We start from the raw sequence: 57,671 nt of genomic DNA on the forward strand, positions 1-57,671 counted from the left end.
GTTGTTGGCGATTTTCAGCCTGCGGGTATTATTCTGGGGGAAGATATTATACTATCCCGTTTTTTACGGCATGTATAAATATAAAGCAATAATGTGGAAGGGTTTATTATGAATGGTTTTCTGAAGACGTTGAACAATATCCGCACCCTGCGTACCCAGGCGCGGGAGGTTAATCTGTCAACTTTAGAAGAAATCCTGCAAAAGCTGACGACCATCGTGGAAGAGCGCCGCGAAGAAGAGACGTCACAAAAGCAGCAGCAAGAAGAACACGCCGCCAGACTGAAAGAGTACCTGTCGCTGATGCAGGAAGACGGCATCGACCCGGCTGAACTGCTGGCGCTGACGGAGAGCAAAGCCGGCCGCAAGACGCGTACGCCGCGCCCGGCCAAATATCAGTTTGTGGATGAAAACGGCGACACCAAAACCTGGACCGGCCAGGGCCGTACCCCAAAACCGATCAAGCTGGCGCTGGATGCCGGCAAGTCACTGGACGATTTCGCCCTCTGACCCTTCCGGGCGCCGCGGCGCCCGTTTATGCTTTCGTTTACCCGCCCTGACAGCCGATAATTAAACCTCACCTCTCTTAGCCGGTTATTTCCATTGGTGGTTTACCCGTTCCCGCTTTACCATTGCTTTTTATTCTGGTGAAAAAAAGTAAACATGAAAAAAAGCGTAACCCTTATTTTGACTGTGGGGCTGATATTGGCCGTCGGGGGCGGTGTGATGAAATCCCGCTCTGATAAAGCCCATAAAGAGAATGACGCCTATTATTCCTCGGTGATGTGCGTGATTGCCCAACGGCAGGGCAGCGATCACCCGGCCGGATATTATCTGCCCTATTTCAACAAAGTGATTGAGGATGGTAATTCCTCCTATGCCCTTGACCGTAAAACGCTTGATCAGGACGAGGCGCAGCGGGTGATCGCGGCTTACCTGTCGCTGGACGGGACGCAAAAAGCGCAAAGCCAGAGTGATGATGCCGCCTGCCGCTCCGCCGTGCTGATGGCACTTACTGCCCGGCATCCGGGGTAAATGTTACGCGGCTGCTGATAAATCGTTGAAGAAAAGGGATCAATGCCGCTTCTCAAGAGGATAAATTATCTTATACTGGGTATACATACAGTATCATTGAGGGAAATGATGTGATTGTGACCCAGCTGTTCAGTTGCCCGGACGAGGAGTTGCCGGTACTGGCGTTACCGCTATTCGCTGACTACTGCCGCGCCGGGGTGCCGTCCCCGGCGGCGGACTACATTGAGCGCTCGCTTGATTTGAACGAGTACTGCATCCGCCACCCCAGCGCCACCTATTTTGTGCGCGCCGAGGGGGATTCGATGCTGCTGGCGGGGATCAACAGCGGTGACCTGCTGGTGGTAGACCGCGCGGAAACCCCGGCACACGGGGACATCGTGATCGCGGCAGTCGAAGGGGAGTTCACGGTAAAACGGCTCTGCCTGACCCCGCGCCTCTGCCTGGAACCCATGAACCCGGCCTATGCCCCCCTCTACCTGGCCCCCAACCAGCTGGAGATTTTCGGCAAGGTGCTGCACGTGATCCATACGCTGCGGAACTAGGGGCAGTGACGAGCCCTGGCATGGGTTGACACTTTTATGCCTTTAAAACGCCTGGTGCAGTGCATCAGGCGTTTTGTATGTTAGCTGCTGATGGTGAGATATCTTCATGCTATACGGGGTGAAGTCAGGAAGCGCTGTTTAACAAAAAAATGTGCCGCCGGGTATAACGTCCGGCATCTCTGCCGGACACGCATTTCATTTGCAGGAAACAATCGATGGTCGCGGAAGGGCTTGTCAGCCTATACCGATGGCGTCCCGCATTCTGTTCACCACTGTTTGTTTCTGTTCTTTGGTCAATGTCCGCAGCGGAAGGCGGGGATTACCAGCATCAATTCCATGCAGTTGCATCGCGGCTTTACCGGCAGCGACCCCGCCGAATTCTACCAGTACGCGTATAAGGGCAATTACCCGATCCATACTTGCCTGAACTGCCTTTTGATCACCGGCGTTAAAATCAGCAATGATTTTATGGAACAGCGGCGCTGCGTAGTTATAGGTGCTGCCGACCGCCCCAATGGCACCGACAGCCAGACCACCAGGAAGATGTTCATCTACCCCGAATGGAATATCAAACTTCCCGCCACTGACGCGCAGGCAGCGCTGGAACTCATACAAATCAGCGTTATTAAACTTAATGCCTGATAAGTTAGGAATCTGGGATTCTGCTTTGATCAGAAACTGTTCCATATCCAGATTCACGCCGGACATACCGGAGTGGTAGTAATAGAAGCCTTTTGAAGGCGCTGCCGAGGCGATCGCCTGACAATAGGCGATCAGGTCATCCAGATTACCCGGTTTAAAGAAGCACGGCCCGATGGCTGACGTCGCAAAGATATCAAGCGTTTCAGCATGCCGGGAGAGTTCAACAGCATCCTTAATACTGAGGGCACCGGTGTGCAGGGTGATACTCAGTTGGCCTTGCGCGGCATGTACCCAGCGTTCAGCAATACTCTTGCGCTCTTCCACAGAGCAATGAATACCTTCGCCGGTAGTCCCACAGACATAAACGCCTTTTACGCCATCGTTAATCAGGTGTTCTGCAATGTGGTCAATAACCCGGTAATTGACCTCACCTTGCTCATCAAAAGGGGTGTGAGGGGCGGCGATCAGACCTGTCAGCTTTTTCATGTGCATCCTTATAGCCTTGAAAGAGGGGTGGCCGTGTAGGGCCGTTATCAGTATTCAACCTGTTTTGTGGCGTCGCATTGTGCAATAGCCTCTTGAAACCAACCGCAAATATGCTCTATACGGGTAATGGCCGATCCTACCGTTACCGCATACGCACCCGCCGATATCGCCATCGCTGCCAGTTCAGGCGAGTTGTAACGCCCCTCCGCGATGACCCGGCATCCGGCCTGTGCAAGCTGCCTGACCAGCGCGATATCGGGTTCGCTGGGAACCGGGAGCTGGGTATAGCCAGCCAGCGTAGTCCCAATAAAATCAATCCCTAACTGATGGGCGAGCAGCCCATCCTCCCTGGTTGAGGCATCTGCCATGGTAAGGCAGCCGCTTGCGCGCGCATGCTGATATAACGCCTCGACCGGCACCGGGCGCGTGCGCTGGGTTACATCAAAAGCAATAACCGTGGCACCGGCGGCACTCAGTTCATCCACATCCTCCAGCCAGGGGGTAATTCTGACGTCAGAGTCCGGGAGATCGCGTTTGACGATTCCGATGATCGGCGCATCCGTGACCTCACGCACAGCCTGTATATTGCGGATACCTTCGATACGTAACGCTACTGCCCCCCCATCCAGTGCCGCACTGGCCATCGCTGCAACGATCATTGGTTTATCCATCGCACTGGCGGGAACGGGCTGGCATGAGACGATAAGGCCATTCTGGAGCGTATGGCAGAGACTGCTCATGTTGGACATGATCTGGTTGCGCACGGTTTTAAACTCCAATAATTTATTAAAAATGAAGTATCACTCCATAATGGTAGAACTTTTGCTCCTGCTGTGCAACGGGGGCAAGCCCTAAATGTGAGCTGGCCTGAAAAGCGGGGCTGGGCCATCACACCCTGGTAGGAGTAAAACTCCAAAAATTAAATATTAATGGAGTTTTGGCCCGAGAGTTGCCATAGTCCTGTCTACGTCATGATCTTTATTAAAATGCGGAGGGATCACAGAAAATGGGAAAAGGTTTAGCGCTGGATATTGGCGGTACTAAAATTGCGGCCGCCATCGTCATGGAAAGCGGCGTATTGGCGAATCGTCAGCAGATTGCAACGCCACGCGGAGATGCCCGGCAACTTTCAGCAGCGCTGGAAACCGTGATTGCGCCTTATCGCCACCAGGTTGATTTCATCGCCGTTGCTTCCACCGGCATTATCAGCAAGGGCCTCCTCACCGCCCTCAATCCGGCTAACCTTGGCGGACTGGCAGACTTCCCCTTGCAAGACTGTATCCAATCCATTGCTGATTTACCCTGCGTGTTACTGAATGATGGCCAGGCCGCCGCCTGGGCGGAATATCAATTGTTAAAAGAGCAATGTGATAACGCGTTGTACGTCACGGTATCCACCGGCGTAGGGGGCGGCATCATTTTGAATAAAAAACTGTTGGTCGGTAACGGTGGGCTGGCAGGGCATATCGGGCATACATTATCCGATCCCCTGGGCCCATTATGCGGCTGTGGCCGCCGGGGCTGTGTCGAAAGCGTGGCTTCGGGCACGGCGATCGGGGCTGCAACCCACGGGTGGGCTCAGCCACTCTCCGCTGCCCACGTTTTTACTATGGCGCGCGAAGGTCATACGCCGGCGGAAAATATTCTTCACCGTTCGGCCACCGCCATTGCGCAGATGCTGGCTGACATGCGCATTGCGCTGGATTTGGAACAAGCCATTCTCGGTGGCAGTGTCGGGCTGGCCGAGGGGTATCTGGAGCGGGTGACCTCCTTGCAAACTGATCTGCCCGACATATACCGAATCCCTGTTCAAGCGGCTTATCACCAGCAGGACAGCGGCTTATTAGGCGCGGCATTATGGGCCAGAGCCATATTGTAACCTTGTCAACGTAATGATTTTCAGCACGCGAAAAGATAAAGAGAGAGATATTATGATTCATGGTTCCTTAGCACAAAAAGCCTATTTCAAGGGATTGCCGGAGAGTATTCAGCGGGTATTAGTTTATCTGGCTGAAACTCCCTTATCTGAACTGGCATGCGGACGTTATGATATTGACGACAACTTAATTTTTATGAATATCATGGAATTTGATACACAGCCGGCGGAGAGCAAAAAAGCAGAATTGCACTATACCTATGCTGATGTTCAGCTGTTGATCAGCGGCGTTGAAGGCATTGAATACTCTTCGTTAACCCCGACAGGACAGCTGGAACCTTATCATGCTGATGATGATTTTCAGCTTATCGCCGATATTCCCGATAAAAGCCGGTTGCGTATGTTGCCCGGCATGTTTGCCCTGTTTTTTCCTGGCGAACCCCATAAACCAGGCTGCCTGATCGAAGGCTCAGAGACGATCAAAAAGGCTGTGGTAAAAGTCCATCACAGCCTGTTAGGCAGACGTTGACGATTGGCCACGCACTTCACGCGGCAGGTTAACTATGTAATGATATACGCCAGATAATAGAGTATTTTCATTCCATTGAGGTGTTAGCGTGAAAACTGGTGCTCCCCGTTTTAAGCCAGGGAAAATTCTTGATGCTTTAGGTGCAATGCAAAATAGCCTGACCCGTTCCGCCCAGCGTATTGCAGCTTATATTCTGACGGAACCCGCCAAAGTAACCCAGTTATCGCTGGCTGAACTTTCTGCACTGACGCTGGCCGGCGAAGCCACCATCATCCGTTTCTGCCGTACGATGGGCTATAAAGGATTCCAGGATTTCAAAATGGATCTGGCCATTGAGGTGGCGAACCATGCCGGTAATGGCGATAGCCTGCTGGATGCCGACGTGCAGGAGGGGGATAACGCGCTGGCTATTGGCGGTAAACTGCAATCAGCCATTAATAATGTTCTGACGGAAACGCTCAATTTGCTCTCGTTCGAGAGTATTGAGCAGGTCGTTAAATTATTACGTCCTGCAGATCGCATCTGTATTTTTGGTATTGGTTCCTCCGGGATCACCGCAGAAGATGCCAAAAGTAAGCTGATGCGTATTGGTTTACGGGTCGATGCGGCAACCAACAATCACTTTATGTATATGCAGGCCTCCCTGATGCGTCCGGGGGATGTGGCGATTGGTATCAGCCATTCCGGCACCTCCCATGAGACGGTGCATGCGCTGAAACTGGCAAAAGAGGCCGGCGCAACGACGGTGGCGCTGACGCATAATATGGGGTCGCGCATTACTGAGCAGGCTGATTATGTTCTTATTAATGGCAACCGGCAGGGCCAATTGCAAGGGGACTCCATCGGCACCAAGATCGCTCAGCTGTTTGTGCTGGACCTGATTTATGCTTTGCTGGTGAAAGCCGATCCGGCACAGGCGGAAAGTATTAAACGTAAAACGACCCAGGCCATCAGCCAAAATAGTGGGGGGTAACGCTTTTCCTTTCAGTCTCGCCGGTAAACATGTCGTTGATAAACTCCACATCTTCTCCTCTACCCCTGCATTCTGCTGCTTATTCTTCTGACATCAGCATTTCGGCACCTTAATCACGTTTTCAACACATTGTGATTGTAATGCCGGAATGATCTTATACACTCCAATGGAGTTTTACTCCTGTTTTGAAATTTGTTTGGAGTTAAACGGCAAAACTATGCATGTGGCGAAAATTATCAATCAGCCGGCCATAAGGTGATGATAAACAATCACAAACTCTGATTGCCTGTGCCATGAGGTTAAACAATTTCTGTCAGTCAGGTTAGCTGGCGGAGGAGAGAGCGACGATATGAGCACTTCAGTACCATCTCGTGGAGACAAACATTTGCCGGGTGGGCGCAAGCCGCCCCGCTGGTACAAACAGCTGACCCCGCCGCAATGGAAGGCATTTATGGCCGCCTGGGTGGGTTATGTTCTGGATGGTTTTGACTTTGTGATTATCACGCTGGTACTCACTGATATTAAGCAAGAATTTGGTTTAACGCTGCTTGAGGCCAGCAGCCTGATCTCTGCGGCGTTTATATCACGCTGGATCGGCGGTTTGGTATTAGGGTCGATGGGCGATCGGTATGGTCGCAAACTGGCGATGATCACCAGCATTGTGCTGTTTTCCGTGGGTACACTGGCCTGTGGGCTGGCATCAGGTTATACCATGCTGTTTATCGCCCGCCTGGTTATTGGTGTCGGCATGGCGGGGGAATATGGCTCCAGCTCAACCTATGTCATGGAAAGCTGGCCCAAAAATATGCGCAATAAAGCCAGCGGCTTTTTGATTTCTGGTTTTTCCATCGGGGCAGTATTAGCGGCGCAGGCCTACAGTTATATTGTGCCGGCCTTTGGTTGGCGCATGCTGTTTTATATTGGTTTACTGCCGATTATCTTTGCATTGTGGTTGCGTAAAAATTTACCTGAGGCAGAGGACTGGGAAACAGCCAGGCGTAAACAGAAAGTTGCCAGGCAGCAGAAAGAGCTGAACATGGTCGATATATTGTATTGCAGCTCTCTGCGTACCCTGAATATTGGGCTGACGCTGTTTGCCGCGGTTGCGCTTTACCTCTGTTTTACCGGCATGGTTTCGGCCCTGACCGTAGTTATCCTCGGTGTGCTTTGTGCGGCCATATTCATCTATTTTATGATTCAAACCAGTGGCGAGCGCTGGCCGACGGGGGTCATGCTGATGCTGACCGTATTCTGCGCCTTCCTCTATTCATGGCCAATACAGGCGCTGCTTCCCACTTATTTGAAAATGGATCTGGGATATGACCCTCACACGGTGGGTAATGTGCTGTTCTTCAGTGGGTTTGGTGCAGCGGCAGGATGTTGTGTCGGCGGTTTTCTTGGCGACTGGTTGGGTACCCGTAAAGCGTATGTGGCCAGCTTGCTCGTCTCGCAATTACTGATCATCCCGCTCTTTGCCATTCAGGGCTCTGACATATTATTCCTGGGCGGCCTGCTATTTTTACAACAAATGCTGGGGCAAGGCATTGCCGGATTGTTGCCAAAACTTCTCGGTGGTTATTTTGACACCGAACAACGCGCGGCAGGCCTGGGCTTTACCTATAACGTTGGGGCATTGGGCGGCGCACTGGCCCCCATACTTGGGGCCTCTATTTCCCAGCACCTCAGTTTGGGTACGGCATTAGGTTCACTCTCGTTCAGCCTGACATTTGTGGTGATTCTACTGATCGGTTTTGATATGCCGTCCAGGGTACAACGCTGGATTCGGCCATCCGGTTTGCGGATGACCGATGCTATTGACGGGAAACCATTCAGTGGTGCCATCCGGGCAAACGCCGAACGTGCAGTGACCGGGGAATAGCGGATGACCCGTTTTTCCCGTCCTCAAAACGCTGTCACTGTTGCGGCTACACCATGTCGAAAATGGCGCTTAACGTCCGTGGGTGGGTCTGCCCTGAGTGCGGGGCTAACCACGATCGTGACGTAAACGCCGCGAAGAATATCAAAGCGGTCGGGCTGGCTGCGTTAGCCCGCGGAGCGACGGTCAATCCTAAAGCCGCTTAACGCGGCTTAGGTAGGTTGCGGTGAAGTGGGAATCTTCGCCCCTCAGGGCAGGGAGCAGTCAATTTGACCCACGTTTCGCCCGGAAGTAAAAAGCCGGGCGAACGCGGTGCCGGTCAGCATCCTTTTCAACCCTGGTCAGAACGGGTCAAAGACAACAAAAAGGGCATGCTTTCGCATGCCCTTTTTTAACCCCGCTGCCTTAAACCGGCGGCAGGCTTGGGTCGGCGGCGTCCTTGTCCTGCGTGATGCCGGTCGGCGAGGTGGCGCCCAGCTCTGCACCGGTGGTCGGGTTCACCGACGGGTCGGACTGGGTGCGCTGTGCCATCACCTCGTAGTCCACTTTCTGGTCTTCCGGAATGGTCAGCACAGCCAGGCCGTCGCCGCCATCCACCGCCGGTTGCGGGTCTGCTACATACTTGAAGTTCTCATCCGAGTTCCAGCTGCCGCGCACTTCACCTTCATCAGACATGTTGAAGTAGGTGTTGGCAAACTCCGGCACCGGCGGCAGTTTGCCCGGCGGGAAGTTATTGCGGATGGCATACAGCGCCTTTTCAAACGAAAGCTGGTGCGCCACTTCACGCGTCATCAGGAAGGAGAGGGCGTCACGCACGCCGACGTCGTCGGTGAGGTTAATCAGTCGTTCGTAAACAATCTTAGCCCTGGCCTCGGCGGCAATATTGGAGCGGAGATCGGCTGTCGGCTCGCCGATGGTATCGATATAGGCCGCCGTCCAGGGCACCCCGGCAGAGTTGATCAGCGGCGGGCCGCCACCGTACAGCAGGTTGGTGATGTGGCTGTCATTGCCGTTGCCGGTCAGGGAGCGGTAAAGGTCGGCCTCACTTTGTGTGCCTTCGGCCAGCTCACCTTTCGCGCCCTTGTTCAGCATGGCAACAATGGTGCCGATGATCTCCAGGTGGCTCAGCTCTTCGGTGGCAATGTCCAGCAGCAGGTCTTTGCGCCCTGGGTCATCGTCGCCCAGCCCTTGGGTAAAGTAACGGCAGGCCGCGGCCAGCTCGCCCTGCGGCCCGCCAAACTGTTCCAGCAACAGGTTGGCAAGGCCGGGGTTCGGCGCGGCGACACGGACGGTGTACTGAAGTGATTTCACATGTTTAAACATTCGCCATCCTCAATGTTCGGGTGGTCGATTTTCATGGGGGTTCCTGAAAATCGCATTGTGGTGCTGATATAAACGAGGTGCTCACATAAAAGCTCCGGCCACGGCAGAGGCCGTAACGGAGGGAGGGGCAGAACTGTGTCAGCGTACGCCGCTACGGCCGGGTTGACATGCCGGCCAGACGCACAACACGTATAAGTTATAGAACCCGCCAGCGGGCAATGAGAGAAAATGAGCCGGGGAAAGCATCAATTAAGACATTTCTTAAAGTTAAATGATGGCGAATCAATAGCGCATTTTGCTTAACATAGAAATAATGTATTGAATAAGAAGAATTTTATGGGAAATGAAATGTCAGGAAGCGCTGTTTTTAAGGATTTCGTTAAGAAATTTGTCTAAATATTACACAATATTAGACGGCGTGATGCAGCCTGTACAGCTTTGTATAGACTAAAAAAAACAGCCTGCGACAGGGTGCCGCAGGCCGGGGAGGGCACACGCAGTACGTTATTCGTTGATGCGCGGGTGCTGCTGGATCAGGTTGGCGCGTTTCGCCTCCAGTTCCGCAATCTGCTGATTGATGTCGTCGATCTTGTTCTCAATGTTGTCATGGTGTTCGCGCAGGATCTCTTTCGCCTCACTCAGATCCGAGGCGGCCGGGGTGGCGCCACGCAGCGGCTTGTTGGCGGTCTCTTTCATAAAGATACCGGTCGCCAGGCCCACGATCGCCACCACCATCAGGTAGTAACCCGGCATATAGAGGTCACCGGTGGACTCGACCAGCCAGGCGGCGATGGTCGGGGTCAGGCCGGCAATCAGCACCGAGATGTTAAAGGCGCTGGCCAGCGCACTGTAACGGATGTGGGTCGGGAACATCGCCGGCAGGGAAGAGGCCATCACGCCGGTAAAGGCGTTCAGGATCACCGCCAGTAACAGCAGGCCGCAGAAAATCAGGCCGGTGGTATGGCTGTTAATCATCATGAAGCACGGCACCGCCAGCAACAGCAGTGCAATACTGCCGCCAATCACAAACGGGCGACGGCCGAAACGGTCACTCAGCAGGCCCATCACCGGCTGTACAAACAGCATACCCAGCATCACCGCGATAATAATCATCACACCGTGATCTTCCGCATAGTGCAGGTTATGCGACAGGTAGCTCGGCATGTAGGTCAGCAGCATGTAGTAGGTCACGTTGGTGGAAAGCACCAGACCGATACAGGCCAGCAGGCTGCGCCAGTGGCGGGTGGCAATCTCTTTGAAGGAGACTTTCGGGCCGTCACGCAGGCCTTCACGGTCACCTTGCTCCAGCTTGTCCACATGCTGCTGGAAAGCCGGGGTCTCTTCCAGCGCGTTACGCAGGTAGAGGCCGATGATACCCAGCGGCAGGGCCAGGAAGAACGGCAAACGCCAGCCCCACTCCAGGAAGCGCGCCTCGCCAACCACCGCAGAGATAATCACCACGATGCCCGCACCCAGCACGAACCCGGCAATCGAGCCGAAATCGAGCCAGCTGCCCATAAAGCCGCGGCGGCGGTCAGGGGAGTATTCGGCCACAAAGATCGAGGCACCGGTGTATTCACCGCCCACCGAGAACCCTTGCGCCATTTTAGCCAGCAACAGCAATATCGGCGCCCAGATGCCGATAGCGTTATAGGAGGGTATCAGGCCGATACAGAAGGTACTGATCGACATAATGACGATGGTTATCGACAGGATTTTCTGCCGGCCATATTTGTCACCCAATGTGCCGAAGAACATGCCGCCGAGCGGGCGGATCAGGAAGGGCACGGAGAAGGTTGCCAATGCGGCGATCATCTGCACGCCGGGATCGGCACCCGGGAAAAAGACCTGGCCCAGGGCGTAAGCCACAAACCCGTAGACCCCGAAATCGAACCACTCCATGGCGTTACCCAGAGAGGCCGCAGTAATGGCTTTCCGTAACTTTGCATCATCAATGATGGTTACGTCCTTCAAGCCGATAGGCTTTACTTGTTTCTTACGAAGCTTCATAGCAAAGAGGACCTGTTTTTATGGTTATCAAGGTTTATTGTTTCCGTTGACGCTTATTCTTTATATCAGAAGGATAGACTACAGGGACAGTAAACGGGGTTTTAACGGTCAATGAATAAGCGAAAAATCCAAATAAACCGCTGATCGGATAATTATTACACAGAACTATCCGCTGTTCAGAGGTCTGTCCATTATCGCACCGGTAATAAAACAGGTAGTCCCAATGTTAGTGGGTATATATTGCCTGGCGTCCGGGTGATTAACGCCAATTTCCCGCCACCGGCAAAAATAGCCTCTCCGCCAGTGGAGCGGGTTTAAAAAAAAGTATACCTTAAGCCCGTCTTATATTTCATTTTTTACAGGGGTGATTATTTCCGGACGGCTGCACCATAATGGAAATAACGGGTTGTTATTATTGCCTGCCGACAGGGGAATATATTGGCCGGAATAACAGTGGGCGACCCTGGTGGAATTTACCCCGGCCACACCGCGCCGGGCGCAGTTTCAAAGGTAAAAAAGCGTAAAAAATAGTGTGCTGCCGAAGGGTGCCGTGTGGTCGGGAAGCGGCGCATTTCCTCTGCGCCTTTTTTCAAGCCCTGGTTTCCCCCGGTAAAAAAATTCATTAAAATTATTAAAAATCAATGTCATGAGTTAATGCTGTGCTGGCGTGGTGCGCATTTTCAGCGAAAACGCGCCGGGCTGCACGTTTTTGAGGCGTCAACGAGGCTGCAAAACCTCCGGCACATAATGTAACCGGCCTGCCGCCTGCGGGGAAAACGCATAACAGAGTTGGCATAAGGGTTGCACAGGCTTTTTCAGCTGTCCTACATTGACCCGGAGCCTGTATGCGATATCTTTCATTAGCATTATGTACCACCCTGGGAATAGTGAGTTTTACCACCAGTCAGGCCGCAGAACCGTTTAAACCCGAACGCATCAGCGTTGAAAAAAATATATCCCCCGGCCCGAATGTGTTTGTGCTTGACCAAAACTGGAAGGGGGCAAGCACCATTACCGTCCTCTCCGCCGATGACCTCGCCACCAAAGGAAATATCTCTGACGGCTTAATCAGCCAGTTCACCTTGTCGCAAGACAAAAAACACCTTTATACCGCCTCGGTATATCCCAAACGAATTATGTCCGGCCCCACGGAAGCCGTGGTGCAGGATTTTGACATCGCCACCTTAAGCCAAATCAAAGAGATGGAAACCCTGCCGAAAATGGCCCAGGTTGCGCCGTCAATTAATAGCTTCCAGCTCTCAGCCGAGGACAAATATGCCTTTGTGCAGAATGCCACCCCGGCCGCCTCTGTTTCCGTTATCAGCCTGGCGACCGGCCAGCATCTGCTGGAAGTGCCGACCCCAGGCTGCTGGGGAATTTACGCCTCGCAGCAGCCGGGTAAGTTCAGTTCGCTGTGCGGGGACGGCACGATCGCCTCTTACCAGATCGCCGCCGATGAGAAAAATTATCAGGCCAGTAAAAGCGAAAAGCTGTTCGACAGCGACAAAGATGCGCTGTTCCTCGCCGCGCAGCGTGACGGCGATACCCTGATGTTCACCTCCTTTAACGGCAACATGGTGCTGGTCTCCGATAAAGAGGCCAAAGCTACCCTGCTGGAGACCTTCAGCTACACCAAAGGCCATAAAGGTCACTGGGTGCCGGGCGGCTTCCAGATCCTCGCGTACAACAAACCCAATAACCTGATGTTTGTCACCATGCACCCCAACGGCAAAGAGGGCAGCCACAAAGATGCGGCCAAAGAGGTGTGGGGCATCGACATGGCCAGCCATAAAGTGGTGACACGCTTTAAGGTGGATAACCCGGTGGCCCTCACGGTCAGCGCCACTGCTCAGCCGCTGCTGTTTACCCTGAAAGACAACGAAGAGGGTGAGGGCGGCACAGTGACCAAATACAGCTTCAGCAACGATAAAAAATTCACGGCCAAAAAGCAGGGCAGTGTGAAGGGGCTGGGCGACTTCAACCTGCTGCTGCGGGTGGATAACTGATATGGCCGCCCTCTCTGACATGCTGCATCTCTGCGTGCTGACCTTCCTGGCGCTGCTGTTCTGCCAGGCGGCACTGCACAAACTCAGCGATCCCCGTCGCTTCTCCGGTTATGTGGCCGATTACGGCGTGCTGCCGCCCGTGCTGGCGCTGCCGGCGACCTGGCTGCTGGCCGCGGCCGAAGGGGGCGCGATTGTGCTGACGCTTGTCCCGGCTGCGTCCGCATCCGGGCTGGTGCTGATGGGCGCGCTGCTGGCGTTGTATGGCGGCGTGATGACCCTGGCCCTGCGGCGCGGCAAGCGCCACATCGACTGCGGCTGCGGCGGCGCACGCCAGCCGCTTTCCCGGCTGCTGGTGGCGCGTAATGCGCTGTTGCTGGCACTGGCCGGGCTGGCGGCGCTGACCGGCGGCCAGCCGGTGGCCCTGCTCAACCTGGCGGTCGCGATGCTGTTTGGCCTGGTGCTGTGGCTCGGTTATCAGCTGCTCGAGCAGCTGTTGCGCCTGCATAGCCTGCGCGCGCGGTTAACGCCGGATTCCGTTACCCCTTAATCCCTGAGGTGCCCATGAATACCCTGATCCTTTTTATGCTGGCGTTACTGACGGTGCTGGTGATTGGTTTGATTGTCGCGTTTCTTGCCCTGTCGCGGCAGGTCGGCGTGCTGTTTGAGCGCATCACCCCGGTGGGGGCGATGATCAATGACAACGGCCCGGCCATTGGTGACCTGTCACCGGTGTTTACCGTGCCGAGCCTGAACCATGGCCCGGTCACGCTGGGCGGTGCGCAGGCCAAAAGCACGCTGGTGTTTTTCCTTTCGCCCACCTGCCCAATCTGCAAAACGCTGCTGCCGGTGGTGAAAAACCTGCACAGCGCCGAGCGGGCGTGGCTCAACATCGTGCTCGCCAGTGATGGCGACAGCGAAAAACAGCGGGCGTTTATCCGCCAGCAGCAGCTGGAAGCCATCCCCTATGTGCTGTCGCAGGAGCTGGGCATGGCCTGGCGTGTGGCGAAACTGCCGTTCTCGGTGCTGATCAACCCGCAGGGCGTCATCACGTCCAAGGGGCTTATCAACAGCCGGGAACAGTTTGAAAGCTTGTTTAATGCGCAGGAGTCCGGCGTTGAGTCGATCCAGGCCTACAGCCGCAAGCCCTCTTTGACCGCCCACCCTTAACCGGCAGGAGAATTTTATGAAATTTCTGACTTCACTACTGGCGTCACTGGATGCGCTTTCCGAACGCAAAATGCGGGACTCGGCCCGGCGGCTGGGGCGGCGCAGCTTCCTCGCCAAAGCCGGGGCGGTGTTGGTCGGCACCGGGCTGATGCCGCTGCTGCCGTTTGACCGCTCAATGGGCAAGGCGTTTGCCGCCACCGGCGCGGATGATGCCAATTCCTGTGATTACTGGCGCTACTGTGCGCTGGACGGTAACCTCTGTTCCACCTCCGGCGGCAGCATGACCAGCTGCCCACCCGGCGCGGAAGCCTCCAAAGTGGCGTGGGTCGGCACCTGCCGCAACCCGCACGACAATAAAGATTACCTCGTGTCCTATAACGACTGCTGCGGCAAGGCCACGGTGGCCAACTCCACCAGCTGCTTTACCAGCCAGGGGGAACGGCCCGGTTACCGCATGGGGCTGCACAACGACATCAACTGGTGCATGGCGAATACCAACAAAGGCTACCACTGCACGGTGGCGACACTGGTGGGGATCGCCAATGAATAAACCGTTAATCCTGGCCGGGCTGTTGACGCTGCTGGCCCCCGCAGCCTGGGCCGACGGCCATGCGGCCTTTGAGGAGAATTGCGCCAGTTGCCACGGCGCGGATGCAGAAGGGATTGAGGGGCTGGCCCCGCCGTTGCACAATGCGGCGTTGTGGAAAACGCTGGGCGACCACCGGCAGGCGTACATTGCCGGGGTGGTCACCGGCGGCATGAGCGGCACCCTTCAGTCAAAAGGCAGCACCTACGAAGGGCTGGTGATGCCGCCGCTGGGCTACCTCGACACCGCCACGCTGGTGGAGATCACCCATTACGTGCTGAATGACGTAAACCAGATGGGCGATGGCCCCTCTGCGGCGCTGATCACGCAGTATCAGGCCAGCCCGCCGGAGCACGCGGCATTACGCAAGCTCAGGAACGGGGGGTAAGCGATGCCGGGCAAACAGAGACGAACAGGGGTAAACGTATTGCTGTTGCTGTTGCTGTTGCTGCCCATCGTTGCCTTTGCTGAGAAAAACGTTGCCCAGGCGGAGGCCCATGGTGAAAAAAACACGCCGTGGCAGAACTATGTGTTGCGCTGTTCCGGCTGCCACGACATGGACGGCTCAGGCTCGCTGGCGGGGGGCATTCCCCCGCTGCCGGGCTTTCTCGGCACTTTTACCCAGGACCCGGCCGGGCGTCTCTACCTGATGCATGTGCCGGGCATCGTGGCCTCCAGCCTGGACGATGCGCAACTCGCCGAACTGATGAACTACCTGAATGATAAATGGGGCGATCCGCAGGGCTACCCGGCCTTTACCGCACAGGAGGTGAAAACCCTGCGCGGTACCCCAGTAGAGGATGTCGTGAAATACCGGCGGCAGCTGGTGAAACGTTATCTGAAAGAGGGCATGAAAACTGCCGACTACCCCTGGCCCTGACCGGCCGGACACGCTCTGGAACCCTTTATGCATCGACGCCATTTTCTGAAATGTGGCCTGACCGCACTGGCGGCAGGCAGTGTGCTGCGCCGGGCCATCGCCCATCCCGCGCCTGCCGTGGCGCATTCTGCCTCTGCCATGAACCCTCACGCCGCCCCGGCCGCTGCTGACGCCCCCGCGCTGTTGCCCGCTGACCGCCTGCGCGCCGGGCAGGCACTTCAGCCCCTACCGCTGCTGCGCAATGAATCCACCGAGCCGGGTACCTTTGCAGGCACGCTGGTGGCGGAGCCCGGCACCGCCCAGCTGGCCGACGGCCCGGCCGCCACGGCCTGCTGGCGCTATAACCAGTCACTGCCCGGCCCGCTGATTGTGCTGGAAGAGGGCATGAACGTCAGCCTGACCTTTATCAACCGTCTGCCGGAACCGAGCACCCTTCACTGGCACGGCCTGCCGGTACCGGCCGATCAGGATGGCGGGCCGGATGACCCGGTGGCGCCGGGGGCGACGCGGGTCTATCACTTCACCCTGCCGCCGGGCAGCGCCGGGTCTTACTGGTACCACCCGCACCCGCATCAGGGCGTTTCCGGGCAGATTGCCCGCGGGCTGGCCGGGGCGATCATCGTACGCGCACCGCAAGACCCGCTGGCCGCGCTGCCGGAGCAGCACTGGGCGATAAGCGACCTGCGGCTCGATGCCGCGGCGCAGATCCCACCGCATACCTATGCGGACTGGGTGGATGGGCGGGAAGGGGAGTTTGTGCTGATCAACGGCCAGTACCGCCCGGCGATCGCGCTCAGCGGCACCCACCGGGTGCGGATCTGGAATATGTGCGCGGCGCGCTACCTCAACCTGTCGCTGCCGGGCTGTGCGTTTATCCCGGTCGGCAGTGACGGCGGCCTGCTGGAGAAGGTGTTGCCGGCGCAGGAGGCGATCCTGCTCTCCCCCGGTGAACGGATGGAGGTGCTGGTTACCGGGGCTGACGGCAACCGCGCGCTGACCCTGCTGCCTTACAATCGCCACCCGATGATGTCACCGCCGCCGCAGGCCGCCATGGCGATCGCCCCGGTCACTTACCGCGCCGCGCCGCTGCCGGTAAGCGAGGGGACGGCCCTGCGGACGATTACGCCGCTGGGTGAGCCGGGCAACCAGCTGCGTGCGGTGATGATGGAGAAAATGGGCGACATCATGAAGAACAAAGGCGGCACCCCGCCGCGCGCCTTCCTGATTAACGGCAAGCCGTTTGACATGGCGCGGATGGATTTGAACAGCAAAGCGGGGGTGGTCGATCGCTGGGAGATCATCAATGCCACCACCATGGATCACCCGTTCCATATCCATGGCGGCCAGTTCCAGGTTTTCGAGCGCCAGTACCTCGGCAAAAAAAGCGCCCCGGCCTGCCTGGCCTGGAAAGACACGGTGAACCTGCGGCCCGGCGAGATTGTCCGGCTGCTGATGCGGCAGGATTCACCGGGGATGCGGATGTACCACTGCCACATCATCGAGCATGAGGAGCTCGGCATGATGGGCATGTTAAACGTGAGCTGATGCGGCGCGCCGGAGCCGGTCAGGGCGCAACCGGCTCCTCCATCAGGGCCTTGAGCGCCGCCACACTCATGGGTTTCCCCAGCAGGTAGCCCTGCGCCTGATGGCAATTCACGCGCAACAGTTCATCAAGCTGGGCGGAGGTCTCCACCCCTTCGGCGGTCACGGTCAGGGACATCGCGCGCCCCAGCCCGACCACCGACTGGATAATCGCCTGGCTGCTCTGGCTGCCGTCAAGGTTGGCGATAAAGCTGCGGTCGATTTTCAGGCCATCAAACGGGTAGAGGCGCAGGTAACTCAGGGAGGAGTAGCCGGTGCCGAAGTCATCCATCGAGAGCCGGATGCCGAGCGCCTTCAACCCCTGCATAATCACCAGTGCCTGCTCGGCGTCTTCCATCATCACACTTTCGGTGATCTCCAGTTCCACCCGGGCGGGGCGGATGCCGGTCTCCTGCAACACATTACTCACCCTGGCGATCAGGTCGCCGCAATAGAACTCCACCGGCGACAGGTTCACCGAAATAATAAAGTCGTCATCCCAGCGGGTGGCTTCCCGGCAGGCGGAGAGCATCACCCAGTCGCTGATCGGCACGATCAGGCCGGTCTCTTCGGCGATGGAGATAAAGTTGGCCGGGTTTTGCAGCCCCTTGACCGGATGGTGCCAGCGAATCAGCGCCTCCGCCCCGGCAACCCGCATGGCGTTCAGCTCAAAGCGCGGCTGGAACTCCAGGAAGAATTCGTTACGGCGTAACGCCTGCCGCAAATCGGTTTCCACCTGGCGGCGCTCCAGGATGCGCTCGTTCATCTCATTGACGTAGAATTTCCAGTTATTGCGCCCGGCGGATTTGGCCTCGTACAGCGCGATGTCGGAATAGCGCAACAGATCATTGGCCAGCGTGCCGTTTTCCGGGCAGAAGGCGATGCCGATGCTGACCCCGACACTCAGCTCATGCTCGCCGATGAAGATAGTGGTGTTGATGGCGTCGATGATGCGGCGGCAGAGTTTCTCGGTGCTCTGCTGATTACCCGGCTCAATGGCGAGAATAATGAACTCATCGCCCCCCATCCGCGCCACCAGATCGCACTGGCGGATGCACTGTTTCAGCCGCCCGGCAATCTCATTGAGCACCCGGTCACCCGCCGCATGGCCCAGGGTGTCGTTAATCGGCTTAAAGCGGTCAAGGTCGAGGCTGAGGACGGCGATCTTCTTCGCCTCCGGCATGATACCCAGGCTGGCCTGCAAGAAATTGTGCATATGGCTGCGGTTGGCCAGCCCGGTCAGGCCGTCATGCAGCGACATATATTCAATATGCGCTTTGGCTTCCATTTCTTCGGTAATGTCACACACGGTGCCGCGATAGCCGATCAGCGTCCGGCCTGAGACGATTGCCCGTACCGACAGGCTGCAATGGCGCGTCAGGCCGATGCGGTTTTTCAACTTGCAGGGCAACGGCTTACGGACGCCGGGGCTACTGACCGGCTCAAGCGCCCCTTTTTCAAAGGCCTCGAGGTCATAATTAATCAGCTGGTGGAACGGTTTGCCGAGCCACTCCCCGGCGGTGTAGCCGGTCATGCAGATAAAGCGGTCAGACAGGTAGATCAGTTCCTGGCGGGCGTTGGTTTCCCAAATCCAGTCTGAGCTGCCTTCAATCACATGGCGCAGTCGCTCCTCGCTGAGGGTCAGCGAGGTCTGAATGCTGTCGAGTTTTTTGGCGGCGAGGTACAACCGCGCTTTCAGCCGGTTGAAAATCAGGCAGAACAGCATCGCCAGCGCGATAAGCAGCGGCAAAATGGTCTTCAGCAGGTGATTACCCGGGTATTCTGCATCCCAGCGTAAGCTGAACGGCGTGCCGTTGCTTGAACTCAGGGTAATAAACGGCTCTTTCATATTGTCACTGTTGGTGACATCAAGCCGCAGGTTATGCAGGTCAAAATCATGGTCCAGCGCTTTGAGTTTGCTGTCATCGAGAATATACACATAAATCAGCAGGGAAAGGTGCGCCAGGTCGGTATAACTGCTGTCCGGCCGGATAACGGCAGCCGAGACGATGGCCGGGCTCCCCTTAATTAAAAAATACTCCGAGGCGTAATTGTCCGTGGCCGACTTTTCCTGCGCAAGGCTGACCAACCGTTTTAAATCGCCGGTCAGCCAGGTAGCGGCATCGGTCTGGCTTATTTTTCCGTCAATCAGCGCATATCGGGTTTTAAGCTCAGGGGTAATAATAAAGACCCCCTCCAGATTATATTGGTCATAGAGGGAGGGGCCGATATTGTCGCGGTTGTAGGCCCAATCCAGGTTAATGCTGCTTTGGGTAAAAATATAGGCATCACCCCAGAAGGCATAATCTTTAATGACATTCCCGACTTTGTCCTGCAAATTCTGCATCGCTTTCACGACGTCCACTTTACTGTGTTCAATCTGGCGGTTGTTTTGCTGCACCACAATATAAAACAGTGCGGCGCAGGTAATCATAAAAAGCGCGCCGGTGAGTAGGGCGACGTTTTTTATTGCCCGCTGCGGCAGGGTAAAATAACTTACCACCGGTGTGGGTTTATTAGGGTCGGCTGAAAATGGCAGCATTCTGGGTCTTTTCCTGTCATGGGTAACATACACCGGCAGTTCATAGGACTACACCGATCTTTATCGGCCCGGCCAGAAAAAGGTTGAAAGTTTACCAGGGAAATTATTTTTTCTGTTTTAGAATCAGATCGGTGCAACGGCAGAAAAAAACCGGCGCAATAATTATCTCAAATCAGGGTGCGGTTGCAGGGGAAATGAAAGAGGGAACAGGCCGGGCTGCCCCGGCCGGCCGGCTATCAGAGGTCGATTTCCTGGTGGTTATTTTTGTCATCCCAGTAGCTGATGTGCTGCGCGGTCACTTTAATCAGCAGCAGGTCCGGCGTATCAATACCTTGCGGGAACCACTTTTCGACGTCCGGCGTCCAGTACTCTTTCAGCGCGTCTTTCTCGCGGATTAATTCAGACTCCCCCTCAATGGAAATAAACAGGCTGGGCTTGTCCGAGGATTTGGCGGTAACGTAGTTCAGGGTGGTAGTGGCATCATTTTCAATATCGGCCACGATCTGGTTATCTTCGGTGGTAAAGAAGTAGGCGTCGCCGTTGTATTCCACATTACGGTTGTTGCTCATCGGGCGGCTGGCAATGGTGCCGCCTTCGCTCAGCGTGGAGAACATCGCGTAATCGATATTTTTAATCTCTTTCGACAACTGGGAAAGGGTAACCTGGCTCATCGTAAACTCCTGTTTATCCATTATCGGTGACGTCTTTAAAGGCTAGTAGACGAAAATGGCAGTGTCCAATGGGCGGCTTACAACAAAAAGGCATAACGGAAAGAGAAGGGCGGGAAAATAACGGCGGCACAGGGCGTGCCGCCGGGAAGAAGCCTTATAACGGCATAAAGGTATAACCCTGGTGTTCCAGCACGGTCACGGTGGTCAGGCCGGAGAGCGCCTGGGTCACACTTTTATCAACCCAGGAGGTGTCAAAGTGGTGGGCCGCGACGGACTGGTCACACACGGAGACATCCACGCCCGCTTTGCGCAGTTTCTCAATCAGCGGCAGGTTCGGGTTATCGATGCCGTTGATTTTGTGGTACTGCTCGTTACTCAGGGTCGCCGGGGTTGCACCGCCGGTCAGAATCGCCACAAACTTCAGCTGATTCAGCGGCACACCCGCACCGACATACAGGTTCACGGCGCGCGCCACGCGATCCAGCCCTTCGTTGATCTGGGCCGGGCCAACTTCCTGCTTATTCACAAAGAAGACGATCTTATACGGGTCACCATTGCCTACGGCCGGTTTGTACGCCACATCAGCAAAGTTGTGAACCGGGCCGTAACCTTCGATGGTCGGCGTCACCCAAAACGTGGGGTCATCCTTCGGGGCGGTCATGGCATGGTATTTGTCAACAAGGGCCGGGGTCTTCATGACAGCGGCACTGACGACGGCGCTGACGATAGCAGCAGTGATTAAGGTAGAAGCCAGACGCATACTTTTCTCCAGGGGAATAATAAGCAGGGCACAAGGGTTTACCGGCAGCGGATAGGCTGGCCGGTCAGGAGCCCGGTTCGAATGTGGAAGGATTTATAGCACAGTGGTTTGCGACATTAATCAGTCTGGAAAAGAATCAGAATAAGATTAGAGGGATACATAACCAGCGCTTATTGGACGAAAAATCACAAGGCCGGTCGGGCGGCCTTGCAAGGTAAAGTTGTGTAAAAACCAGTAAATTTAACTGATAAGTGGCTTTTCCGGCTCACCCTGTTCAAAAGCGGTAAAACGGGTTATCCCTGGCGGGGATCACCTGTCATCTGCTGCCCAGCGCATCTCCACACAGGCGTAGTGGCGGCGGGCGCGGGCGGAAAAGTATTCACTGTCCCGCAGGCGGATAAAGCCATGCCGCAGATAAAACCCGGCGGCATTCGGGGTAGCGGAGAGCGTCAGCGCCGGGAAGCCGCGCCGGGAAGCCTCCTGTTTAATCGCCGTCAGGATCGCCGAGGCATAACCCCGCCCCTCACAGCCCGGCAGGGTAAAGATCGCCTCAACGCTCTGCTGTTGCAGGTCAAGAAACCCGGTAGCGACCAGTTGCCCGTGTGCTTCCACCACATAAAACGGGTTCTCCTCAATCGCCCGATAGTACCCGGCGGGCATCACATCTGGGGTAAAGGCGGCCAGCGCGTCGGCGTCATACACCCCGCGGCAGCCATGGCGCAATGCCAGGTTACGGATAACCCACGTCTCTTCTGCTTCATGTGGCTGTGCTAATCGGATCTCCATCGTTGCCTCCTGTTCTCTGCCTGATCAGACGTTAGCTCAGCGTGCGTAATCGGGCAATCTGCTGTTAAGTTTTTGTAAAAACAGGCCTCATCCCGCACGTCATTAACTACCTTTTAAAGACATTTCGATAAAGAGGAGGGAATCATGGCGGACAACGCGCAACAGGAAGAGAGGGTCTATCAGGCCACGGCCCCGGCCGATCGCCAGGCAGCGGCGCTGGTCAGCAAGATGACGCTGGATGAGAAAATCATGCTGGTGCATACGCCGCTGGGCTTTCCGCTGGAGGCGGGCAAGGAAAAACCGGCCGGGGCGGTGGGCTCAGCGGCCTATACGCCGGGCATCCCGCGCCTCGGCATTCCCGGCCTGCAAGAGACGGATGCCAGCCTTGGTATCGCCAACCCCGGCAATATCCGCCCCGGCGACCGTGCCACCGCGTTACCTTCCGGGCTGATGAGTGCCGCCACCTTCTCGCCGGAACTGGCGTACCGGGGCGGGGAGCTGCTGGGCGAAGAGGCGCACGCCAAAGGCTTTAACGTGCTGCTGGCCGGCGGCATGAACCTGATCCGGGAGCCGCGTAACGGCCGCAACTTTGAATATTTAAGCGAAGACCCGCTGCTGACCGGGCGGATGGCCGGTGAGGCGGTGGCGGGCATCCAGAGCCGCCATGTGGTCTCGACCGTCAAGCATTATGCGCTGAACGCGCAGGAGACCGGGCGGGTGCAGGCGGATTCCGTCATCGACGAAGCCGCCGCGCGGGAATCTGACCTGCTGGCGTTTCAGCTGGCGCTGGAGCGCGGGCAGCCGGGGTCGATCATGCCGGGCTATAACTTGATCAACGGCGACTATGCCTCTGAGAATGCGTTCCTGCTGAGCCGGGTGCTGAAAGGCGACTGGAAATATCCCGGCTGGGTAATGTCTGACTGGGGCGCGACCCACTCCACTGAAAAAGCGGTGATGGCCGGGCTGGATCAGCAGTCCGGCGAGGAGCTGGACAAGGCGCGTTTCTTTGCGGAGCCGCTGAAACAGGCGGTGGAGGAGGGGCGCATCCCGATGGCGCGGCTGGATGATATGGTGCGCCGCATCGTGCGCAGCCTGATTGCGGTGGACGGGCTGGCACAGCCGCCGCGTCGGCGGGATGTCGATGAAGCCGCCCACGCGGAGGTAGCCGCTGAGGTGGCGCGGCAGGGCATCGTACTGCTGAAAAATGCGGATCAGCAGTTGCCGCTCAAGCCTGACGTGCGGCGGATTGTGGTGATTGGCGGCGATGCGGATAAAGGCGTGATCTCCGGCGGCGGCTCCAGCCAGGTGGTGCCGCCCGATAGCGTCAGCCTGCCGACGCCGTTCCAGAATGCGTTCGTCAGCAAACGGGTGCTGCACCCCTCCGCGCCGCTGACCGCGTTGCGCGCGGCCTTGCCGCAGGCGGAAATTAGCTATGACGATGGCCGCGACCCGGCACGCGCGGCCGAAAAAGCCGCCGCGGCCGATGTGGCGATTGTGTTCGCCTGGCAGTGGATGGCGGAGTCCGTGGATGCACCGAACCTCTCGCTGCCGGAGAACCAGGACGCGCTGATCGCGGCGGTGGCGCAGGCGCGCCCCAACACCGTGGTGGTACTGCAGACCGGCGGGCCGGTGAAAATGCCGTGGCTGGAGAAGGTCGGCGCGGTGCTGGAAGCATGGTACCCCGGCAGCCGGGGCGGCGAGGCGATTGCGGATGTGCTCAGCGGCAAGGTGTCGCCGTCCGGCCGCCTGCCGGTGACTTTCCCGGTGGACGAATCCCAGCTTCCGCGCCACACCCTGCCTGACCCGGAGAGCACCACCTCGATGCCGGGGCTGCCGCTGAAGCAGCCGATCCGCGTGGATTACAACATCGAAGGGTCAGACGTCGGCTATCGCTGGTTTGAGCGCCAGGCGCTCACGCCGCTGTTCCCGTTCGGCTATGGCCTGACCTACAGCCGCTTCCACTACCATAACCTGAAGGTGGAGCCGGTCGCGGGCGGCGGCTTGCGGCTGCGGATGACGGTGGTAAACAACGGGCAGCGTACCGCGACCGACACACCGCAGTTCTACCTGCGTAACGGCAGCAGCGGCCACGGCTTTGTGAAACGGCTGGTGGGCTGGCAGCGCATCACGCTGAAACCGGGTGAACAGGGGGATGTCACGGTCAACGTTGACCCACGGCTGATCGCCCGCTGGGACAGAGGCAACGTGCAGTGGCATCTCTATCGGGGTGACTATCAGGTGATTGCCGGGGCGAACGCGATGGATGAGGCGCTGAGCACCACGCTGCACCTGCCGGAAGGCTGGCTGGCGGTGGGCGGCGAACCGGTGACGGCGCAACGGTAACCGAGAAGGTTTTCAGAGATAAAAAAAGCCGCGAGGATCGCGGCTTTGTTTCTGCTTACTTCACATGCAATTTATCAATTGACGGATTGCCGAGCATGATCGGGTCGGTGATCACGTCCTTGTCCTTGCGCACGTCGGCCACCTCTTTCGCGGTGATCGCGGCGGCGTGGTTGCCCCAGCTGCTGCGGATAAAGTTCACCACATCCGCCACCTGCTGGTCGTTCAGCCGCCAGCCAAAGGCCGGCATGGTGACGGCGCTTGGCGCGCCTTTCACGCCCGGCAGGGTATCGCCGGTCAGCACCACATGGATAAGCGAGGTCGCGTCGTCAGACTGCACCACCGGGTTGCCGCGCAACGCCGGGAAGAAGCGGGTGTAGCCTTTGCCGTCAGTACGGTGGCAGGCGGCGCAGCTGTCCACATACAGGGACGCGCCCGGCTTGCTGTCATCGCCTTTGAACAGCTGTTGCGCCACGGTGTCATCGGGTTTGAACGCCGGTTGGGCCGGGTCAGCCGGTTGCAGTGACTTCAGGTAACGGGCGATGGCGGTGGCATCGTCTGCGCTCAGGTATTGCAGGCTGTGCTCGACCACGCTGGTCATGCCGCCAAACACGGCGGTATGGTCATTGCGACCGGTGCGCAGGAACTGCACCAGCTCCTCTTCACTCCAGCGGCCGAGGCCGTCTTTGTTGTCACCGCGCAAGCTGGTGGCGACCCAGCCATCAATCGGCGCGTTGCTGCCCGCCAGGTAGTCACTGCCTTCGCCGTTGTTCAGCGCTTTTTCCTGCATCGTCAGGCTGCGTGGCGTATGGCACGCGCCGCAGTGGCCGAGGCCCTCCACCAGATAACGGCCGCGCGCCAGCACCGGATCTTCGGCTTTCGCCGGCTGGAAATCCTTCACGTCCGGCGCGAAGATGCCGCGCCAGAAGCGCAGCGGCCAGCGCATCGACAGCGGCCACGGGATGTCACTGTCGCGGTTGGCGGCTTTCACCGGCGCGACGCCGTGCATAAAGTAGGCGTACAGGGCGCGCATATCACTTTCGGTCACCACCGCGTAAGAGGGGTACGGCATCGCCGGGTAGAGCGTCTGGCCATTTTTGGCGACGCCGTGGCGAACCGCGTTATCGAAATCCTCAAACGAATAGTCACCGATGCCGGTCTCTTTGTCCGGCGTGATGTTGGTGCTGTAAATGGTGCCGATCGGCGTTTTCATCCCCAGCCCACCAGCGAACTCGGTGCCGCCCGCCGCCGTATGGCAGGCCACGCAGTCACCGGCGCGCGCCAGGTATTCACCGCGTGCGATTTGCTCTGCGCCGTTGTCCTGCGCCCATGCGCCCACGCTGATTGCCCCCAGGGTGAGGGCAAAGATCATCTTTTTCATGGCTGCTTCCTTATGCCTGCACCAGCGGGCCTGGGCTTTTCAGATACTGATCGCGGATGGCACGCGCTGACCAATAGGTCAGGGCGGCCACGGTGCCGGTAGGGTTATACCCCAGCCCCTGCGGGAACGCAGACGCGCCCGGCACAAAGACGTTGTGCACATCCCAGCTTTGCAGGTAGCGGTTCACCGCGCTGGTTTTCGGGTCTTCGCCCATTACCGCACCGCCGTTCATGTGGGTGGTCTGGTACACGGTGGTATCAAAATGCTGGCCCGCATGTTTTGGTGCGCCGGAAATCACTTTCGGGTTCATCGCTTCGGCAATCTTATGCATGCGGTCATGCATGAACTGCGACATTTTGATGTCGTTGTCCTGCCAGTCGAAGGTCATGCGCAGCAGCGGCTGGCCGTGGATGTCTTTGTAGTTCGGGTCGAGATCCAGGTAGTTGGTGCGGTAGGACTGGTGCGCGCCGTGGGCATCCATCGACAGGTGGTGGGTGTAGACGTCCGCCACTTCCGCTTTCCACTTGCTGCCCCAGGTGGGGGTGCCCGGCCGGGTCGGCAGGCCGGAGATCGGCTTGGTGCCTGCCTGGTTAACCCAGAACGGCGACCCGCCGACAAAGCCATATTTGCCGTGGTCGAAGTTGTCCGCGTTGAAGTCATCCACCCCGACGCCCGCACCGCCCGCGCCGATAAACGGGTTGGTGTGTACGTCTTTGTCAAAGAACGCCTTGATGGTGGAGATGTTCTGGTAGGCGAAGTTACGGCCGACCACGCCCTCGTTGGTGACCGGATCATACGGCTTGCCGATGCCGGAGAGCAGCATCAGGTGGACGTTATGGAACTGGAACGCGGCGAGGATCACGATGTCTGCCGGTTGCTCAATCTGGCGGCCCTGGGCGTCAACGTAGGTCACGCCGGTGGCGCGTTTTTTGTCATCGCTCAGGTTAACGCGCAACACGTAAGAGTTGGCGCGCAGCTCAAACTTCGGCTCCTGGCGCAGCGCCGGCCAGATGTTCACATTCGGTGAGGCTTTGGAGTACATGTAGCAGGCGTACCCGCTGCAATAACCGCAGAAGTTACACGGCCCCATCTGTGCGCCATACGGGTTGGTGTAGGGGCCGGAGGTGTTGGCGGAGGGCAGATCATAAGGGTGGTAGCCCACGCTTTCCGCCGCCTGCGCAAACATCTGGGCGGAGAAGGTGCGTTTTTGCGCCGGCAGCGGGAAATCACTGGAGCGGTCAGGCGCGAACGGGTTGCCGCCTTTGCCGTTGCCGACAACCTTGCCTTTGACGCTCCAGGCGGTGCCGGAGGTGCCGAACACTTTCTCGGCCTTGTCGAAGTAGGGTTCCAGCTCATCGTAGCTGACGCCGAAGTCCTGGATGGTCATGCCTTCCGGGATGAACTTTTTGCCGTAGCGCTCTTCGTAGTGGCTGCGCATCCGCAGTTCCATCGGGTCAATTCGGAAGTGAACGCCCGACCAGTGCAGCCCCGCGCCGCCGGTACCGGTTCCAGGCAGGAACGCAGCAAGCTGGCGATAGGGTTGGGCGGTCTGGCCGCTGTTGTGGCGGATGGTCACGGTGCTTTTGGAGAGATCCTGGAACAGCTTGCGGCGGATGTTGTAGGTCAGCTCGTCGATCACCTGCGGGTAAGCGCCGTCCGGGTAGGTATCCCGGTGCGGGCCGCGCTCCAGTGCTACCACGTTCAGCCCCGCTTCTGTCAGCTCTTTTGCCATAATCGCCCCGGCCCAGCCGAAGCCGACGATCACTGCATCCACTTTTTTCATTGCATTTGCCATTGCTTACGCCCTCTCGCCACGAATGGATACCGGCGGGAAGGGGTAACGCTCGCCCCGTTCTACCCAGTCCATAAAATCTGCCCGCGCACCAGGGAACCCGATCAATTTCCAGCCCACCATATTCTGGTTGCCGCCGTGCACCGGGTCACTGAAGAAGCCCTCACGGGTGTTTTGCAGCAGGATGGAGAAGAAGACTTTTGACGGCACCTGGGTGAAGTCCGCTTTACCGCTTTCCATCAGGCCGAGCAACGCATCCTGTTGATCTGTGGTGAGTTGCGCGAAGACTTTGCCGTGCTGTTTTTTGGCAAAGGCATCCGCTTCGGCCAGGCCGAGGCGGTAGACATCCCGCGGCACCAGCGGCAACTGGTAGCCCAGCGCCGGGTCAGCATCCGGGTTAAACGGCCCCTGCATATACCAGTTGGAACCGGTTGCATACGGGGTCGACATTTGGCGGTCAATGTATTCGGGTGCCCCTGCTTCCAGCGCACCGGGGCCGCGATCGTCCGCCGGGATCAGGCGTGCCACCGCCGCCTTGATAAAGGCAAACTCTTCCGGGGTGAAGAAGGTGGGGGTGTACTCTTTGGCATTCTGGTTAGCGGGTGCGATATCTTCCGCAGCATCCGCTTTGCCTGGCGAAGTTAAGGCACCCAGCCCGCCGGCACCGAGGGCCACAGCCGGGGCCAGGGTAATGGTTTTCAACAAGAAATCCCGGCGGGAGTTTCCTGAAAATTGTTTAGACATTTACTGCGCTCACTTACTTATGTAATACAAAAAATTAACAAGCCCGCATTAAATTCTCATTTGTTTACCTTTTCTTTGCATTTAGAGGGATTAAATATAATCTTACAAATTAGGTGGTTACGGTGAATAAATGTACAAGGCGCGGTGGCTGGGAAGGAAAGGCGTTAACCGGAACAGTTAGGCGAGGGGAACGCGAGGAAGTGTTATAGGAAAATTGCCCTGACAGGTTTTTCAGGGATTTTCTGAAAAAACCTGTTGGGTTGCAGGGCAATGTGTGGGGGCATGAGGGTGATAATCCCGGCTTACCCGCCCGGCTGCCAAATCGCCTCGCGCACGTGGATCGGGCGGGGCAGCAGGCCGAGGGCGTAGAAGCGGTCGGCGATGGTTTGCTGGTCGCGGATCACTTGGTTGTCCATCAGCTGGGTACGGTGGCTGCGGCGCGCCAGCGCCTGTTCCAGCGCGGGGGAAGGCAGCCCCAGTTCGCTGGAAAGGTGTTGGGCAGCCTGCGCCCGCTCGGTATCGATATAGTGGCCGGTCTGTTGCAGGGCGTTGAGCAGCAGCGGGAGAATATCTGCGGCACGGTTCGCGTAGTCACGCCGCGCCAGATAAAACTGCTGGTTCAGCACCCGGCGGCTGCCGTCAGCAATCACCCGCAGGGTGCCGCTGCGCTCGGCGTCACTGAGCAGCGGGTCCCACATCATCCAGGCATCCGCCGCATGGTAGTCGCTGGGGGCCAGCGGGTATTTGGGCGGGGCGTAAACAATGCGCACATCCTCCAGCGTTAACCCCTCTTCATCCAGCATCTGCACCAGCAGATAGTGCACATTCGACCCTTTATTCACCATAATCCGCTTGCCGCGCAGGTCAGCCAGGGTGCGCACCGGGCTGTGTGGGGCGACCACCATCGCCACGCTCTGTGGCGCGGGCGGATCATAGGCCACATACACTAGCGGGCTGCCCTCGGCTTGCGCGAAAATCGGCGGTACTTCGCCGGTGGTACCGAAATCGATCTCATTATGCTGCAACGCCTGCAACAGTTGCGGCCCGGCCGGGAACTCGCTCCACAGCACCGTGACGTCATGCTGGGTGAACAACGTCTCCAGGCTTTGCCGCGCCTTGAGAATGCCGAGGTTGCCGAACTTCTGATACCCGATGCGCAACTCGCGCCCGGCCGGCTGCCGCACCGGCGCGGGCTGGGCCGTTTTGCTGCGCCCTTTAATCATGCCCATGTTGGCAAGGTGGGTACGCAGCGTATGGCGGCTGATGCCGAGCAGCGCGGCGGCCTGCATCTGGTTGCCGTCGCTGGCATCCAGCGCGTGGCGTACCAGCGCATTCACCATACGCGGGAACAGGTGCGTGGTGCCGCCTGCCAGCTGCTGGCGGATGAAGCCTTCCAGCCCGTCATCGGCGGCGGCCTGCGGCACCGGGGTTTCCTGGTTCAGCCGCAGTTGCTGGGGGGTGATCACGCTCTCTTTATTCAGCAGCACCGCATTGTGCAGGGTGTTTTCCAGCTCGCGCACATTGCCGGGCCAGCGGTATTCCATCAGGGTCTCCAGCGCGTCGGGCGACAGCCGCATCTGCGGGCGGCCAAGGCGGCGGGCATACACAGACAGGAAATGCGCCGCCAGCACCGGGATGTCCTCACGGCGGCGGCGCAGCGGCGGCAGGGTGACGGCGGCGACGTTCAGCCGGTAGTAGAGATCTTCCCGGAAATGCTTGTCACGGATCGCCTGGGCCAGGTCAACATGGGTCGCGGCAATCACCCGCACGTTAATGCGCACCGGCTGGCGTGAACCGACGCGGGTGATCTCGCGCTCCTGCAACACCCGCAGCAGCTTGACCTGTAACGACAGGCTCAGCTCACCAATCTCATCCAGCAGCAGGGTGCCGCCCTCGGCGGCCTCAAACCAGCCCAGCTGGCGCTGGCCCGCGCCGGTAAACGCCCCTTTCTCATGCCCGAAGAGTTCGGCTTCCGCCAGGGTTTCGCTTAATGCACCGCAGTTCACCGCCAGAAAAGGCTGCTGACGCCGGGCGCTGTGGTGGTGCAGGTAACGCGCCACCACCTCTTTGCCGGTGCCGGTCTCCCCGACAATCAATACCGTGGCGTCGGTAGGGGCCAGCCTGTCCAGCACGCTCTGGAAGGCAATCGACGCCGGATCAATCAGAACCGGGTTATCAGCGGCATAAGGTAACAGGCTTTGCATGGTAAGGGCTCCTGGCAGCGGCGGTGGGAGAAAAGCTTATCCCAGCGCCTCCGGTAGGGCGAGGGGGGAAAGGGCCGCCAAAGTTGCAAATGCAACAGCCGGTGCGGCTGCTTTGTTGCATTTGCAGCAGCGCCGTACGCAGGAATTCCTAATAAGTCTTTGAAGATAAAGCATAAATATTTTATGCAAAGGTGGCACGCATCCTGCTCTCTCTTTTATAACCAAACTCGAATCTTCATTCGATAAATAACAGATATAGTTATATAGGAAACGCATATGAGCCAGGCAGCAGACGGGACCATCAAAGTCTTTTGGTTTTTACCTACCCACGGCGACGGCCGTTACCTCGGCACCACGCAGGGCGGTCGCCCGGTAGATTTACAGTATTTACAACAGGTTGCGCTGGCCGCAGATAACCTCGGCTACTATGGCGTGCTGATCCCAACCGGTAAAAGCTGTGAGGACTCCTGGCTGGTGGCCTCCGCGCTGGCCCCGATTACCCGGCGGCTGCGCTACCTGGTGGCCGTGCGCCCCGGCTTGCAGCCACCGAGCCTGGCGGCGCGCATGGCCGCGACGCTGGACAGGCTCTCCGAAGGGCGTTTGCTGATCAACGTCGTCACCGGCGGTGACCCGGTCGAGAACAAAGGCGACGGCATTTTCCTGAGCCATACTGAACGCTATGAAGTCACGGAGGAGTTCCTTAACGTCTACTCCCGCCTGCTCAAGGGCGAGAAAGTGGACTTCAAAGGCAAGCATATTCATGTGGAAGGGGCGGAGATCCTGTTCCCGCCGGTGCAGGAAAATGGCCCGCCGCTCTACTTCGGCGGCTCCTCGCCGGAAGCAATCGACGTGGCCGCCGGGCAGATTGACAGCTACCTGACCTGGGGCGAGCCGGTGGCACAGGTGGCGGAAAAAATTGCCGTGGTGCGCCAGCGGGCGGAAGCGCGTGGCCGCACGTTGAGTTACGGCATCCGCTTGCATGTGATTGTGCGGGAAACCGAAGAGGAGGCGTGGGCCGCCGCTGACCGCCTGATCGCGCATGTGGATGAAGAGACCATCGCCGCCGCGCAGAAAATCTTTGCGCGGATGGATTCCACCGGGCAGGCGCGCATGAGCGCACTGCATCAGGGCTCGCGTGACGGGTTACGCATCGGCCCGAATTTGTGGGCGGGCGTCGGGCTGGTGCGCGGCGGCGCAGGCACCGCGCTGGTGGGCAGCCCGGAGCAGGTGGCCGAGCGCATCCGCGAATATCAGGCGCTGGGGATTGAGAACTTCATCCTCTCCGGTTACCCGCACCTGGAGGAGGCGCACCGCTTTGCCGAGCTGGTGATGCCGCTGCTGCCGCTGGACAGCGCCGCCCAGCCGCGGGCGCGCACCATCAACACCGGGCCGTTTGGCGAAACCATCGGCGGCGATAAGCGTCCGGGGAAATAAATACCTGGGTGAATAAGTGCCCGGGTAAATAGACGCCCACTTTCATCTGCCTTCAAAGGAGCCTGTGATGCCAGAGCAAACGAACCCTAATGCCCCTATCCAGTTTGCCTACTGGGTGCCGAATGTCTCCGGTGGGCTGGTGGTCAGTAAGATCCCGCAGCGTACCGGCTGGGATGCGGAGTACAACCGCACACTGGCGCAGATCGCCGAACGCGCGGGGTTTGACTACGCGCTGACCCAGATCCGCTTTACCGCCGGTTACGGGGCGGACAACCAGCATGAGTCGGTGGCCTTCTCACAGGCACTGCTGGGCGCGACAACACGGCTGAAAGTGATCGCCGCGCTGCTGCCCGGCCCCTGGAACCCGACGCTGGCGGCCAAGCAGATCGCCACCATCAGCCACCTCAGCCAGGCGCGTATTGCGGTAAACATTGTCAGCGGCTGGTTCCGCGGCGAGTTCAAGGCGATCGGCGAACCCTGGCTCGACCATGAGGAGCGTTACCTGCGCTCCGAGGAGTTTATCCGCTGCCTGCGGGGGATCTGGCAACAGGAGAGCTTTACCTTCGCCGGGGATTTTTACCGCTACCGCGACTATGTGATGAAACCCAAGCCGCTCGACCCGTTGCCGGAAATTTTTCAGGGCGGCAGTTCGCGGGCCGCGCGGGACATGGCGGCACGCGTCTCGGACTGGTACTTCACCAACGGCAACAGCGTGGAGAATATCCGCCGCCAGATTGAGGACATCCAGGCCAAAGCCCAGGATAACGGCCATCGGGTGAAGATTGGCGTGAATGGCTTTGTTATCGCCCGTGACAGTGAACAGGAGGCGCAACAGGTGCTGCAACAGATCCTCGATCAGGCCGATCCGGCGGCGGTGCAGGGCTTCCACCATGAGGTGCAGAATGCCGGCCGTGCCTCGCCGGAAGGTGAGGGCAACTGGGCGGCCTCGACGCTGGACGATCTGGTGCAATACAACGACGGGTTCAAAACCAACCTGATCGGCACGCCGCAGCAGATTGCAGAACGCATCATCGCCTATAAAAATGCCGGTACCGACCTGATGCTGCTCGGTTTCCTGCATTTTCAGGAAGAGGTGGAGTATTTCGGCCGTGAAGTGCTGCCGCTGGTGCGGGCGCTGGAGCGGCAACAGCAGGCGGTGGCTGAACATGGCTAAGCCACGGGTGGTGATTGTCGGCGGGGGCTTTACCGGCACGGCGCTGGCTATCCATCTGGCACGCCTCAGCCCGGAAGGGCTGGAGATCACGCTGGTCGAGCCGCGCCCGCTGCCCGGCCACGGCGTGGCCTACTCGGCGCAAGACCCGGCGCACCGTATCAATGTGCCCGCCGGGCGGATGTTCCTGTCGGCGGAAGAACAGGGCGATTTTGAGCGCTGGTACCAAAGCAGCCCGGCCTTTGCGGACGACCCCGGCGCACGCTGGGAAGACGGCAAACTCTACCCGCAGCGATCGGCGTTTGGCCGCTATGTGGCGGAGAAATTCCTTGAGGCGGCCACCACCACGCCCTCCACCCTGCGCCACCTGCATGACCGGGCAACACGCCTGCACGGCCATACGGTAGAGACCGCCGGTGGGGTTCAGCTGCGGGCTGATGCGGTGGTGCTGGCCATCAGCCACCCGCCCCCCGCCGTGCCCGGTGCAGTGGCACAGGCGCTGGCGCGGCACCCGTCCTTGATCGCCGATCCCTGGCAGCCGGGTGCCTTCGACAGCATCGGCGGGCGCGATCGGGTGGCGATCATCGGCACCGGCCTGAGCATGGCGGACGTGGTGGCGTCACTGCACCGGCGCGGCCATCGCGGGCCGATCACCGCCTTTTCACGCCGTGGCCTGCTGCCGCGCCCCAATGCACGCGGGGATTACGCGCCGTGGCCGCTGCGGTCGCCGGCATTGCCGACGCTCTCCCTGCGCGGCTGGCTGCGGCGCACCCGGCAGGAGATCGCCGCCGCAGCGGAGCAGGGCATCAGTTGGCAGGCGGTGCTGGATGATGTGCGGGCGCATGGCCAGCAGATTTGGCCGTCGCTGTCATTGGCGGATCAGCAGCGGTTTTTGCGCCACCTGCGCCCCTGGTGGGACGTGCACCGTTACCGCATCGCGCCGCAGGTGGCGGCGGTTATCGCGGAGGCTCAGGCACAAGGCCGGTTGCAGGTGCTGGCCGCACGGCTGAAACAGATTGCGCCGGACGGGGAGGCCGCCTCCCTGATCCTGCAACACCGCCACGGCGGTAACGAACCCTTACAGGTTGACCGGGTGATCGTCACCACCGGCCCGGCGCACGGCGCACTGCTGGAGAGCCAGCCGCTGTTGCACCAGCTGGCACAGCAGGGTGTGGTACAGGCCGATCCGCTGGGGCTGGGCATTCTGGTCAATGAACAGGCAGAAACCCTGAACCGGCAAGGCGAGGCCAACCCGCACCTGCTGGTGGCCGGCCCGGCGGCACGCGGCCGGTTTGGTGAACTGATGGGGCTGCCGCAGGTGGCGGAACATGCCGAAGCGGTGGCGCGCCGCCTGCTGCATACCCTGACCCCGACCCGGCGATGTCCGGCCTCACGCTAATTTCTGATTTTCCCCCTTATTGATTCCCTCCCAATGCGGGCCAACCGGCCCGGCGGGAGCCTTTTGGAGAAAAAAGATGACCCAGCCATTACCCTTGTCCCAAAAACGTGAAATCCGCCTGAATGCGTTTGATATGAACTGCGTCGGCCACCAGTCCCCCGGCTTATGGGCGCACCCGCGCGACCGCTCCTGGGAGTACAAGGATCTGGCGTACTGGACCGATCTGGCGCGCCTGCTGGAGCGCGGCAAGTTTGACGGCCTGTTTATTGCCGATGTACTGGGGGTGTATGACGTGCTCAACGGCAGCGGCGATGCCGCCATCCGGCAGGCAACGCAGGTGCCGGTGAACGACCCGCTGGCGCTGATCACCCCGATGGCGCTGGTGACGGAGCACCTCGGGTTCGGCCTGACCGCCTCGCTCTCGTTCGAGCACCCTTACCCCTTTGCCCGCCGCCTCTCCACGCTGGACCACCTCACCAAAGGGCGCATTGGCTGGAACATCGTCACCTCCTATCTGGAGAGCGGTGCGCGCAACCTCGGCCATCAGGCGCAGAGCGACCACGATGCGCGCTATGACTATGCCGATGAGTATTTGCAGGTGGTCTACAAACTGCTGGAAGGAAGCTGGGAAGAGGGCGCAGTGCTGCGTGACCGCGAACGCCGCATATTCAGCGATCCGGCCAAAATCCACCCGATTAACCATCAGGGTACTTTCTTCCAGGTGCCGGGGATGCACCTGTGTGAACCTTCACCGCAGCGTACGCCGGTGCTCTATCAGGCCGGGGCATCGAGCCGTGGCAAGCAGTTCGCCGCAGAACATGCCGAGTGTGTGTTTGTCGCCGTGCCGTCCAAAGTGCTGCTGAAAAAGACGGTGGCGGACATCCGCCGCCGCGCGGCTGAAGCGGGGCGCGACCCGCGCAGCGTGCTGATTTTCAACCTGCAAACGGTGATCGTCGGTGAAACCGACAAACAGGCGCAGGCCAAATGGCAGGAGTATAAATCTTACGTCAGCTATGAGGGCGCGCTGGCGCTGATCTCCGGCTGGACCGGCATCGATTTCGGCCAGTACACGCCGGATCAGGTGCTGAAACACCTGCACACCAATGCCATTCAGTCGGCGGTGGAAACCTTCTCAACCGCTGACCCAAACCGCCAGTGGACGGTGCAGGCGCTGGCGGACTGGGTCGGCATCGGCGGCTTTGGCCCGCTGCTGGTGGGCAGTGCGGAAACGGTGGCCGATGAACTGCAAAGCTGGGTGGAAGAGACAGACGTAGACGGCTTCAACCTGGCCTACGCCGTCACGCATGAGACCTTTACCGATGTGGTGGAACTGCTGATCCCCGAGCTGCAAAAACGCGGCGTCTATAAGCGCGATTATGCCCCCGGCACGATGCGCGAAAAACTCTTCGGCCAGGGGCCACGGCTGGCCGCGCCGCACCCGGGCGCGGGCTATCGCCGGGCGCAACGTGACGGCGTCACGCAGGAGCCGGCAGCGGGGGTATCATGATTGAGATCGATAACCTGCATAAAGCGTATCGCAGCCGTTCCGGGGCGGTGACCGAGGTGCTGAAAGGGATTTCGCTGCGCGTCCCGGCGGGTGGGATTACGGCCATCGTCGGGCCGAGCGGGGCCGGTAAATCGACGCTGGCGAAGTGCATCAGCCTGCTGGAAAAACCCACCCGCGGCAGTATCCGGGTGAATGGCCAGGATCTGTCGCTGCTGACCGGCGAGGCGCTGCGCCGTGAACGCCGGGCGGTTGGCACGGTGTTCCAGAGTTCTGCGCTGCTGCAGCGCAAAACCGCCTGGCAGAATGTGGCGCTGCCGCTGGAGTACCTGGGCGTGGTACCGCATGAGATCAAACAGCATGTCGGCGCGCTGCTGGAGAGTGTCGGGCTGAGTGATAAAGCGGATCGCTACCCGGCGCAGCTGTCAGGCGGCCAGCGCCAGCGCGTCGGCATTGCACGCGCACTGGCGTTGAAACCCTCGGTGTTGCTGGCGGATGAAGCGACCTCCGGCCTTGATCCGGCCTCGACCACAGCGATTCTGCAGCTATTGACGCAACTGCGCGACACCTTCGGCCTGTCGATCATTCTGATCACCCATGAGATGGACGTGGTGCGCAGTGCGGCGGATGCGGTGGCGGAGATCCGCGATGGCCGGCTGGTGCAACAGGGCCAGGTGCGCGACCTGCTGGCGCAACCGGGTTCCCTGCTGGGGGATCAGCTGTTCCCCCTGCGGGCGCTGGATGCCGCCGGGGATCTGCTGTTGCAGGTCACCTACGGCACCCATGCGCCGGTGGCGACCGACTGGATCAGCCGCCTGAGTCGCCAGTTCAATCTGCATATCGATCTGCTGGGCGGGCACGTTGAGCTGATTGGCGACCGGCAGGCGGGGCGGATGCGCATCGCGGTGCGCTTTAATGAGGCACCGGTAGCGGCACAGTCCCTGATTCAGCAACTGCACCAGTTGGGGCTATCCGCCGAACTTCTCGGCAGTGCACCGGCCTGGCAGGAGGCGATATGACCGTCTCCGCAGAGGTTATGAGTCAGGACACCCCCTGGGATCAGATCGGCCAGCTGATGCTGCCCGCGTATGGCGAAACCTGGCTGATGGTCGGCATTGTGATGCTGCTGGTGGTCTCGATTGGCGGCGCGGTCGGCGTGGTGCTGTTCAATACCTCGGCGCGCGGGCTGTTTCCGCAACCGGCGATCAACCGCACGCTGGGCTGGCTGGTGAATATCGGCCGTTCGCTGCCGTTTCTGGTGCTGATGGCCGCCATCATCCCGTTCACCTTCTGGCTGACCGGCACCACCATCGGCATCCCCGCCGCGATTATCCCGATGGTGGTCGCCGGGGTGCCGTTCTTTGGCCGGCTGGTGGAAAACGCCCTGCGCGAACTGCCGCCGGACGTCACGGCGGTCGGGCTGGTCTCCGGCGGCTCATACTGGCAGATCATCACCCGCGCCCAGCTGAGCGAGGCGCTGCCCGCGCTGGTGGCCGCCATCACCCTTAACCTGATCGCCATGATTGAGTACTCCGCGATTGCCGGTACCATCGGCGCAGGCGGCATCGGCTATCTGGCGGTGGTGTATGGCTACCAGCGCTTTGATAACCACATCATGATCGCCACCATCGTGGTGTTGATTGTGACTATCCAGTTAATTCAATTGATTGGCGACCGTTTGGTTGCCGCCTTACAACCTCATCAGGAAGCAAAATAATCATGGCAAACCCAGGTTTTAGCATTGCGAAAAAGAGGCGCTGGCCGTGGCTGGTGGCCGTGGTCGTGGTGGCGGCCGCCGCCGGAGCCGCCTGGCACCTGCACGCCGGGCAGCAGCAACAGGCCACGTTCGGCAATACGCTGAAAATCCATTTCGAACCGGCGATGGCCGGGGAGGAGCACCTGATCCAGTACATCGGTGAGCATATTGCACCGGATTACGGCCTGACGCTGGTGGCAACCGGGTTGCAGGACCCGGTGCAGGCTGACCGGGCGGTGGCTGATGGCCAGTATGCCGCCACGATTTACCAGCACCAGTGGTGGCTGAAACAGGTGGTGGAGGCCAACGGCTTCAAACTGACGCCGGTTCAGCCGGTGTTCCAGTGGGCGTTCGGCATTTACTCCGACCGCTACCCCTCGATTCAGGCGCTGCCGCAGGGGGCAGAGATTGTGGTGCCGAACGATGGCGCAAACCAGGGCCAGGCATTATGGCTGCTGCAACGCATCGGTCTGATTGGCCTGGACCCGGCGGTTGAGCCGCGTACTGCGAAGCTCCGGGACATCCGCGAGAACCCGCACAAGTTCGTCTTCAAGGAGCTGGACCTGCTGACCATGCCGCGCGCCCTGAACTCGGTGGATGCGGCGATTGGCTATGTCTCGCAGTTTGACGCCGGTAAAGTGCCGCGTGACAAGGGCATCCTGTTCCCGCCGGCACCAAAGACTTTCGCCTCGCAGCTGGTGATCGGCACGCCTTACCTGAAGGAGGAGGCCATCGCAAAACTTCAGCAGGCATTTGCTGACCCCCGGGTGCAGACGTGGCTGCGTGAAACCGACGATCCGCTGGTGAAAGGGGTGCTGGTGCCGGTCTCCGCCCAGTAAGTTTTCTGGTTTTCCCTGACCGGGTCCGCGCAGGCTGACCCGGTTTTCCTGTTGGGTGAAATTCAGGTTATCTTTTTGAATTATCAGCATTTAAAAGCAGTTTTTGTTGTTTGTGATGTCAGCCGGTAACTTTTATAACGGTCTCCTCACCTGCCTGAATAAAAGAGGATGCCATGAGCACCATACCGATAGATGACAGCCTGGCGGTGCCGCCGCCACACTCCGCGCCGGTCAGCTCTGCCAGTGACGTGGCGCGGTTGATTAACACCCGCAGTGACAAAAACAGCTATGCCCGCATGATCGTGTTTCTGGCGCTGGGCGGGGTGTTTCTCGACGCCTATGACCTCACCACGCTCTCCTACGGTATTGATGATGTGGTGCGCGAGTTCAGCCTGACGCCCACCCTGACCGGGCTGGTCACCTCATCGATTATGATCGGCACCATCGTCGGTAACCTGCTCGGCGGCTGGCTCACGGACAAATATGGGCGCTACTCGGTGTTTATGGCCGATATGCTGTTCTTTGTGGTCTCAGCGATTGCCGCCGGGCTGGCCCCCAACGTCTGGGTGCTGATCGGGGCCCGTTTCCTGATGGGCATCGGCGTGGGGATCGACTTGCCGGTAGCGATGGCCTACCTGGCGGAGTTCTCCAAATTCAGCGGCAAGGCCAATAAAGCCTCGCGGCTCGCGGCCTGGTGCCCGATGTGGTACGCCGCGTCGTCCGTCTGTTTCTTCATTATTTTCGGCCTCTATTTCCTGCTGCCGGAACAGCATCTCGATTGGCTGTGGCGCGCCTCGCTGCTGTTCGGGGCGGTGCCGGCGCTGCTGATCATCGCGGTGCGCAGCCGGTTTATGAATGAGTCGCCGCTGTGGGCCGCCAGCCAGGGCGACCTGAAAGAGGCGGTGCGCATCCTGCGTGACTCTTACGGCATCCATGCCCATGAGGCACAACCCGCTGTTCCGCAGGCGAAAAAAGTGGCCGCGCCAAAGGTCAGCTTCCGCGTGCTGTTTGAGAAGCCGTACCGCGAACGCACCATCGTCGCCGGGGTAATGAATGTCTGTATCTCCTTCGAGTACACCGCCATCGCCTTCTTCCTGCCGTCAATTCTGGCGCAGTTCCTGGGTGCCGGGGTGTTTGAAACCATCTCCGCCTCGCTGGGGCTGAATGCGCTGTTTGCCTTTACCGGCGGGCTGCTCGGGATGCGGCTGGCGTGGAAATACCCGTCACGCCACGTGGCGATTGCCGGGTTTGCCCTGCAATTTATTGCGCTGGTGGCGCTGGCGCTGATTGGCCACCCGCAGGCCGCACTGGGCATCGGCTTTGCGGTGCTGATGCTGGGCCTCTGGCTGTTTGCTGAAGGGTTCGGCCCCGGCGCACAGCTGATGATCTACCCGGCACTCTCTTACCCGACCTCGATCCGCGCCACCGGCGTGGGGTTCAGCCGCTCGCTGTCCGGCATCGGCAGTGCGCTGGCGCTGTTTGTCCTGCCGATTCTGAAAGCGTCACTGGGTACCAACATGTTCTGGGTGGTGTCGCTCAGCGCCATCATCCCGATTATTTTTCTGCTGGTGGTGCGTTTTGAGCCGACCCGCCATGACATTGACGATCACCAACCTGAAGGGGAATCTTTATGAGCACGCCATTACTCTCAACCGGTACTGACTACGCGGCGCTGGCGGCACGCTTCCGCCCGGTGTTTGCCCGCATTGCCGAAGGCGCGCGGGAGCGCGAACATCAACGCACGCTGCCGGTGGCCCCGATCCAGTGGCTGAAAGAGGCGGGGTTCGGCACGGTGCGTATTCCGCAGGAGAAAGGCGGGTTTGGGGCCTCCCTGCCGCAGCTGTTCAGCCTGCTGATTGAACTGGCGGAGGCGGATTCCAACCTGCCGCAGGCCCTGCGGGCGCATGTGGCGTTTGTGGAAGACCAGCTTAACCAGCCGGACTCCCCGGCGCGCGATCGCTGGTTCCGGCGTTTTATTGACGGCGAGATTGTCGGCAGCGGCTGGACGGAGATCGGCAATGTCAAACTCGGCGAGGTGAACACCAAAGTCACCCCGCAGGGCGAGGGATGGCAGCTGGACGGCGAGAAGTTTTACAGCACCGGCACCCTGTTTGCTGACTGGATCGATGTGTTCGCGGAGCGCAGCGATACCGGCGGCGCGGTGATTGCGCTGGTCAGCACCCATCAGGCCGCGGTGGAACGCCTGGATGACTGGGACGGCTTCGGCCAGCGGCTGACCGGCAGCGGCACCACCCGGTTTAAGGCAGCGCAGGTGGAGCAGGATCATGTGTATGACTTCGCGGAGCGGTTCCGCTACCAGACCGCGTTTTATCAGCATGTGTTGCTGGCGACGCTGGCCGGGATTGCGCGGGCAGTGTTGCGGGACGTGAAAGAGGAGGTGCAGCAGCGCCGCCGGGTTTACAGCCACGGCAACGCCGGGCAGGTACGAAACGATGCGCAGGTGTTGCAGGTGGTCGGGCAGATCTCCTCCTGGGCGTTCGCCACCGAAGCCACGGTGTTGCAGGCCACGCACTCGCTGCAACAGGCGTATGAGGCGCATCTGTCCGGGGATGAGGCGCTGAAACAGGCGCTGAACATAGCGGCAGAGATTGATGCCGCCAAAGCGCAGGCGATCGCCAGCGACCTGGTGCCGCGCGCTGCCACCGAGCTGTTCAATGCGCTGGGCGCGTCAGATACCCGGCTGAGCAAGGCGCTGGATCGCCACTGGCGTAATGCGCGCACGGTCGCGTCACATAACCCGGTGATCTATAAAATCCGCAACGTGGGGGACTGGGAAGTGAACGGCAAGGAGCCGGTTTTTGTCTGGCAGATTGGCAACGGCGGGTAAACAAAGCGGGCTATTCCGGACGCAGAAAGGGATGTTTACCGCATAGATTCTGATACTCAGCCCCACGCTAAAACGTGGGGCTGAGCCGGTTCAGGTCATCACATCACTCTGCTTTAGCAGGAGAAATTTTGAAGATGGCGCTGGGCGTGGTTTTTGCCGTCGGGTCAAACCAGGGGCTGTCGCCGATAAAACTGGCAGAAATATACAGATTGCCGGCCTTATCCTGCGCAAAGCTGTCCGGCCAGCGCATGGCCTCATCCTTGACGAGTTTTTTAAGCGGCGCGCCAACGTGATCGGCCACCTCAATTGCATTTTCGCCTGGTGAGGAGACGTAAAACCGCCCGGCGCGGTCAATCCATAAACCATCTGCCGCGTGGGTATGGGCTGCCACGTCCGGCACTGCGTGTTTCGCTTTCTCTTCACTCTGCAAAACCGCTGTCGGCAGGCTGTAGAGCGTTTTGCCGGTCAGCGCCTGCCAGTAGAGGGTTTTCCCATCAGGCGAAATCTCAATACCATCCGCGTTCAGCTCAAGCTTCTTGCCATCCGGCGTCATTAACGGCTTACCGTTTTTAGTTAACTGCACGCCTTCCGATTGCGTCGAGCGATCGCCCAGCAGGACGTTCCAGGATCGGCCGGTTTTTAAATCAGCCACCGCCAGCCCGCCGGTTTTCCCCACGTTGGTTAAATACGCGAAACGATCATCCGGGCTGAAACGCACATCATTTAACGAGCTGCCCGGCTGGGTGATGCTGGGGTCAAACCGGAACACCCGCTTAATGCTGTTCGTCGACGGATCAATCTGGACTAACTTAACGCCCTCCACAATGGGCCCGGTCCGGTTCGGCGCAGCGGCATCCAGCACCCATAACATGCCCTGGTGGTCCATCACCACTGCCTGGGCTGACACAAACTGGTGCTGCGGGTCGTTATGTTCCGACGCCTGGCTGCGGTAACCATTCCATGCTGTATCGGGGTAGGGCGTGATCTTACCGTCCACCACTTCACCTAACGTTACCGGTACGTCCTGGCTTAACCGGGGCAGACTCACAAAAATGCGGCCGCTGTGGGTCACCGCGACGCCGGTAATCTGCTGCTCAGGAAAATAAGCAATACGCTCAAGCTTCACCGGCCCTGTGGGCAGTGGGGATTCGGTTTTCCCGCCGGTGGCGAAGGAAGGGGCGCTGAACAGCGCACCCATAACCAGACCCGCGGACAATGTTAGTGTTTTATGCATGACCATTATTCCTTCTTGTTGTCAGGAAGTGTCCAGGCAATCACGCTGTCACCCAGTTTTGTGCCAAGACGTTGATGTCCTCCAACTACCGCGACGACATACTGCTTGCCGTTTTGCACATAGGTCAGCGGCGCGCCCTGGGCACCTGCAGGCAGGCGCGTCTCCCAACGCTGCTCACCGGTCCGGGTATCGAACGCCCGCATGAAGTTATCCAGCGCGGCCCCGATAATGGTGACACCGCCGCCGGTGGTCAGCGCGCCGCTGTCAGACGGCGTACCCATGGTCAGCTTGATACGGGAAGGGATATTGAACGGGCCGGAGTCATACCCGGTACCGAACGGACGCTGCCAGACCACCTCTTTGGTATGCAGATCGATGCCGGTCAGGTAACCCCACGGCGGGGCGATACACGGCACACCGATGGCAGAAAGCCACGGGGCTTTTTTCGCGCCTACCGGTAACCCGACCTGCGGCATATAGCCCAATGAACGGCCGTGCTCATTCAGGGATTTTGAGCCTGCCTTGTTGATTTCATCACGGGTGAAGAGTTGCTCGTAATACGGCAGGCGGTTGGTGTTCATCACCATCACACCCTGTTGCAGATCAACAGAGAGTCCGCCCCAGTTCAGGCCACCATGGTTGCCGGGGTAGGCGATGGTGCCGCCCAGCATCGGCGGGGTGTACATGCCGTCATAGCGGGCTTTTTTGAACTGAACACGACACGCCAACATGTCGAAGGGCGTCATCCCCCAGGCTACGCGCTCGTCAAGTACCTCGGCTTTTTTGCTTGGCGCGCCCACGGTATTCGGCATATCAACCGAGAAAGGCTGGGTTTTGGCCGTCCAGTTGCCGCCATCCGCGCCCTGGGGAACCGGCAGCTCTTTTACCGGCATCAATGGTTTACCGGTTTCACGGTCAAGAACAAAGATCTGGCCTGATTTTGTGGCCTGAATCACTGCCGGGCGGACACCCTGTGGGGTAGGCCAGTCGACCAGATTGGGCTGCGGGCCGATGTCAAAGTCCCACAGGTCATGGTTTACCGTGCGGAAATGCCATTTGACCTGCCCGGTTTCGGCATCCACCGCGACCAGTGACGCCGTGTATTCCTCTTCTGCCGGTGTGCGCTCAGTACCGTAAAAGTCACCGGCCGCGTTACCGGTGCCCATATAGACCAGGCCCAGCTTGTCATCTGCGGACATCGGTGCCCATACGTTAGGGGTGCCGGGCGTATAGTGCTCATTGGGGCCTGGCTCAGAGGTGATACCCGGACGCCCTAAATCCCATGCCCAGGCGAATTTACCGGTGACGGCATCATAAGCGCGGACAACGCCGGAGGGCGCATAGCGGTCCTGGCCGTCGCGGACCATATGGCCGATGATGACTTTCCCACGCACCACAATCGGGGCCGAGGTATTACCGAAGTAACCCGGTGTGAAATCACCAATGCCTTTCTTCAGGTCAACGTAGCCCTGGTCGCCGAAGTCTTCACACAACTTGCCGGTTTCTGCATCAACGGCGGCCAGACGCCCGCCGGTCACACCCCAAAGGACCCGGGCATGGCAGGCTGCGCCCGCAGGGACGTCGGCTCTCTCAAAGTACGCCACGCCACGGCAGTAAGCGCCGGCAGTAAACAGCGCTTTTTTATCCGCATGCGGATCAAAGCGCCACTTTTCCTGACCGCTGGCAGCATCCAGCGCAATTACTTGTTGAGTTGGTGTGCACACATACACACTATTGCCGACTTTCAGCGGCGTGTTCTCATTCAGATATTCGGTTTTGTCACCGGGCGCGGGTAAATCCCCGGTATGGAATTCCCAGGCTTTCACCAGATGGCTCACATTATCGGGCGTAATTAAATTAGCCGGTGAATAATGGTTTGACAGGTTAGAGCCGGCATACGCCGTCCAGTTGGTTTCATCGTGGTTAGCCGCGATATTATGATCCGGGGAATCCACCGTGCCTGTAGAAAATGCGCCTGCCGCGCCGTCTGCCTTTTTCCCCGCGTCAGCCAGATGAATGGATGACGGGTTTAACAGCGGCACCAGCACCAGGGCAAAACAGGTAACAACCGGAATCACCGTGAGCAAATACCACGCCTTCCGGCTAAAACGGGTAAAGTAATGTTTGGCGAAAGGCGTCAGGCAAAGCATGATCAAGCCAAATAATACCGGCCAGTCCAGCCGTGGGATTAATGCCCATCCATCCAATTTAACTTCATAAAGCGCCCATAATAATGACCCTGCTATCAGGCCGGCGTTGACCCAGACAGCAAGCCATTTTCGTGTAAACAGCAGCCAGGCTAAGATGACCATTACGACGCCGATAATAAGGAAAGAGACGCTGCCTCCTGCGCCAATGAGATTCACACCACCATAGATAAGTGCTATTCCTGATAACCCTACGAACAGACTGAAAAGGCCAAATAAGATCCGCGCTGTTTTAGACGGGATCTGCTTGCCATTTTTTTCCATCTTTCTGTACCATCATGTAGTTAATAATAAGTCGCCCATAAAGGGCGGAAAGAATCTGACTCTCTATTATTAACGTTATGCGCACTTTTTTTGTTTAAGAAAAATTAACTTTCATTTAACAAATTCGTTGGCTAGATTGACCGTTCAATTAAAAAGTGAATGGACGTTTTAGTATGAAATCAATGGCATCATTCGGTTTGGTCGTTGTTTTTTCAACGATAATCTCAAGCCAGGCGATAGCAGCAGATAAGGATCCACGTGGGAAAGTGCTTATTGCACAGTATGATTACCCACCGGGTTATGTTACAGAGGTGTTTCGTACAGAAGTGCCGCCGAATGGTGTTGCCCCCCATCATAAACACCCGGGCATTGAGTCAGGTTATGTGCTGGAAGGGGGCGGGAAATTATTCATTGAAGGACAGAGCGCCATTGAAATGAAGCCGGGCATGACGAAAATTGTGCAACCTGAAACGGTACATTGGTTCGAAAACGGCAACCATAAAACCGTGCTGGTGTCCACTTATGTGGTGGAAAAAAACAAACCGCTGATGACCGTAATAAAAAAATAATCGCTACCGAGGCTTTTGCCGTTTAAGCGTGACACATAATCCAGGATAACGATTTTCGAGGTGCAATTCGAATTTCTGTATCCTGGCTATTGCCGCCACGATAGCCAACCCCATCCCACTGCCGGAAATGGTTAAACTTGAACGGCCCCGTTGCATCCGCCTGGTCATATATTTCTTTTCTTCGGTTAAAATACCTGGCCCGCCATCACATACCGCAATGATTTCTTCATCTTCAGATAAGGTTATCGACAGGGTGATTTTACTGCCCGTGGGGGAGAATTTAAACGCATTGTCAATCAGGTTAAACACCGCCTCTATCAGCAACCCTTTATCGCCCACCATATGGTCGTTCCCGGTGACGACAAAATCCAGATCTATTCCCCGGTCTTCAGTATAGGGATAAAAAAGTTCTTCAATCTCATCCACAAACTCTTTAACCAGAAATTCATGGTTGGCCTGATGACGTTTTTGGTTATCCAGATCCGCCAGCCGTTGAAGGGCTTTAAAGCGGGTTAATAGTTTATCCGTGGAGGCCAGCGCATGAATAATACGCACTTTTCCCTGTGCTTTGTTATCGTCATCCCATTCATTGACCAGGAAATAGAGCTGATCGCGGATATGATGGAGCGGTGTGCGCAAATCATGTGCAATATTGTTGCTGACATTCTGCATTTCGTTGATCAGAAATTGTATTTCTTCCAGCATCTGATTAACCAGATGAGAAAGCATATCCAGTTCATCGCCCCGGCCCGATATGGGCAGGCGTTGGGAAAAATGCCCCTTGCGTACCCGGGCGGCGATTTTCTCAATCGTGTATAAACGCCGGATAGGCACCCTGCTCAGGAAGATACCCACCAGTAAGCCGCCGATGGTCAGGATCAGGCCATTGGCGATCAGGCATACAATCATGATATGGCGCAGGCCGCTCAGGGTTTTGGCATCATAACCGACCACCAGCACGTTCCCGTTGGCGCGATGCAGTGCAATGGCCCTCGCGCCATGCTGAAAACCGTCCTGATTAAGCGCCCTGGGTTTGCCGTCAGCGATGATATCTGCCGGCAACGCAGGCAGATTCCCGGCGATTAACCTTCTTTGCGGGTCAAATAGGGCGTAAAAATTAACGCCGCGCAAGTCACCTTTTAACCGGTCCTGGATAGACACCCGGAGCTGGGGATCGGGCATCGGCATCAGCACCGTAGACTGGCCAAGGATAATTTTATCCCCCTGATGGATTAAATAGCGGGTGGCCTGCAGGTAGATCGCCAGTAACAGCGCCACCACGCCCACAATCAGCGCGGCGGTATACATCATCGAGAGGCGGAAAACCGAGGTCTTTTTAAAATTGAACGGAGACTTACTGCGCTTCAAGAACAAATCCCGCTCCCCGGATATTATTAATCTGGATTTGGCTGCCCAGTTGCTCCAGCTTGCGGCGCAAGCTGCTTAAATGCACGTCAATCAATTTGGTACCAGGGTCAAAATCGTAGCCCCAGACCACTTCGAAAATAAACGCCCGGGTAATCAGCCGCCCACAATTGCGCATCAGCAACTCCAGCAGCTTAAATTCGGTGCCTTTCAACGAAATATTCTGACCCCGGCAATAAACATGGCGATCAACAAGATTCAGATGAAGATCGCCAATTTCAATCGAGGTCTCTGATGAGACGCCGGGATCCTGCCGGCGTAATACCACTTCAACCCGCGCAATCATCTCTTCAGAGGCAAAAGGCTTGGTAATGTAATCATCACTCCCGGCTTTCAGCCCGGCTACCCGGTCAGCGACGCTTCCCATGCCGCTAATCATAATTACGGGGGTGGTAATGTTTTCACCCCGTATTTTTGCCAGAAATGCCAGCCCATCGCAGTCAGGCAATACCCGGTCCAGGGTGATGACGTCAAATTTTTTCGTTTTTAACGCATCAAAGGCATCCTTTCCTGTATTGACACAGGTGACAGATAAACCCGCGCGGCTCAGCTCACCCTGTATCGCCTGGGAAAGCGTAGGATCATCTTCGATACACAACACGTCACAAAGGGAACTGACTGATTTTTTCAAACGAATACCTGTTTCATCAAATAATTACATCGGTGTGACGTATTTAACCTGGCCGCCGCCAATGATCTCCGGCACCTTATCACCCTGTTGTTTCAGGGCGGCCGCCCAGTCATGAATATGGCTGGCAGCATCAAGCACCTGAATAACATGCCCTGCCTCATCAAGGATCAGCATCGCGCCGGTAATAATAAACACGACATCGGTTTCTTCTTCATTATGCGCCGCCACGCGCAGCGTATGGATGGAGCCGGGCGGTTCATACAGGTATGACCCGGCCACATTTTTAGGCGAATCCGGGTACTCGATATACTCCCATTCGCCCGACAGCGTAAACGCATACACCACACCGGTGTGATGGTGGGGCGGCAGTTGCACACCTGGTGCAAAGCGGATCCTGACGGCAAACGTCCCACCTTCCACATCCGCCTGCAGCAACTGCAGGTTAACACCTTCCACGCCAAACGACCGGGCAAAAGGCCGGTTAATTGTATCAATATGTAGAGATTCCGGGAGTACAGCAGACACAGGATTTTTTAACGGCCGGGCTTCAAGCTGATTTAAGGACATAACATTTCTCCAGATAATGAAACAATTATTTAACGAGAGTAAGCAGGTTAATTAAGGTTTATCGGGCAAGCAAATCAGGATGCGCAATTATGTGATAAAGGCTGCATTAAATTTGCTTAAAAACGCTTCTGTTTTTGTTATTGCTGTAATAAATCCTGATCAGGTCAGCCGTTATTTAACCGGTTTGCATTCAGGGAAAATAAACAGGCAGTGTGCAAGTTAAGATTTGGTTAAGATTTTTATAAATGACATAGAAAATAAAAACCGCGCGATAAAATATGCCGGTTTTTCATAAATTATTTATTTCTGCTTACACAAGCTGAATGTAACTGACAAAAAAACACGTCTCTATATTTAAAATTTTTTAAACAACCTTATGGCCTATCTTGCTGTAAACTATGGTTTTTATCAGAATGATTGGATATTGCATGAAAAAATTTAAAATGATTGCCACATTAAGTTTTGCCTTGGTTGTTTTCCCAGGTTACAGCGCCACGTTAATCCCGAAACAAGATGCCGGGAATTTGCATAAATTTGGCGTAGCCAGCGTCACCGGCATCCGGGGAGATATTGATGACACAATCCACGCACTTAATGCGAAGGCCGATAAAGAAGGGGCGGAAAAATTCGCGATTACCAGCCTGGGAACGTCCGGTGATTCAGGCCTGTTCCACGGTACCGCCGATGTCTATAAATAAGCCATAAAATCCGGTGAGGTATTTATTGATTACCACAGCAATTTTTCCGGCTCACAAATAAACACCTTCACCGGCCTGAATAAGCGTCGCGCTGCCCGCCATCGGCGGGCATTTTTTATGGTTATTAGCTTAGCTTAGCTTAGCTGGGCGTTGGCCCCGCCCGGGCGATCTCCGCGCCCCTTGGCGTATCTGTGAAGCGAGCGAAATTATCATGGAAACGCCGGGCCAGCTCTTGTGCTTTATCTTGCCAGGCGTCGTCGCCGGGCCAGCTGGTGCGGGGGTCGAGCAGGGCAGCATCGACACCGGGGACGCTTCGCGGCACGGCAAGGTGGAACAGGGGAAGATCAGATCGCGGTACATCATCGAGTTTGTCCTCCAGAATGGCGGCAATAATGGCGCGGGTATCACTCAGCGAAAACCGTTTCCCGGCCCCGTTCCAGCCGGTATTCACCAGCCAGACCTGCGCGTCGGCGTCAGCGATGCGTTTTAACAGCACATCTGCGTAGCGGCTCGGGTGCAGCGTCAGGAAAGCCGCGCCAAAACAGGCTGAAAACGTCGGGGTAGGCTCGGTGACGCCGCGTTCCGTCCCGGCCAGTTTGGCGGTGAACCCGGAAAGGAAGTACCACGCCACCTGATCGCCCTTTAACTGGCTCACCGGCGGGAACACGCCAAACGCATCGGCCGTGAGAAAGATGATTTTTTTCGCGTGGCCCGCGCGTGACACCGGCGTAACGCGGTTTTCGATGTGCGTCAGCGGATACGAGACGCGGGTATTCTCCGTTTTGCCGGCATCCGCATAATCAACCTCGCCGTCCGGCAGCACCACCACGTTTTCCAGCAGCGCCCCACGGCGAATGGCGTGATAAATCTCCGGCTCGGCCTGCTCAGAAAGGTTAATGGTTTTGGCGTAGCAGCCACCTTCATAGTTGAACACGCCGTCATCATCCCAGCCGTGTTCGTCATCGCCGATCAGCTGACGCTGCGGATCGGTCGACAGCGTGGTTTTACCGGTGCCGGAGAGGCCAAAGAACAGGGCCACATCGCCTTTTTCCCCGACGTTGGCCGAGCAGTGCATGGAGGCGATCCCACGTTCCGGCATCAGCGTATTCATCACTGAAAACAACCCCTTTTTCATCTCGCCGCCATACCAGGTTCCGCCGATCAACTGCATCTTTTCGGTCAGGTTAAAGGCGACGAAATTCTCCGAATTAAGCCCGTGCTGTTGCCAGTCTGGGTTGGTGCACTTTGCCCCGTTCATCACCACAAAATCTGCCGGAAAGTCATGCAGTTCGCCAGGCTCAGGGCGGATGAACATATTGGTCACGAAATGCGCCTGCCAGGCAACTTCGGTGATAAACCGCACGCCGAGGCGCGTGTCCGCATTGGCACCGCACCAGGCATCAACGACAAACAGCCGTTTGCCGGAAAGCTGTGCCGTCACCTTCTGCTTCAGGGCCTGCCACACCTCAGGGCTTAAGGGTTTGTTGTCATTTTTACCGGTGCCGCTGTCGGCCCACCAGAGGCGATCGCGGCTGTGCTCATCCCTTACGATGTACTTGTCACGCGGGGAGCGGCCGGTAAATTCGCCGGTATCGACGGCGACCGCGCCTGACGCGGTAACCACCCCTTTTTCATGCCCCTGCAAGGCCGGGTTGGTCTCTTCGGCAAATAACGTCGCGTAATCCGGGTTGTAGACAATACTCGGGATCTGCCGCAGGCCAAGGCTTTCCAGCGAGGCCAGCAGTGAAGTGGGGATTTCCATCTCTGTTCTCCGGGGTAGCGGCGTTATACCGTCACAACCTGCTGATGCGGTGTGGCGTGAAACTGGCGTTTGAAGTAAATCAAACCGTGGCCCTGCTCGGCGAGGGTGATGCTTTTGATCTCCAGCAGGTAAAGGTGATGCGTGCCGATGGTTTGGATCTGTTGGATCTCCCCTTCGAGGCTCGCCAGCGCGCACTGTAAGAGCGGCTGCTGTAACACGCCCTCACGCCAGCCTTCCAGCGTAAAGCGCTGCTCCATGGTCAGTTCAGTCATCCCGGCAAAATGCCGGGCCATCTCTTCCTGCTCATGATTAAGCACATTGACGCACATCCGCCCATTTTGCGTGAACACCGGGTTCATGGCGCTCCGGCTGTTGACGCAGACCAGCATAGTGGGCGGGGTGTCGGTAACGGAGCAAACGGCGGTTGCGGTGATGCCGCAGCGCCCGGCGCTGCCCTGGGTCGTCACGATATTCACCGCGGCAGGCAGGCTGGCCATCGCATCGCGAAAGCGCAGGCGGTTCTGTTCTTCTTGAGACATGAAAGCCCCCTATTTCAGTAAACGGTCGAGTTGGTTAATGTCGTCATTGTTGTGCAGGTGCGGCACCGTCCAGCCGTGGCGGTCATAATCGGCGAGGCAGCGATCCACCATCGCCATCATGCCTTTCATGTTGCCGGAGCTTTGCGCATGGCGCAGGCATTGCAGGCGAACTTCATCCTGGCTGCCGGCATAGTTAATTTCATACAGTTCGTGGCGGCCGCCAAACTCACTGCCCATCGCATCCCACATGAGTTTGAGGATCTTGATGCGTTGCTCGTGGTCCATGCCGTTCGAGCCGCGCACGTACTGCGCCAGATAGCGGTCAATCTCCGGGTTGTTGAGATCGCGCACGCTGGAGGGCAGGTAAATCAGGCTGCTGGTGACGTTGCTTTCAATGATGTTCTTGATTTTGGCGTAGGCCATCGGGGCCATCACACGATAGGTCTGCATCGCCTGCATATCCGGCAGCCAGGCGTCGTTTTTCCACGGCTGTGCTTCCGCCGCCATCGCATCGCTCAGTGACCAGAACAGGTTACGCCACGCCACCACTTCACCCAGCGCCGCCTGCACGCCGCGGAATTCCATCACGCCGCTGCACTCGAGGCTTTTCTGCAACAGCGCGGTGACGAAGTCGAGTTTGACCGCCAGGCGCACGCAGGCCTGCATCGGGTAGAGGCGGGCAAAACCTGCTTCCACACTCCAGCGGCGACAGCGGTCGAAATCACGGTAGATAAGCACGTTTTCCCACGGAATGAGTACCTTATCCATCACCAGGATCGCGTCGTTTTCGTCAAAGCGGCTGGAGAGCGGGTAGTCAAACGGCGAGCCGGTCGCCCCGGCCACCAGCTCATAGGAGGCGCGGGAGATAAGTTTCACGCCCTCGGCATCCATTGGCGCCACAAACATCAGCGCGAAGCTGGGGTCATCGCCCATTACCTGCGCCGAGCCGAACCCGATAAAGTTGTAATGGGTCAGCGCCGAGTTGGTGGCCACGACTTTGGCCCCGCTGACGATGATGCCGGCGTCAGTCTCTTTCTCGACCTGCACATACACATCTTTGACTTCGTCAGAGGGTTTGTGGCGATCAATCGGCGGGTTAACGATGGCGTGGTTAAAGTACAGCCCCGCTTCCTGAATGCGCTTATACCAGCGGCGCGCATTGTCGGCGTAGTCGCCGTAAAACTCCGGGTTGGCCCCCAGTGAACAGCCAAACGCCGCCTTGTAATCCGGCGTGCGGCCCATCCAGCCATAAGTCAGGCGTGACCAGTCCGCAATAGCATCGCGTTGCTGGCGGATCTCTTCCGCCGAGCGGGCGAAACGGAACGTGCGGTGCGTGTAGCCGCCGTTGCCGGTATCGGTCTGCCAGCAGAGTTTGTCATGGCTTTCAGGCGCGTGCAGCGCGTCATAGAGTGTGGACATGGAACCGGCGGCGTTGCGGAAGGCCGGGTGGGTGGTGACGTCTTTTACCCGTTCGCCATAGATATAAATTTCACGCCCGTCTTGCAGGCTTTTTAAATACTCCTCGCCGGTGAAAGGGCGGGTGGTGGCAGCACGATGGGCTTCAGGCTTCATAATTTGACCTCACAAAGATGGCGATGCGTTCAGGGTGAACGCCTGATTTGTTATTAAGATGTTTTGTTTCTGTTAATTCATTTAAGCCCTGGGCGGGCAAGTCAGGAAGAGACGTTTCAGGGGATTCCCGGTACTTTTCACCGGCGGCCGGTAAAATGCGATCGGGATCAACCCGTCAGAAAAAAGGCGAGGGGAAAACGCCCTCGCCTGGGGAAATTAACGGTGACGGAACTGGCTGGGCGAACACCCGGCCAGCCGGTGAAAGAAACGGGCGAAATAGGCGGGGTCTTTGTAGCCCAGCGCGTAAGAGATCTGGTTAACGCTGTCGGTGCTGTAGCGCAACTGGCGCTTCGCCTCACGCAGCACCCGCTCAAAAATAAGCCGTTTGGGGGACTGGTTGGCAAAGCGCCGGCACATTTCCGTGAGCCGGGTTTCACTGATGCCGAGTTCACGCGCATAGTCCGGCACCGTCAGATGTTGGCGGAAATGGTCATCGATCATCCGGTTAAAGCGCTGGAACTGGCGCATCTCGCCGCGCACGCTGCACGCCGTGCCCTCTTCCGGCGGGGCCTCCCGCAGCACCTGCGTAAAGATGCCCTGAGCCAGCGCAATCAACAGCGGCTCGCGCCCCGGTGCCGGGCGGGCAAACTCCGCTGCCATCAGGGGCCAGTAGTGGTTCAATGCCTCCAGCGTATCGGGGGACGACTCCAGCGACAGGCAGATCCCCGTCTGGTTGATGGCCTGCGATTTCCCCGGCCACAATCTCTCAATTAATGGCCAGATCAGCTCCTGCCGCACGGTCAGGACGTGGCCGTCGCTGTCCGGCCCGGTAATAAACGCATGCGGCACCGACGGCGGGGTCAGGATAAACAGTGGGGCTTTGACGTCGTAGAAATGGTCGTCAAGCTGCAAAGTAATTTTGCCGGTGGCGAGAAAATGCAGCTGGTAATAACGGTCATGCCAGTGGGGGTGCATATCCCGCCCGAAAAACCCCGCCAGCCGGGCAAAGGTCTCATAATGCACCTCCTCCCCGGCGTAGCGCGCGTCATACACGCTGCTGATATCAATGTTCTCAAAGCTGCTGTGCATGGCGGCTCCTCACTGCGCCCGGTGTGCATCGGGAAGCCCAGAAGGCGCTTCGCGTTGGCGTTCATTCATCGGGATAAACGCCAGTACCAGCGCGCCCAGCACCAGCAGCCCGGCGACGAACCAGAGCCCGGCGGTAAAGCTGTGGGTCATATCGCGCAGGATGCCGATGATAAGCGGGCTGACGGCGGAACCGACATTGCCCACCGCATTGATGACCGCCAGCGCCACCGCACGCGCCGCATAACTGATAACGCGATCCGGGGTTGTCCAGAAGATCGCCATCGCGGTAAAGGCCCCGGCGGAGGCCATCACAATCCCCACTAACTGCACCAGCGGATGCGCGGTTGCGGAGGCCAGCAGCCAGCCTGCAGCCGCAAAGAGATAGGGCAGTAGGGTGTGCTGTTTACGCTCCTGACGGCGGTCAGACCGGCGGCCCCACCACAGCATCACCACAATAGTGACGAACTGGGGGATCGCCGCCAGCAGGCCAATCACGATATTGCTGCTGCTTTCATTGAAGCTTTTCAGGATTTGCGGCGTCCAGATGTTGATGGCGCTCAGCGTATTGGTCAGGCAGAAGTAGGCGAGCGTGTAGAGCAGCACCATCGGCGTCAGCACCTCGCGCCAGAGCGGTTTGTGGGTGGCACCGCCGGGGCGGGGCGCGGCCTGTTCGCGCTCCAGCATACTGACCAGCAGGCGCTTCTCATCCGCGTCCAGCCAGCGCGCCTGCTGCGGTTTGTCGTCCAGGAAAAACCAGGTCGCGATGCCGAGAATCACCGACGGCAGCCCTTCCAGCAGAAACAGCCATTGCCAGCCTTTGAGGTGCCATACCCCGTCCAGCGCCAGAATATAGCCGGACACGAGGGAGCCGATCATCATCGTCACCGGCATGGCGATCATAAACAGCGCATTGGCACGGGCGCGGTAACGCGCCGGGAACCACCAGGTCAGGTACAGCAGGATACCCGGCAGGAAACCGGCTTCCGCAATCCCAACCAGCATCCGCAGGATGTAGAGCGAATGGGCATCGGTGGCGAACAGCGTGCAGGTCGAGGCGATGCCCCACAGCACCATAATCCCGGCGATCCAGCGGCGTGCGCCGACGATCCCCAGCATCACATTGCTGGGGATGCCGCACAGCACGTAAGTGACATAAAACAGCGTGGCGGCCAGGCCGAACAGGGTGGACGTCAGGCCCAGATCCTGGCTCATGGTCAACCCGGCGAAGCCGATGTTAATGCGGTCGAGGAAGGAGAAAACAAACAGCACAAATAAAAAGGCAATCAGGCGGCGGAACAGTTTCTTCACCAGCCGTTGCTCAATATCAGATGGGCTATTCTCCGGCGTAAACAGGGTGGAGGCGGTCATGGTTTTCTCCCCTCAGGATCAGTAAACCGACGGTGGTGTGCCGGCAGCACACACCGGCAGCTGGGTAAACCGCGCCGCCAGCGCTTCGGCGGTGCGGGCGAGCAGGGTGGTATCGACGCCGACCGCAACAAACAGCGCCCCCAGCTCAAGGTAATGGCGGGCCAGCGTTTCGTTGGCCATCAAAATGCCGGGCGCTTTGCCCGCGGCCAGAATGGCAGCCATGCTTTGGGTGATGATGCGCTGCACCTCCGGGTGGGCCGGGTTCCCGGCAAAACCCATGTCCGCACTGAGATCCGCCGGGCCGATAAAGACGCCGTCGACGCCCTCCACCGCCAGGATGGCCTCAAGGTTCTCCACGCCCTGACGCGTCTCAATCTGCACCAGCACACAGATCTCATCGTTGGCGCGCTGGAGGTACTCCGGCTCGCGGTTCCAGCGCGACGCCCGCGCCAGCGCGCTGCCCACCCCGCGCACGCCCTGCGGTGGGTAGCGGCAGGCGCGTACTGCCTGTTGGGCGTCCTCTGCGGTTTGCACCATCGGGATCAGCAGCGTCTGCGCGCCGGTGTCCAGCAGCTGTTTGATGATCACCGCGTCATTCCACGGGGGGCGTACCACCGGGTGGCTGGGGTAGGGCGCAATGGCCTGTAACTGCGCCAGCACCGAGCGCACGTCATTGGGCGCATGTTCGCCGTCAATAAGCAGCCAGTGGAAGCCCGCTCCCGCCAGCACCTCGGCGCTGTAGCTGTTCGCCAGCCCGAGCCACAAACCGATCTGCGGCTGCTTGTCGGCCAGTGCCTGTTTAAATGCGTTATGCAACATCATGATCCCCTAAACAAAACGGCAGCTGATGGCACCCATCACGCCGTAATCCACATGGAAGGTGTCGCCGGGGCGGGCCGCCACCGGGCGGGTAAAGGAGCCGCCGAGAATGATCTGCCCTGCTTCCAGCTGGACGTCGTGCGCGGCCAGCTTGTTGGCCAGCCAGGCGACCCCATTGGCCGGGTGGTTGAGCACTGCCGCCGCCACGCCGGATTCCTCAATCACACCGTTGCGGTAGAGCAGCGCGGAGATCCAGCGCAGATCCAACGCATCAGGCTTAATCGGCCGCCCGCCCAGCACCACGCCCGCATTGGCGGCGTTGTCTGAGATGGTGTCGAAGACTTTGCGCGGCCGCTGTGTCTCCGGGTCAATGCCGTGGCAGCGCGCGTCGATGATCTCCAGCGCCGGGATGATGTAATCGGTGGCGTTGTAGACGTCGAACAGCGTGCAATTGGGGCCGCGCAGCGGTTTCGCCAGCACAAACGCCAGTTCCACTTCAAGGCGCGGCACAATAAAGCGCCCGGCCGGGATGTCACTGCCGTCGGCGAAAAACATGTCATCCAGCAGCGCGCCGTAATCCGGCTCACTGATTTGGGAACTGGCCTGCATCGCTTTGGAGGTCAGGCCGATTTTGTGGCCTTTCAGCGTGCGGCCTTCCGCGATTTTCGCCGCCACCCATTCGCGCTGGATGGCATACGCATCGTCAAGGGTGATCTCCGGGTGGCGCAGCGACAGCTGGCGCGTCTGCTCGCGGTTTTTTTCCGCCTGATGCAGCTCGCGGGCGAGTTGGTGGATCGTCTGGTCATTCAGCATGGGGTAGCTCCTGTTTCCTCAATCCCGCCGAAGCAGAGATATTTCACTTCCAGATAATCGTCGATGCCGTAGCGCGACCCTTCGCGCCCCAGCCCGGACTGTTTTATGCCGCCAAACGGCACCACTTCATTGGAGATAAGCCCTTCATTGATGCCTACCATGCCGCTCTCCAGCGCCTCCGCCACGCGCCAGGCGCGCTGCACGTTCTGCGTCCAGAAGTAGGCGGCCAGGCCGCTTTCCGTGTTGTTTGCCAGCGCAATTGCCTCCTGCTCGGTGTGGAAGCGGAACAGCGGGGCGACAGGGCCGAACGTCTCTTCGTGGGCGATGCGCATCTCCGGGGTGGCGTCAGCCAGCACCGTGGGCTGCCAGAAGCGGCCGCCCAGTGCGTGCGCGCTGCCGCCGGTGAGCAACCGTGCGCCTTTGCCCAGCGCATC

The 57,671-nt window shown here is 58.4% G+C and carries 51 protein-coding genes and 1 pseudogene (1 of these 52 cut by a window edge); 27 read left to right on the top strand and 25 right to left on the bottom strand.

Annotated elements, in window-relative coordinates; genetic code table 11:
• Positions 1–108: 108 nt before the first annotated feature.
• The 3 genes from CYR55_RS07100 to umuD all read left to right on the top strand — a co-directional run bounded on the left by CYR55_RS07100 (position 109) and on the right by umuD (position 1,574).
• Positions 109–507, top strand: a complete 399-nt coding sequence (locus CYR55_RS07100; protein ID WP_101815449.1) for an H-NS family histone-like protein — start codon at positions 109–111, stop codon at positions 505–507.
• 216 nt (positions 508–723) lie between these two features.
• On the top strand, positions 724–1,032 hold the full coding sequence (locus CYR55_RS07105) for a hypothetical protein (protein WP_146000960.1): 309 nt from the start codon (positions 724–726) through the stop codon (positions 1,030–1,032).
• Positions 1,033–1,145: 113 nt separating this feature from the next.
• Entirely contained in the window at positions 1,146–1,574 is a 429-nt protein-coding gene (umuD, locus tag CYR55_RS07110; RefSeq protein ID WP_101815574.1) for a translesion error-prone DNA polymerase V autoproteolytic subunit, read from the top strand.
• A gap of 234 nt (positions 1,575–1,808) precedes the next feature.
• Here the strand turns inward: umuD and CYR55_RS07115 are convergent, their stop codons facing one another.
• Both CYR55_RS07115 and CYR55_RS07120 read right to left on the bottom strand, forming a co-directional pair.
• Positions 1,809–2,702, bottom strand: a complete 894-nt coding sequence (locus CYR55_RS07115; RefSeq protein ID WP_101815451.1) for a dihydrodipicolinate synthase family protein — start codon at positions 2,700–2,702, stop codon at positions 1,809–1,811.
• 47 nt (positions 2,703–2,749) lie between these two features.
• On the bottom strand, positions 2,750–3,451 hold the full coding sequence (locus CYR55_RS07120) for an N-acetylmannosamine-6-phosphate 2-epimerase (RefSeq protein ID WP_101815575.1): 702 nt from the start codon (positions 3,449–3,451) through the stop codon (positions 2,750–2,752).
• Between the two features lie 257 nt (positions 3,452–3,708).
• Here CYR55_RS07120 and CYR55_RS07125 point away from each other — a divergent pair, with 257 nt between their 5' ends.
• From CYR55_RS07125 to CYR55_RS07145, 5 genes and pseudogenes are all read left to right on the top strand, one after another.
• Positions 3,709–4,581 carry an N-acetylmannosamine kinase gene (locus CYR55_RS07125; protein ID WP_101815452.1) on the top strand — a complete coding sequence of 291 codons (873 nt, stop codon included), beginning with the start codon at positions 3,709–3,711 and terminating at the stop codon, positions 4,579–4,581.
• 52 nt (positions 4,582–4,633) lie between these two features.
• Positions 4,634–5,107 carry an N-acetylneuraminate anomerase gene (nanQ, locus tag CYR55_RS07130; protein WP_101815576.1) on the top strand — a complete coding sequence of 158 codons (474 nt, stop codon included), beginning with the start codon at positions 4,634–4,636 and terminating at the stop codon, positions 5,105–5,107.
• A gap of 88 nt (positions 5,108–5,195) precedes the next feature.
• A complete protein-coding gene (locus CYR55_RS07135) occupies positions 5,196–6,080 on the top strand; it encodes a MurR/RpiR family transcriptional regulator (protein WP_101815453.1) in 885 nt (294 codons plus the stop codon).
• A 349-nt stretch (positions 6,081–6,429) separates the two neighbouring features.
• Positions 6,430–7,959, top strand: coding sequence for an MFS transporter (locus CYR55_RS07140; RefSeq protein ID WP_101815454.1), 1,530 nt, complete (start codon positions 6,430–6,432; stop codon positions 7,957–7,959).
• Positions 7,956–8,162, top strand: a pseudogene (locus CYR55_RS07145) (zinc ribbon domain-containing protein); the annotation flags it as partial. The gene CYR55_RS07140 and the pseudogene CYR55_RS07145, both read left to right, overlap by 4 nt.
• 199 nt (positions 8,163–8,361) lie before the next feature.
• Here CYR55_RS07145 and CYR55_RS07150 read toward each other — a convergent pair.
• Positions 8,362–9,279: a manganese catalase family protein gene (locus CYR55_RS07150; RefSeq protein WP_101815455.1), complete on the bottom strand. Its 918-nt coding sequence runs from the start codon at positions 9,277–9,279 to the stop codon at positions 8,362–8,364.
• A gap of 504 nt (positions 9,280–9,783) precedes the next feature.
• Positions 9,784–11,289 (bottom strand): glycine betaine/L-proline transporter ProP, encoded by a 1,506-nt coding sequence (gene proP / locus CYR55_RS07155; protein WP_101815456.1) that lies wholly within the window; start codon positions 11,287–11,289, stop codon positions 9,784–9,786.
• A gap of 845 nt (positions 11,290–12,134) precedes the next feature.
• On the opposite strand from proP, the gene CYR55_RS07160 reads away from it, so the two are divergent.
• From CYR55_RS07160 to CYR55_RS07190, 7 genes are read left to right on the top strand one after another with little or no spacing between them, the layout of a single operon-like run.
• The gene (locus CYR55_RS07160; protein WP_101815457.1) at positions 12,135–13,295 is read left to right on the top strand and encodes an amine dehydrogenase large subunit; all 1,161 of its coding nucleotides are present in this window, start codon (positions 12,135–12,137) and stop codon (positions 13,293–13,295) included.
• Position 13,296: 1 nt separating this feature from the next.
• Positions 13,297–13,842, top strand: coding sequence for a MauE/DoxX family redox-associated membrane protein (locus tag CYR55_RS07165; protein WP_101815458.1), 546 nt, complete (start codon positions 13,297–13,299; stop codon positions 13,840–13,842).
• Between the two features lie 14 nt (positions 13,843–13,856).
• Complete coding sequence (locus CYR55_RS07170; protein ID WP_101815459.1) at positions 13,857–14,462, top strand: thioredoxin-like domain-containing protein; 606 nt, start codon at positions 13,857–13,859, stop codon at positions 14,460–14,462.
• A gap of 16 nt (positions 14,463–14,478) precedes the next feature.
• Complete coding sequence (locus CYR55_RS07175; RefSeq protein ID WP_101815460.1) at positions 14,479–15,012, top strand: methylamine dehydrogenase light chain; 534 nt, start codon at positions 14,479–14,481, stop codon at positions 15,010–15,012.
• The gene (locus tag CYR55_RS07180) at positions 15,005–15,436 is read left to right on the top strand and encodes a c-type cytochrome (RefSeq protein WP_101815461.1); all 432 of its coding nucleotides are present in this window, start codon (positions 15,005–15,007) and stop codon (positions 15,434–15,436) included. The genes CYR55_RS07175 and CYR55_RS07180 overlap by 8 nt, the downstream gene beginning before the upstream one ends.
• Before the next feature lie 3 nt (positions 15,437–15,439).
• Positions 15,440–15,928, top strand: a complete 489-nt coding sequence (locus CYR55_RS23840) for a c-type cytochrome (protein ID WP_206604034.1) — start codon at positions 15,440–15,442, stop codon at positions 15,926–15,928.
• Positions 15,929–15,955: 27 nt separating this feature from the next.
• Entirely contained in the window at positions 15,956–17,473 is a 1,518-nt protein-coding gene (locus CYR55_RS07190; protein ID WP_101815462.1) for a multicopper oxidase family protein, read from the top strand.
• 19 nt (positions 17,474–17,492) lie between these two features.
• Here the strand turns inward: CYR55_RS07190 and CYR55_RS07195 are convergent, their stop codons facing one another.
• The 4 genes from CYR55_RS07195 to CYR55_RS07210 all read right to left on the bottom strand — a co-directional run bounded on the left by CYR55_RS07195 (position 17,493) and on the right by CYR55_RS07210 (position 22,268).
• Positions 17,493–20,051 carry a bifunctional diguanylate cyclase/phosphodiesterase gene (locus CYR55_RS07195; protein WP_101815463.1) on the bottom strand — a complete coding sequence of 853 codons (2,559 nt, stop codon included), beginning with the start codon at positions 20,049–20,051 and terminating at the stop codon, positions 17,493–17,495.
• 236 nt (positions 20,052–20,287) lie between these two features.
• Positions 20,288–20,722 carry a pyridoxamine 5'-phosphate oxidase family protein gene (locus tag CYR55_RS07200; protein ID WP_101815464.1) on the bottom strand — a complete coding sequence of 145 codons (435 nt, stop codon included), beginning with the start codon at positions 20,720–20,722 and terminating at the stop codon, positions 20,288–20,290.
• Between the two features lie 154 nt (positions 20,723–20,876).
• Positions 20,877–21,482 carry a DsrE family protein gene (locus tag CYR55_RS07205; RefSeq protein ID WP_101815465.1) on the bottom strand — a complete coding sequence of 202 codons (606 nt, stop codon included), beginning with the start codon at positions 21,480–21,482 and terminating at the stop codon, positions 20,877–20,879.
• A 309-nt stretch (positions 21,483–21,791) separates the two neighbouring features.
• Positions 21,792–22,268: a GNAT family N-acetyltransferase gene (locus tag CYR55_RS07210; protein ID WP_101815466.1), complete on the bottom strand. Its 477-nt coding sequence runs from the start codon at positions 22,266–22,268 to the stop codon at positions 21,792–21,794.
• A gap of 144 nt (positions 22,269–22,412) precedes the next feature.
• On the opposite strand from CYR55_RS07210, the gene CYR55_RS07215 reads away from it, so the two are divergent.
• Positions 22,413–24,611: a beta-glucosidase gene (locus CYR55_RS07215; protein ID WP_101815467.1), complete on the top strand. Its 2,199-nt coding sequence runs from the start codon at positions 22,413–22,415 to the stop codon at positions 24,609–24,611.
• Between the two features lie 55 nt (positions 24,612–24,666).
• On the opposite strand, the gene CYR55_RS07220 is transcribed toward CYR55_RS07215, so the two are convergent.
• From CYR55_RS07220 to CYR55_RS07235, 4 genes are all read right to left on the bottom strand, one after another.
• Positions 24,667–25,989 carry a c-type cytochrome gene (locus tag CYR55_RS07220; RefSeq protein ID WP_101815468.1) on the bottom strand — a complete coding sequence of 441 codons (1,323 nt, stop codon included), beginning with the start codon at positions 25,987–25,989 and terminating at the stop codon, positions 24,667–24,669.
• A 10-nt stretch (positions 25,990–25,999) separates the two neighbouring features.
• Positions 26,000–27,784: a GMC family oxidoreductase gene (locus CYR55_RS07225; protein WP_101815469.1), complete on the bottom strand. Its 1,785-nt coding sequence runs from the start codon at positions 27,782–27,784 to the stop codon at positions 26,000–26,002.
• 3 nt (positions 27,785–27,787) lie between these two features.
• Entirely contained in the window at positions 27,788–28,525 is a 738-nt protein-coding gene (locus tag CYR55_RS07230) for a gluconate 2-dehydrogenase subunit 3 family protein (RefSeq protein WP_101815470.1), read from the bottom strand.
• A 302-nt stretch (positions 28,526–28,827) separates the two neighbouring features.
• A complete protein-coding gene (locus tag CYR55_RS07235) occupies positions 28,828–30,729 on the bottom strand; it encodes a sigma-54-dependent Fis family transcriptional regulator (RefSeq protein WP_101815471.1) in 1,902 nt (633 codons plus the stop codon).
• A 276-nt stretch (positions 30,730–31,005) separates the two neighbouring features.
• Here CYR55_RS07235 and ssuD point away from each other — a divergent pair, with 276 nt between their 5' ends.
• The 9 genes from ssuD (at position 31,006) to CYR55_RS07280 (ending at position 41,680) form a co-directional block, all read left to right on the top strand.
• Positions 31,006–32,163, top strand: a complete 1,158-nt coding sequence (gene ssuD / locus CYR55_RS07240) for an FMNH2-dependent alkanesulfonate monooxygenase (RefSeq protein ID WP_101815472.1) — start codon at positions 31,006–31,008, stop codon at positions 32,161–32,163.
• 67 nt (positions 32,164–32,230) lie between these two features.
• Positions 32,231–33,337: a dimethylsulfone monooxygenase SfnG gene (gene sfnG, locus CYR55_RS07245; RefSeq protein WP_101815473.1), complete on the top strand. Its 1,107-nt coding sequence runs from the start codon at positions 32,231–32,233 to the stop codon at positions 33,335–33,337.
• Positions 33,330–34,733 (top strand): FAD/NAD(P)-binding protein, encoded by a 1,404-nt coding sequence (locus CYR55_RS07250; protein WP_101815474.1) that lies wholly within the window; start codon positions 33,330–33,332, stop codon positions 34,731–34,733. Before sfnG ends, CYR55_RS07250 begins: the two co-directional genes overlap by 8 nt.
• 94 nt (positions 34,734–34,827) lie before the next feature.
• Positions 34,828–36,240 (top strand): LLM class flavin-dependent oxidoreductase, encoded by a 1,413-nt coding sequence (locus CYR55_RS07255; RefSeq protein WP_101815475.1) that lies wholly within the window; start codon positions 34,828–34,830, stop codon positions 36,238–36,240.
• Complete coding sequence (locus CYR55_RS07260) at positions 36,237–37,256, top strand: methionine ABC transporter ATP-binding protein (RefSeq protein ID WP_101815476.1); 1,020 nt, start codon at positions 36,237–36,239, stop codon at positions 37,254–37,256. Before CYR55_RS07255 ends, CYR55_RS07260 begins: the two co-directional genes overlap by 4 nt.
• On the top strand, positions 37,253–37,954 hold the full coding sequence (locus tag CYR55_RS07265) for a methionine ABC transporter permease (RefSeq protein WP_101815477.1): 702 nt from the start codon (positions 37,253–37,255) through the stop codon (positions 37,952–37,954). The genes CYR55_RS07260 and CYR55_RS07265 overlap by 4 nt, the downstream gene beginning before the upstream one ends.
• A gap of 2 nt (positions 37,955–37,956) precedes the next feature.
• Entirely contained in the window at positions 37,957–38,832 is an 876-nt protein-coding gene (locus CYR55_RS07270) for a MetQ/NlpA family ABC transporter substrate-binding protein (RefSeq protein WP_101815478.1), read from the top strand.
• Between the two features lie 173 nt (positions 38,833–39,005).
• Positions 39,006–40,466, top strand: coding sequence for an MFS transporter (locus CYR55_RS07275; protein ID WP_101815479.1), 1,461 nt, complete (start codon positions 39,006–39,008; stop codon positions 40,464–40,466).
• On the top strand, positions 40,463–41,680 hold the full coding sequence (locus CYR55_RS07280) for an acyl-CoA dehydrogenase family protein (RefSeq protein WP_101815480.1): 1,218 nt from the start codon (positions 40,463–40,465) through the stop codon (positions 41,678–41,680). Before CYR55_RS07275 ends, CYR55_RS07280 begins: the two co-directional genes overlap by 4 nt.
• A gap of 103 nt (positions 41,681–41,783) precedes the next feature.
• Here the strand turns inward: CYR55_RS07280 and CYR55_RS07285 are convergent, their stop codons facing one another.
• Both CYR55_RS07285 and CYR55_RS07290 read right to left on the bottom strand, forming a co-directional pair.
• Entirely contained in the window at positions 41,784–42,914 is a 1,131-nt protein-coding gene (locus CYR55_RS07285; RefSeq protein ID WP_165699540.1) for an SMP-30/gluconolactonase/LRE family protein, read from the bottom strand.
• 5 nt (positions 42,915–42,919) lie between these two features.
• Positions 42,920–45,385 carry a membrane-bound PQQ-dependent dehydrogenase, glucose/quinate/shikimate family gene (locus CYR55_RS07290; RefSeq protein ID WP_101815482.1) on the bottom strand — a complete coding sequence of 822 codons (2,466 nt, stop codon included), beginning with the start codon at positions 45,383–45,385 and terminating at the stop codon, positions 42,920–42,922.
• A gap of 173 nt (positions 45,386–45,558) precedes the next feature.
• Here CYR55_RS07290 and CYR55_RS07295 point away from each other — a divergent pair, with 173 nt between their 5' ends.
• Positions 45,559–45,954, top strand: coding sequence for a cupin domain-containing protein (locus tag CYR55_RS07295; protein ID WP_101815483.1), 396 nt, complete (start codon positions 45,559–45,561; stop codon positions 45,952–45,954).
• Positions 45,955–45,957: 3 nt separating this feature from the next.
• Here CYR55_RS07295 and CYR55_RS07300 read toward each other — a convergent pair whose 3' ends face one another.
• The 3 genes from CYR55_RS07300 to CYR55_RS07310 are packed head-to-tail and all read right to left on the bottom strand — an operon-like array spanning position 45,958 to position 48,577.
• Entirely contained in the window at positions 45,958–47,322 is a 1,365-nt protein-coding gene (locus CYR55_RS07300) for a HAMP domain-containing sensor histidine kinase (RefSeq protein WP_101815484.1), read from the bottom strand.
• On the bottom strand, positions 47,309–48,010 hold the full coding sequence (locus tag CYR55_RS07305) for a response regulator transcription factor (protein ID WP_101815485.1): 702 nt from the start codon (positions 48,008–48,010) through the stop codon (positions 47,309–47,311). Before CYR55_RS07305 ends, CYR55_RS07300 begins: the two co-directional genes overlap by 14 nt.
• Before the next feature lie 24 nt (positions 48,011–48,034).
• A complete protein-coding gene (locus CYR55_RS07310; RefSeq protein ID WP_101815486.1) occupies positions 48,035–48,577 on the bottom strand; it encodes a 2,4'-dihydroxyacetophenone dioxygenase family protein in 543 nt (180 codons plus the stop codon).
• 428 nt (positions 48,578–49,005) lie between these two features.
• Here CYR55_RS07310 and CYR55_RS07315 point away from each other — a divergent pair, with 428 nt between their 5' ends.
• A complete protein-coding gene (locus tag CYR55_RS07315) occupies positions 49,006–49,275 on the top strand; it encodes a YdgH/BhsA/McbA family protein (RefSeq protein WP_165699541.1) in 270 nt (89 codons plus the stop codon).
• 139 nt (positions 49,276–49,414) lie between these two features.
• Here the strand turns inward: CYR55_RS07315 and pckA are convergent, their stop codons facing one another.
• From pckA to CYR55_RS07355, 8 genes are all read right to left on the bottom strand, one after another.
• A complete protein-coding gene (gene pckA / locus CYR55_RS07320; protein ID WP_101815488.1) occupies positions 49,415–51,037 on the bottom strand; it encodes a phosphoenolpyruvate carboxykinase (ATP) in 1,623 nt (540 codons plus the stop codon).
• Between the two features lie 23 nt (positions 51,038–51,060).
• Positions 51,061–51,576: a 4-hydroxyphenylacetate 3-monooxygenase, reductase component gene (gene hpaC, locus CYR55_RS07325; RefSeq protein WP_101815489.1), complete on the bottom strand. Its 516-nt coding sequence runs from the start codon at positions 51,574–51,576 to the stop codon at positions 51,061–51,063.
• Between the two features lie 9 nt (positions 51,577–51,585).
• Positions 51,586–53,148: a 4-hydroxyphenylacetate 3-monooxygenase, oxygenase component gene (hpaB, locus tag CYR55_RS07330; protein ID WP_101815490.1), complete on the bottom strand. Its 1,563-nt coding sequence runs from the start codon at positions 53,146–53,148 to the stop codon at positions 51,586–51,588.
• A gap of 216 nt (positions 53,149–53,364) precedes the next feature.
• Complete coding sequence (gene hpaA / locus CYR55_RS07335) at positions 53,365–54,237, bottom strand: 4-hydroxyphenylacetate catabolism regulatory protein HpaA (RefSeq protein ID WP_101815491.1); 873 nt, start codon at positions 54,235–54,237, stop codon at positions 53,365–53,367.
• A gap of 9 nt (positions 54,238–54,246) precedes the next feature.
• Positions 54,247–55,605 carry a 4-hydroxyphenylacetate permease gene (gene hpaX / locus CYR55_RS07340; protein WP_101815492.1) on the bottom strand — a complete coding sequence of 453 codons (1,359 nt, stop codon included), beginning with the start codon at positions 55,603–55,605 and terminating at the stop codon, positions 54,247–54,249.
• A gap of 18 nt (positions 55,606–55,623) precedes the next feature.
• Positions 55,624–56,421 carry a 4-hydroxy-2-oxoheptanedioate aldolase gene (hpaI, locus tag CYR55_RS07345; RefSeq protein ID WP_420912725.1) on the bottom strand — a complete coding sequence of 266 codons (798 nt, stop codon included), beginning with the start codon at positions 56,419–56,421 and terminating at the stop codon, positions 55,624–55,626.
• 12 nt (positions 56,422–56,433) lie between these two features.
• Complete coding sequence (hpaH, locus tag CYR55_RS07350) at positions 56,434–57,237, bottom strand: 2-oxo-hept-4-ene-1,7-dioate hydratase (protein WP_101815494.1); 804 nt, start codon at positions 57,235–57,237, stop codon at positions 56,434–56,436.
• Positions 57,231–57,671, bottom strand: the final stretch of a protein-coding gene (locus CYR55_RS07355) for an NAD-dependent succinate-semialdehyde dehydrogenase (protein WP_101815495.1). Its footprint extends 1,035 nt past the window's final position; the window shows 441 of its 1,476 coding nt (coding positions 1,036–1,476); its start codon lies beyond the right edge, outside the window; its stop codon occupies positions 57,231–57,233. Before CYR55_RS07355 ends, hpaH begins: the two co-directional genes overlap by 7 nt.

Origin of the sequence: Chimaeribacter californicus (genome assembly GCF_002858675.1) — a bacterium.
GTDB classification, from domain to species: domain Bacteria; phylum Pseudomonadota; class Gammaproteobacteria; order Enterobacterales; family Enterobacteriaceae; genus Chimaeribacter; species Chimaeribacter californicus.

Coding starts and splice junctions, on each gene's coding strand:
- CYR55_RS07160 (WP_101815457.1), top strand. CDS start 12,135: ATGCGATATCTTTCATTAGCATTATGTACCACCCTGGGAATAGTGAGT.
- CYR55_RS07270 (WP_101815478.1), top strand. CDS start 37,957: ATGGCAAACCCAGGTTTTAGCATTGCGAAAAAGAGGCGCTGGCCGTGG.
- hpaC (WP_101815489.1), bottom strand. CDS start 51,576: ATGTCTCAAGAAGAACAGAACCGCCTGCGCTTTCGCGATGCGATGGCC.
- CYR55_RS07205 (WP_101815465.1), bottom strand. CDS start 21,482: ATGCGTCTGGCTTCTACCTTAATCACTGCTGCTATCGTCAGCGCCGTC.
- CYR55_RS07215 (WP_101815467.1), top strand. CDS start 22,413: ATGGCGGACAACGCGCAACAGGAAGAGAGGGTCTATCAGGCCACGGCC.
- hpaH (WP_101815494.1), bottom strand. CDS start 57,237: ATGCTGAATGACCAGACGATCCACCAACTCGCCCGCGAGCTGCATCAG.
- CYR55_RS07140 (WP_101815454.1), top strand. CDS start 6,430: ATGAGCACTTCAGTACCATCTCGTGGAGACAAACATTTGCCGGGTGGG.
- CYR55_RS07220 (WP_101815468.1), bottom strand. CDS start 25,989: ATGAAAAAGATGATCTTTGCCCTCACCCTGGGGGCAATCAGCGTGGGC.
- CYR55_RS07200 (WP_101815464.1), bottom strand. CDS start 20,722: ATGAGCCAGGTTACCCTTTCCCAGTTGTCGAAAGAGATTAAAAATATC.
- CYR55_RS07125 (WP_101815452.1), top strand. CDS start 3,709: ATGGGAAAAGGTTTAGCGCTGGATATTGGCGGTACTAAAATTGCGGCC.
- CYR55_RS07295 (WP_101815483.1), top strand. CDS start 45,559: ATGAAATCAATGGCATCATTCGGTTTGGTCGTTGTTTTTTCAACGATA.
- hpaX (WP_101815492.1), bottom strand. CDS start 55,605: ATGACCGCCTCCACCCTGTTTACGCCGGAGAATAGCCCATCTGATATT.
- CYR55_RS07180 (WP_101815461.1), top strand. CDS start 15,005: ATGAATAAACCGTTAATCCTGGCCGGGCTGTTGACGCTGCTGGCCCCC.
- CYR55_RS07165 (WP_101815458.1), top strand. CDS start 13,297: ATGGCCGCCCTCTCTGACATGCTGCATCTCTGCGTGCTGACCTTCCTG.
- CYR55_RS07190 (WP_101815462.1), top strand. CDS start 15,956: ATGCATCGACGCCATTTTCTGAAATGTGGCCTGACCGCACTGGCGGCA.
- hpaA (WP_101815491.1), bottom strand. CDS start 54,237: ATGCACAGCAGCTTTGAGAACATTGATATCAGCAGCGTGTATGACGCG.
- CYR55_RS07115 (WP_101815451.1), bottom strand. CDS start 2,702: ATGAAAAAGCTGACAGGTCTGATCGCCGCCCCTCACACCCCTTTTGAT.
- CYR55_RS07315 (WP_165699541.1), top strand. CDS start 49,006: ATGAAAAAATTTAAAATGATTGCCACATTAAGTTTTGCCTTGGTTGTT.
- CYR55_RS07280 (WP_101815480.1), top strand. CDS start 40,463: ATGAGCACGCCATTACTCTCAACCGGTACTGACTACGCGGCGCTGGCG.
- CYR55_RS07235 (WP_101815471.1), bottom strand. CDS start 30,729: ATGCAAAGCCTGTTACCTTATGCCGCTGATAACCCGGTTCTGATTGAT.
- CYR55_RS07260 (WP_101815476.1), top strand. CDS start 36,237: ATGATTGAGATCGATAACCTGCATAAAGCGTATCGCAGCCGTTCCGGG.
- CYR55_RS07225 (WP_101815469.1), bottom strand. CDS start 27,784: ATGGCAAATGCAATGAAAAAAGTGGATGCAGTGATCGTCGGCTTCGGC.
- pckA (WP_101815488.1), bottom strand. CDS start 51,037: ATGGAAATCCCCACTTCACTGCTGGCCTCGCTGGAAAGCCTTGGCCTG.
- CYR55_RS07210 (WP_101815466.1), bottom strand. CDS start 22,268: ATGGAGATCCGATTAGCACAGCCACATGAAGCAGAAGAGACGTGGGTT.
- CYR55_RS07250 (WP_101815474.1), top strand. CDS start 33,330: ATGGCTAAGCCACGGGTGGTGATTGTCGGCGGGGGCTTTACCGGCACG.
- CYR55_RS07230 (WP_101815470.1), bottom strand. CDS start 28,525: ATGTCTAAACAATTTTCAGGAAACTCCCGCCGGGATTTCTTGTTGAAA.
- ssuD (WP_101815472.1), top strand. CDS start 31,006: ATGAGCCAGGCAGCAGACGGGACCATCAAAGTCTTTTGGTTTTTACCT.
- CYR55_RS07265 (WP_101815477.1), top strand. CDS start 37,253: ATGACCGTCTCCGCAGAGGTTATGAGTCAGGACACCCCCTGGGATCAG.
- CYR55_RS07290 (WP_101815482.1), bottom strand. CDS start 45,385: ATGGAAAAAAATGGCAAGCAGATCCCGTCTAAAACAGCGCGGATCTTA.
- CYR55_RS07195 (WP_101815463.1), bottom strand. CDS start 20,051: ATGCTGCCATTTTCAGCCGACCCTAATAAACCCACACCGGTGGTAAGT.
- CYR55_RS07285 (WP_165699540.1), bottom strand. CDS start 42,914: ATGCATAAAACACTAACATTGTCCGCGGGTCTGGTTATGGGTGCGCTG.
- CYR55_RS23840 (WP_206604034.1), top strand. CDS start 15,440: ATGCCGGGCAAACAGAGACGAACAGGGGTAAACGTATTGCTGTTGCTG.
- CYR55_RS07150 (WP_101815455.1), bottom strand. CDS start 9,279: ATGTTTAAACATGTGAAATCACTTCAGTACACCGTCCGTGTCGCCGCG.
- CYR55_RS07120 (WP_101815575.1), bottom strand. CDS start 3,451: ATGTCCAACATGAGCAGTCTCTGCCATACGCTCCAGAATGGCCTTATC.
- sfnG (WP_101815473.1), top strand. CDS start 32,231: ATGCCAGAGCAAACGAACCCTAATGCCCCTATCCAGTTTGCCTACTGG.
- nanQ (WP_101815576.1), top strand. CDS start 4,634: ATGATTCATGGTTCCTTAGCACAAAAAGCCTATTTCAAGGGATTGCCG.
- CYR55_RS07275 (WP_101815479.1), top strand. CDS start 39,006: ATGAGCACCATACCGATAGATGACAGCCTGGCGGTGCCGCCGCCACAC.
- hpaB (WP_101815490.1), bottom strand. CDS start 53,148: ATGAAGCCTGAAGCCCATCGTGCTGCCACCACCCGCCCTTTCACCGGC.
- CYR55_RS07100 (WP_101815449.1), top strand. CDS start 109: ATGAATGGTTTTCTGAAGACGTTGAACAATATCCGCACCCTGCGTACC.
- proP (WP_101815456.1), bottom strand. CDS start 11,289: ATGAAGCTTCGTAAGAAACAAGTAAAGCCTATCGGCTTGAAGGACGTA.
- CYR55_RS07105 (WP_146000960.1), top strand. CDS start 724: ATGAAATCCCGCTCTGATAAAGCCCATAAAGAGAATGACGCCTATTAT.
- CYR55_RS07175 (WP_101815460.1), top strand. CDS start 14,479: ATGAAATTTCTGACTTCACTACTGGCGTCACTGGATGCGCTTTCCGAA.
- CYR55_RS07170 (WP_101815459.1), top strand. CDS start 13,857: ATGAATACCCTGATCCTTTTTATGCTGGCGTTACTGACGGTGCTGGTG.
- CYR55_RS07310 (WP_101815486.1), bottom strand. CDS start 48,577: ATGTCCTTAAATCAGCTTGAAGCCCGGCCGTTAAAAAATCCTGTGTCT.